Here is a 56,396-nt window from a genome sequence, read left to right as displayed (position 1 = left end):
ATCGGCACCGCCCAGCCCCCCGCGCCTGCCAGCAGCAACGCCAGCACCGGCGGCCAGGGGCCGATCAGGATCTCGCCCATGAACAGCGCCGGAAAGCCCGCCCGCCGCACCCGCGACCAGCGCAGCTGCCGGTCCCAGACCGCGCGCAACCGCCGGTCGCCGATCGGCTGGGCAAAGGCGCGCCGCGTCAGCCGCACCTTCAGCCCCTGCCCCCGCACCACCTTGGTCGAGCCGACGTCCTCGGCCAGATCACGCCCAAGCGCCGCCGGCCCGCCCGCGCGGTCCAGCACATCGCGCCGCCAGACAAGGTTCTTGCCCTGCGCGAAGCCGTGCCCAAGCTGATCCGCCGCCAGCTGCCACCGCGCCTGCATCCCGTTCAGAAAGGCGCATTCCAGCGCGCCCCCGAACCCGTCCGGGCGGATGCCGACAGGCGGGCTGGTGACAAGGCCGGTGTCTCTGTCGAACCGCGCCATCACCTGATCCAGATAATCGCGCGGCAGCAGCACGTTGGAATCGATGATCGCGACGATCCCGCCCCGGCTTTCGCGCCAGCCCTTGACCACGTTGTTGAGCTTCGGATTGCCGCTGATCCGGTCCTCGCCGATCAGCAGCCGCGCGGCCCGGTCCGGATGCGCGGCGATCAACTGGCGGACAAGCGGCACCGCGGCATCTTCGGCGCGCGCGGCACAGAACAGGATTTCGTAATCGGGCCAGTCGAGCGCGAAGGTCGAGGCCAGCGTTTCCGCGTCATAGCGGTCCAGCCCGCAGACCGGCCGCACGATCGACACGAACGGGCGCTCCCCCGCCGCCTCCCCCGCAGGTCGCAGATAACGCCACAGCACCAGCCCCGCGGTGCCCAGATGCACCGCGAAAGCCGCCAGCGCGGCGGCGATCAGCAGAACGGACATCATATGCGGGACCAGATCCGGTGCCGGGCGGGGGCCGGGGTCCAGACCTCGGCGCTCTGCGTCTCGCCCGACCATTCCAGCATCTGCAGCGCGCCGTCCGCCGTCTCGACCAGCGCGGTCTGGCTGTCCACCCAGTCACCGCAATTCGCATAGGTGATCCCGTCGCGCAGATGCAGCGCCGCCTTGTGGAAATGGCCGCAGATCACCCCGTCATGGCCACCGTCCCGCGCCAGCGCGGTCAACCGTTCCTCGAACCTGTTGCCGACCAGCATCAGCGCATTGACCCCGACGATCGCCAGCTCGAACAGGCCCCGCTCCGTCGTCCGATGCAGGCGCTGCTTGAGCCACAGGTCCGTCAGCCGCAGGATCGCATTCGCCCGGCTGCCGATCCGGGTCATCACATGCCACCGGAAGATCCGCGCGTCGCACTGATCGCCATGCAGGACCAGCCAGCTGGTCCCGTCCGCCGCCTTGTGCACGGCCGTCTCGCACAGCTCGAACGCGCCGAATTGCGAACTTTCCAGCCGCCGCACCCGGTCGTCGTGGTTGCCCGGCAGATAGACCACCCGCACCCCGGACCGCGCCCGGTGCAGCAGATCCTCGACGATCTCGTCATGCACCTCGCTCCAGTGGAGCCGCCCGGCATGCCAGATGTCGAAGATATCGCCGACAAGATAGATCGTCTGGGCATCGGTATGGCGCAGGAAGTCCCGGAAACGCACGGCCCGGCTGCCCCAGGCACCCAGATGCAGATCCGATACGAAAAGACTGCGATAGCGCTTGCGGCATTCCGCATCGGCAGGCTGATCCATGTCTTCATCCTTTTGCAGCGCAGTAGGGAAATGCACCCGTCGCAATGCGGTTTCCTCCCACATCGAAAAAAATATGTGACAGCTTGCCCGTAACAGCAAAGGTGAAGGTAAACAGAGCGACCGACTGTGGCGGAAAGATCGCGGTCGCGTGAGCGGGGTTCAGCAATCCGTGATCGCTCGACGGGAACATCGGGCAGTCCCGTTCATTGATGCACCATCATCACGGCCACGAAAGGACATCCCGTGAAGTCCGTTACGAAGCATCTTCTGGCCACCGCCTGCGTTCTGGCGACCAGCCTGACCGCCGCGCCCGCCGTCATGGCGCAGGGCGCCCCCGCGGGACAGTGCCCGCCCGGCGCGCAGTCGCAGAACTGCCGCCCGCAGGCGCAGCAGCAACAGCAGGGCCAGCGCCCCGGCCCCGATCGCGGCCCGAACGGGCAGGCGAACGCCGGCCCCAGCCAGCGGCCGCAACAGTCCGGCCCCGCCGGCCGCCCCCCGCAACAGGGCCAGCCGCCGCAGCAAGGCCATCAGCAGGCCAACCGCGGCCCGCAAGGCGGACCCGCCGCCCACGGCCCCGCCCCCCGCATCGGCGACAGCGGCCGTCAGGGCCGTCCGTTCCAGCAGGCCCGCAACAGCCGCTTCCCGCCGCCGCCGCATGGGCAGGAATACCGCGTCGTCAATGACCGGCTGGTGCTGGTCGACCGCACGACGCTGGCCATCGTCTCGGTCCTCGGGCTGATGAGCGCGCTGACCAACTGATACGAACGGGGCCGGGGTTCCCCCCGGCCCCGCCACGGATTTCGCCCGAGGGTTCCCGTGGCTCTGGCCTCCGCCCCGATTCCCCTGTAAACCCGCCCGAAACGGACCAGAGGACGGACATGGCGCGGCATCTCATCACCTCGGCTATTCCCTATATCAACGGCATCAAGCATCTGGGCAACCTCGTCGGCAGCCAGCTGCCCGCCGATCTTTTCGCCCGCTACCTGCGCGCGCGCGGCCACGAGGTGATGTTCATCTGCGCGACCGACGAACACGGCACCCCGGCCGAGCTTGCCGCCGCCAAGGCGGGCAAGCCGGTGGCCGAATACTGCGCCGAAATGCACGAGGTTCAGGCCGGCATCGCCCGTGGCTTCCGGCTGTCCTTCGACCATTTCGGCCGCTCCTCCAGCGCGCGCAACCGGGTGCTGACGCAATATTTCGCCCGCGTGCTCGGCGAACAGGGGCTGATCGCCGAGAAAAGCGAAAAGCAGTTCTTCTCGATCGACGACAACCGCTTCCTGCCCGACCGCTATATCGAGGGCACCTGCCCCAACTGCGGTTACGAACGCGCCCGCGGCGATCAATGCGAGAACTGCACCAAACAGCTCGACCCGACCGACCTGATCAATCCGCGCTCGGCCATCTCGGGTTCGACCAATCTCGAACTGCGGGAGACGAAACACCTCTACCTGCGGCAGAAATCCCTGCGCGACGATATCCGCAACTGGATCACCTCGAAAACCGACTGGCCGGTGCTGACCACCTCGATCGCGCTGAAATGGCTCGATGACGGCGACGGGCTGCAGGACCGCGGCATCACCCGCGACCTGAAATGGGGCGTTCCGGCGCAATTCGAGGGCGCACCCTGGCACGGCATGGAGGGCAAGGTCTTCTACGTCTGGTTCGACGCGCCGATCGAATACATCGCCGCCACCGCCGAATGGGCCGATGCCAACGGCAAGACGGATGCCGACTGGCAACGCTGGTGGCGCACCGACGAGGGCGCCGACGACGTGACCTATACGGAATTCATGGGCAAGGACAACGTGCCCTTCCACACGCTCTCCTTCCCCGCCACGCTGATCGGCGTGAACCGGGCGGGCGGCGCGCAGTGGAAGATGGTCGACTACATCAAGTCCTTCAACTACCTCAACTATGACGGCGGGCAATTCTCGACCTCGCAGGGCCGCGGCGTGTTCATGGATCAGGCGCTGTCGATCCTGCCGCCGGATTACTGGCGCTGGTGGCTGCTCAGCCACGCCCCCGAAAGCGCGGACAGCGAATTCACCTGGGAAAACTTCCAGACCTCGGTGAACAAGGATCTGGCCGACGTGCTCGGCAATTTCGTCAGCCGGATCACCAAGTTCTGCCGCTCCAAATTCGGCGAGGCCCTGCCCGAGGGCGGCACCTGGGGCGAGCGGGAAGAGGCGCTGGTCATCGAACTGACCACCCGCATCCGCGCCTACGAAGCCTTCATGGAGGAAAAGGAGGTCCGCAAGGCCGCCGCCGAACTCCGCGCGATCTGGGTCGCGGGCAACGAATACCTGCAATCGGCCGCGCCCTGGACGGTGTTCAAGACCGACACCGCGCAGGCCGCGATGCAGACGCGGCTCGCGCTGAACCTGACCCGGCTCTATGCCGTGCTGGCGGAGCCCTTCATCCCGGATGCCTCTGCCACGATGCTGGCCGCGCTGAAGACCGAGGACCGCAGCTGGCCCGACGATCTCCGCACCGCGCTGACCACCCTGCCCGCCGGCCATGCGTTCGAGACGCCGGACGTCCTCTTCCGCAAGATCGCGGACGAGGAACGCGAGGAATGGCAAAAGCGCTTCTCTGGCATCCGCAGCTAAGCGAAGGCGGGGCATTGCCCCGCCCTCGCGCGACCGTCATCCATCGGTTGGCCGCTGTCCCGACCCAAAAGACATGCGCCGGAAATCCTTTTCATCTTTCCTTAAATATCCTCGGGGGTGAATGGGCCGCAGGCCCAGAGGGGGCAGAAGGCCCCCTTTCCCACGCGGCGGATTCGCCGAACGGGCGGGAAAAAGGAACGCCATATCCGGATTTTCCCGATCCCCGGCCGTAACGCCGAACCCGGAACCCTACCCGGTGCCGCCTCTCAGGACTTCGGCTCCTCGTAAACGCCCTGTTCCTTCAGCGCGTCGATCACCTCGCGCGGCATGTAGTTTTCATCATGCTTGGCAAGGATCTCGCTGGCGATGAAGGTGTCGCCCTGCATCCGGCCGGTGCCGACGACGCCCTGCCCCTCGCCGAACAGATCGGGCAGGACGCCGGTGAACCGCACGGGAACAGAGGCGCCGCCATCCGTGACACGGAAGCTGACCGTCTCGCCCGCGTCGCGCACCACCGAACCATCCTCGACCAGACCGCCAAGGCGGAAGGTCTCGCCAGGCGCGGGCGGCATCTCGACCAGTTGCGAGGGCGAGCGGAAAAAGCTGATCCCGTCGCGCATCGCATAGCCGATCATCGCGGTGGAGGCGGCAAGCGCCACCGCCGCCAACGCGATGATCTGGATCCGCCGCTTTTTCTTCAGGCTCCGCATCGGCTCTCCGTTACGGGAAGACGGGTGCCAGCATCAGCCCCGCGGTTTCCTCGTTCCCCAGCATCAGATTGGCGTTCTGGATCGCCTGCCCCGACGACCCCTTGCACAGGTTGTCGAGCGCGACCATCACCAGCGTCCGCCCCGGACGCCGGTCGCCGACCACACCGACATGGACGAAGTTGGACCCGCCGATCGACCGGGTCGAGGGCAGAGCGCCAAAGGGCAGCACTTCAAGGAACACTTCCTCGGCATAGCGCGCGGCCAGAGCGTCGTAGACTTCCCGCGCGTCGCCGCGCACATAGACCGTCGCCAGAATCCCGCGATTGAACGGCATCAGATGCGGGGTGAACTGCACGCGCACCTCACGCCCGGCGATCTTGGAAAATTCCTGATCGAACTCGCCCAGATGCCGGTGCTTGCCGCCCGCCGAATAGGGCATCGTGCCGCCAGACAGTTCCGCATGCAGCAGGTTTTCCTTCAGCGAACGCCCCGCGCCCGAGACACCCGCCTTCAGGTCGATGATGATCTCGTCAAGGTCGATCACCCCCGCCTCGATCAGCGGGCGCAGCGCATATTGCCCGGCGGCCGCGTTGCAGCCCGTTCCGGCGACCAGCCGCGCAGCGCGGATCTCGTCGCGATAGAACTCGGTCAGCCCGTAAACCGCCTCCTGCTGCAGGTCGAGCGCGATATGCGGCTTGCCATACCACTTTTCATATTCGGCCGGATCGCGCAGCCGGAAATCCGCCGACAGGTCCACCACCTTCAGATCGCGCGGCAAGTCCTTGATCACCGCCTGCGAGGTCGCATGCGGCAGCGCGCAGAACGCCAGATCGATCGTGGAAAAGTCGATCTCCTCGATCTTCACCAGATCGGGCAGGTTGAGATGGCGCAGATGGGGAAAGACCTCGCCCATGCTCATCCCCGCCTTGCGGTCGCCCGACAGGGCGGTGATCCGCATCGACGGATGGGTGGCGATGATCCGGGCAAGCTCGGCTCCGGTATAACCCGAAGCTCCGAGGACGGCGATAGTCTGGGTCATGGATCCCATCCTTGCAGCAGATATGAAAACGTCCGGGCCTGATGGCCCGGACATCTTTTCCGGCCAGACGGGCCCGGACGCAAGAGCCCTTGCGCGGAATCGCGCCTCAAGCGGCCTTGCGGCGGCGCAGAGCCGCCATTCCGGCCAGCGCCGAGGCCAGCAAAAGCCCGGCCGCAGGCAGCGGCACCGCGGGAAGGTCGGCCTCGCCCACCTGCCCCACCGCACCATCCGCGATGCCTGCCGCATCATCGGCGATGTCCCACGTGCCGCCGGCGACACCGCGCCCGGCTTCGTTCCCGGCCCCATTCTCGGCATAGCTCAGCACGCCCGCGCCATAGGTCGCCCGGACCCAGACATAAATGGTGTCAAGCACCCCGCCGAAATCGAGCGAGACAGCCGCACCCGTATTGCTGCCCGCGACATTCCACGGGTTGTAGGCCAGATCCCACGACCCGCCGGCGTAGCCGCATTCGTAGCAGGTGCCCCAAGGGCCATCCTGATCCTGACGCCCGTCGGCACGGGTCGACCATTTGATGTAGCCGCCATAATTCGTATAGCTGCTGCCCGTCGCGGCAATCGCGAAGGAAAGATCCGCGCTGCTGACGTTGTGCAGCGTGATGAGCTGCGTTTCAGTCGCGGCCAGATCGACCGTCGCGGCGGAAACGGCACCCGCAAACCCCGCCGCCGCCAGCGCAGCGGCGACAGCCGTAGTAACTCTGTATTTCATGACAATACCCTGTGGGCTCTTCGCCCGACCCGCCCCTGAACCTCTCACACGCGGCTGCGGCGATATAGTCGCGCCGTAGAAAAGCGAAAGCCCCACCGCGATCACATTTTCATCGCGGCGGATCAAATGGGCAGCGGCGTAGTGACGCGCCCCTCAGGCGGGCTGAAACGTCACCGGCTGGCGCAGGAATTGCGTCGCATGGACGGAGACAGAGGCCGGATCCCCCGTGGTCAGGAATTTCCGCTCCCGGCCCGCCCCAAGCATGTCCGGATGCCGGTGCAGGTAATCTTCGAGGCTCGATGCCACCAGCCGCGCCTGACTGAACACCTTGACGTCGTCGCCAAGCGCCTCCTGAAACGCCTTTTCCATGAAGGGATAATGCGTGCAGCCCAGAACCGCCGCCTCGGGATGGGGCATCCGGCGTTTCAGCGCCTCGACATGCGATTTCACCAGCGCCTCGGCGAGGATCTCGTCGCCCGCCTCGATCGCATCGACGACGCCGCCGCAGGGCTGCGCCTCGACATCCACACCGATCGCGCGGAACGCCAGTTCGCGCTGAAAGGCGCGGCTCGCCACCGTTGCCGGCGTGGCGAACAGGGCGACATTCTGCAATTCGACCTGCCGCGGCGGGGAATTGTCGCCCCATTTGCGTTCGGTCAGCGCCTCGATCATCGGCACGAAAACGCCCAGCACCCGCTTGTCCTTCGGCACCCAGGTTTCCTGCATCCGCTTCAGCGCCGCCGCCGAGGCGGTATTGCAGGCGAGAATCACCAGATCGCAGCCTTCCTGCCAGAGCCGTTCGACCCCCTTGCAGGTCAGGTTGAAGATGTCATCGGCGTTGCGCACCCCATAGGGCGCATGGGCGTTGTCGCCGTAATAGACGAAGGCGACCTCCGGCAGGCGCGCCGAAACCGCCCTGAGCACGGTCAGACCACCAAGCCCGCTGTCGAAAACGCCCACTGCCATGCCGAAACCTCCTGCACATGCCCCGCATGCCGGAGCGGGCACCTTCTAATCCCACCCTTGGGGGAAATAAATGGGAGAAATTACGCGATGCGGCCCACACATCCCCGCAAAACGCAAGAAATGACCACAAAGTGCCAATCCGGAAACGAAATCGTGCATATCGCCCGGCTGCATGGAAAAACAGCGCCGAAACGCGGCAAATTAGCGACAATTCCTGAACTTGTAGCGAATTTTCCGGCAACACCTGTTTGTAACGCCGCATTCCCCCCTATATGCGTTAGGAAACGCAAAGCAGGGATGAGTCAGACGCATATGGCGGGAATGGATTGGGACAAACTGCGGATCTTTCACGCGGTCGCGGATGCGGGATCCCTCACCCATGCGGGAGATTCGCTCAGGCTGTCGCAATCGGCGGTCAGCCGGCAGATCCGCGCACTGGAAGATGCGCTTGGCACCACGCTGTTCCACCGCCACGCCCGCGGCCTGATCCTGACCGAACAGGGGGAATTGCTGTTCGACGCCACCTCGACCATGGCGAAAAAGCTCGACACCGCCGCCGCCCGGATCCGCGATTCCGAGGAGGAGGTCTTTGGCGAGCTGAAGGTCACCACCACCGTCGGATTCGGCTCGCTCTGGCTGACCCCGCGGCTGTCCAAGCTCTACGACCGTTATCCCGACCTGAAGATCGACCTGATGCTGGAAGAGCGCGTGCTCGACCTGCCGATGCGCGAGGCGGATGTGGCGATCCGCATGAAGGAGCCGTCGCAGGCCGATCTGGTGCGCAAGCGGCTGCTGAACATCCGCATGCGGCTTTATGCGACAAAGGAATATCTGGCGCGCGCCGGCCGCCCCGAGCGGCTGGAGGATATGCGCGACCATCGCCTTGTCAGCCAGAACACGCTGGCCCCGCAGGTGCAGGCCGGTGCGCAGCTGACGCATCGCATCCGCGCGCAGGATGTGCGCTCGACCCTCAACGTGAACAATTACTTCGGCGTGTTGCAGGCGGTGCTGAGCCATATCGGCATCGGCGTCCTGCCCGACTACCTGACCATCGATTTCCCCGATCTGGAGCGCGTCCTGCCCGAGGTCGAATCCGTCGAGGTGCCGGTTTTCCTCGCCTATCCCGAGGAACTGCGCCAGTCGCGCCGGGTGACGGCCTTTCGGGAATTCGTTCAGGAAGAGATCACCGCCTATCGCCGCCAGCAATCGTCGGAAAACAGCGTCGAGTGACGCCAGCGCGCCGGGCCGGATTGCACGCATAGCCGCTATGCAAATCCGTAATGTCGTTTCTCCTTGATTGATTCATAAACTGCACATAAATCAAGCGTAGAAGATGATGGTTTGAGGAAACTCTCATCATCTTCTACCTCCCTGTTGGACTATGGCCGAGCTTTGTCTCGGCCTTTTTTTTGCCTTGTCGCTTCCCACGGGCGGGGTTTCCACGTGTTGCGCGGGCAAGGGGGCGCTGCCCCCTCGGCGCAAGCGCCTCACCCCCGGGATATTTATGGAAAAACGACGGGGAAAAGGCCGCGCGGGGATTTTGCGCGGCGTTCCGGAACCCGACGGCATCCCGGCGCCCCCAGCCTTGCCGCGCGGGCGCCTGCCCCCTTTCCCCGCAGCCCCATATGGCATAAGGGAAGCGCAAAGCCGCACCGCCCCGGAGGATCCGATGACCGAGCCGCAGATCACCCCTGACATCGTCGCCGCACATGGGCTCAAGCCCGACGAATATCAGCGTATCCTCGAGATCATCGGGCGCGACCCCAGCTTTACCGAACTGGGCATCTTCTCGGCGATGTGGAACGAGCATTGCTCCTACAAATCCTCGAAGAAATGGCTGCGCACGCTGCACACCACCGGCCCGCAGGTGATCTGCGGCCCCGGCGAGAATGCGGGCGTCGTCGATATCGGCGACGGGCAGGCGGTGATCTTCAAGATGGAGAGCCACAACCACCCCTCCTACATCGAGCCGCATCAGGGCGCGGCGACGGGCGTGGGCGGCATCCTGCGCGACGTCTTCACCATGGGCGCGCGGCCGATCGCGGCGATGGACAGCCTGTCCTTCGGCGTGCCCGCGCATCCCAAGACCTCGCATCTGGTCAAGGGCGTGGTCGAGGGCATCGGTCATTACGGCAACTGCTTCGGCGTGCCGAATGTGGGGGGCGAGGTGCGGTTCCACCCCTCCTACAACGGCAACTGTCTGGTGAACGCCTTCGCGGCGGGGCTCGCCGATACCGATCGCATCTTCTACTGCGCGGCCTCGGGCGTGGGGATGCCGGTGGTCTATGTCGGCGCCAAGACCGGACGGGACGGCGTCGGCGGCGCGACCATGGCCTCGGCCGAATTCGACGACACGATCGAGGAAAAGCGCCCCACCGTGCAGGTCGGCGACCCCTTCACCGAAAAGAAGCTGATGGAGGCCTGCCTTGAGCTGATGCAGACGGACGCGGTGATTTCCATTCAGGACATGGGGGCCGCGGGGTTGACCTGTTCGGCGGTCGAGATGGGCGACAAGGGCGGCCTTGGCATCCGGCTGGTGCTCGATCACGTGCCGCAGCGCGAAACCGCCATGACGGCCTATGAGATGATGCTGTCGGAATCGCAGGAACGCATGCTGATGGTCCTGAAGCCCGAAAAGCAGGACGAGGCCCGCGCCATCTTCGACAAATGGGATCTGGACTTTGCCGTGGTGGGCGAAACCATCGCAGAGGACCGCTTCCTCATCCTGCATGGCAATGAGGTGATGGCGGATCTGCCGCTGTCGAAGCTGTCCTCCTCGGCGCCCGAATATGACCGGCCCTGGGTGGAAACGCCGAAGCCCGCTCCGGTGGCGCCGCTGCCGGAGATCGCGCCCATCGCGGCCTTGCGCGCGCTGATCGGGTCTCCGAACTATGCGGCCAAGGACTGGGTGTTCGAGCAATACGACACGCAGGTCATGGGCGACACGGTGCGCCGTCCGGGCCTTGGCGCGGGCGTGGTGCGGGTGCATGGCACCGACAAGGCCGTGGCCTTCACCTCGGACGTGACGCCACGCTACGTCAAGGCGAACCCGTTCGAGGGCGGCAAGCAGGCCGTGGCCGAAGCCTATCGCAACCTCATCGCCGTCGGCGCGCTGCCGCTGGCCACCACCGACAACCTGAACTTCGGCAACCCGGAAAAGCCCGAGATCATGGGCCAGCTCGTCGGCGCGATCAAAGGCATCGACGCCGCCTGCCGGGCGCTGGACTTCCCGATCGTGTCGGGGAACGTGTCGCTTTACAATGAAACCGACGGTTCGGGCATCCTGCCCACGCCGACCATCGGCGCGGTGGGGCTGATCGAAAACCTCGACGACCTGATCTCCGGCGTGCCGGCCGAAGGCGATATCGCGATCCTTGTCGGCGAGACCTTCGGCCACCTCGGTCAGTCGGCGCTTGCCCTTGAGGCCTTCGGCCGCGAGGATGGCGACGCGCCCGAAGTCGATCTGGATGCCGAGCGCCGCAACGGCGAGTTCCTCCGCGCGCATCGCAAGGCGCTGAAGGGCGCGACCGACCTCGCCGATGGCGGCCTCGCGCTCGCGGCATTCGAGATGGCCGAAGCCGGCGGCGTGGGCGTGACGCTCGACGCGGGCGATATTCCGACGCTCTTCGGCGAGGATCAGGCCCGCTACCTGATCGTCTGCGACGAGGCCGGGGCAAAGGCGCTCGAAGCCGCGGCGCTGACCTCGGACGTGGCGCTGACCCGCGTCGGCCGCTTCGGTGGCACGCAGGTCACGTTCGGCACCGACAGCGCGCCGCTTGCCGATCTGTCGCGGCTCTACCGCACCGCTTTTGTCGAAAAGATCGGCCTCTGACGTCAGAAGCGGCATGCCGGGCACGCGCCATGCGCCGCCCCCTTGCCGCTCCTTCGCTCCGCGCCTAGATTGATTCCAAAGACGAGGAGTTCCCCATGCCTATGGAAGCCCAGGACATCGAAGCCCTGATCCGCGAAACCTTCCCCGATGCTGTGATCACCATCACCGATCTGGCAGGAGACGGGAATCACTGGGCGGCAGAGGTGATCGACGCCTCGTTCAAGGGGCTCAACCGGGTGCAGCAGCAGCGCGCGGTCTTCGCCGCGCTCAAAGGTGCGATGGACGGGCCGAACGCGCCGCTCCATGCGCTCGCGCTGACCACCAAGGCCCCGGAATAATCAGGATGCAGGCGCCGGAAGGCGCGGAAAGGACGAACAGGATGAGCGCGCTCGATCAGATCCAGAACGACATCGGCACCAATGACGTGGTGCTTTACATGAAGGGCACCAAGGAAATGCCGCGCTGCGGTTTTTCCAGCCGTGTGGCCGGGGTGCTGAATTTCATGGGCGTCGACTACAAGGATATCGACGTCCTCGCGGATGCGGACATCCGGCAGGGGATCAAGGATTTCTCCGAATGGCCGACGATCCCGCAGCTTTACGTTAAGGGCGAATTCGTCGGCGGCTGCGATATCGTGACGGAAATGACGCTGTCGGGCGAACTCGACAAGCTGTTCGAGGACAAGGGCATCGCCTTCGACAAGGCGAAGGCGGAGCAGATCCGCGCCGCCAACGCCTGATTCCCCCGGCCGTCAGCGAAAATGGAAAGGCCCGGCGCGATGCCGGGCCTTTGTCATTTCGTCCGGCCGAACAGCCTTTGCTTGAACAGCGCCCACCGGCCCTTGGCGCGTTCGCCAGCCGCCTCGGCGCGGTAGCCCACCTCGTCGATCCGGCTCGCCGCATTGCCGAACAGCGGGTCGAGCGAGCGTTGCCGGAACTGCCGCCACATCGCCCGGATCAGCAGCGCGACCGCCGCCAGCAAAAGCAGGATGACGATGCTGGCCCAAGGGATGATGCGCACATCCGGCCCGGAAACGGCCCGCACCGAGATCGCGTTCGGGAAGGTGGACAGCAGCTCCTGCCGCCAGCCATAGCGGGTGATCACCGCCCATTTCGGCGTTTCCGGCGTGGATTTCAGATCCTCGGCCTTTGCCTGCAGGGTAGCGGTATCGAACTTGAAATAGGGCGGCCAGCCCCAGCCGGTATCCTCGTTGCGATAGACGATGGCCTTGCCGTTCGCCTTGACCGCGGCGATGAACTGCACGTCGCGGTTCACCTGATTGACCTGCGTCTTGCTCGACCCGGACCAGAAGACCCGCGTCCATCCGGTCAGATCCACCCGCTGCTGATAGGTGCCAACGATCCGCACCACGTCATGCTGCGGCAGCGTGTAATACAGGAAGCCCGCGACGAACAGCAGCACGAGCGTCCAGAATGTAGGTTTCACATAGCGCATCGCACCCTCACCATTGCATGTTCATCACGACGATCAGCGCCGTCATGACGCAGACCGGCACCACATAGACCAGCCACAAGAGCTTGCGCCGCAGGCTTTTTTCATAGCGCGCCATGCCCTCTTTGACAAAGCTGTCGCGCGGACCCAGATCCTTGCCCGCCCCATCCTTGCCTGTCGTCGCGTCCCAGCGGTTTTCCAGCCGCTCGCGTTGCAGCGACCGGCAATAGGCCAGCAGCAGCCAGTAGATCAGCGTGAGCGTGAACAGCCCAAGGAAGATCAGTTTCCAGAATGCCAGCACCGCAATCTCCTGCCGGTTTTGCCCCACTTAACCGCTTGCGCCCACTTAACTGCTTGTGATGGTGCAAGGGAAGGGGCCGCGCGGTCGCGGCGGCATTTGACCTGCGACACGGGCGGGATTAGCGTGACCGCATGGACCTGGCCCGCCGTATCCGAACCGAGGTGGATGCCCGCCGCGACGCGCTCGTGGCGCTGGCCCGCGATCTGATCCGCATCCCCACGCTGAACCCGCCCGGCCAGTGCTACCGCGACCTGTGCGAGGCGCTTGGCGCACGCCTGTCAGCCTCGGGCTTCACGGTCGAGCTGCTGCGCGCCACCGGCACCCCCGGCGATTGCGAGGAATGGCCGCGCTGGAACCTTGTCGCGCGGCGTGCGGGCGCCCTGCCCGGCGATTGCGTGCATTTCAATTCGCATCACGACGTGGTCGAGGTCGGACAGGGCTGGACCCGCGATCCGTTCGGCGGCGCGGTCGAGGGCGACCGCCTTTACGGCCGGGGGGCGAGCGACATGAAGGGCGGGCTTGCCGCCTCGGTCATCGCGGCCGAAGCCTTCATCGCCGCCTGCCCCGACCATCGCGGCGCGATCGAGATCTCGGCGACGGCGGATGAGGAATCGGGCGGCTATGGCGGGGTCGCCTGGCTCGCGGAACGCGGCTGGTTCTCGCCCGAAAGGGTGCAGCATGTCATCATCCCGGAACCCCTGCACAAGGATCAGATCTGCCTTGGCCATCGTGGCGTCTGGTGGGCGGAAATCGAGACGCATGGTCGCATCGCCCATGGCTCGATGCCCTTCCTTGGCGACAGCGCGATCCGCCACATGGGCGCGGTGCTTGAGGAAATGGAGGCGACGCTCTACCCCCTGCTGGCGGGCAAGCGCACCGCGATGCCGGTGATCCCCGAAGGCGCGCGGGCCTCGACCCTCAACGTCAACTCCATTCACGGGGGCGAGCCGGACCGTGGCCCCGGCTTCACCGGCCTGCCCGCGCCCTGCGTCGCCGACCGCTGCCGCATCACCATCGACCGCCGCTTCCTGATCGAGGAGGACCCCGCCGAGGTGAAGGCCGAGGTCACCCGCCTGATGGAGCGCATCCGCGCCCGCCGCCCCGGCTTCCGCTACGAGATCCGCACGCTTTTCGAGGTGCAGCCGACGATGACCGACCGTGACGCGCCGGTCGTGCGCTCCACCGCCGCGGCGATCGAGGCGGTGCTCGGCCGCGAGGCGGGCTATGTCGTCTCCCCCGGCACCTACGACCAGAAGCACATCGACCGCATCGGCCGGCTGAAGAACTGCATCGCCTACGGGCCGGGTCAATTGGCGCAGGCGCATCAGCCCGATGAATGGATCGGCATCACCGACATGGCGGACAGTGCGCGGGTCATGGCGCTTGTCCTTGCGGAACTTCTGGCGCCCCGGTCGGCGTAAACCCCTTGATCGCCGCGCGCATCGCGCCAAAGATGCCCGCAACCATTCAAATCCCGGGGGAGGATTGATGAAACGGACGCTTGTTGCCGCGGCCCTGACGTTCTGGGCCACAACCGCGCTGGCCGCGCCCGATGCGGTGACGCTCGGCATGGTGCTGGAGCCGCCCAATCTCGATCCGACCGCGGGCGCGGCGGCGGCGATCGATGAGGTCGTCTACGCCAATGTCTTCGAGGGGCTGACGCGCTTTGCCCCCGACGGTTCGATCCTGCCCGCGCTCGCGCAAAGCTGGGACGTGTCCGAGGACGGCACCGTCTACACCTTCCATCTGGTCACCGGCGCGACCTTCCACGACGGCACCACCTTCGACGCCGAGGACGTGAAGTTCAGCCTCGACCGTGCGCGGGCCGAGGACAGCACCAACGCGCAGAAGGCGCTGTTCACCGGGATCTCCTCGGTCGAGGTGCTGGACCCGGCGACGGTGAAGGTCACGCTTGCGGCGCCCGATGGCGCCTTTCCGTTCAAGATGGCCTGGGGGGATGCGGTGATCGTCGCCCCCGAATCGATCGCGACCGATGCGACGAAGCCTGTCGGCACCGGCCCCTTTCAGTTCGGGGAATGGGTGCAGGGCGACCGCGTCACCCTGACCGCCTATCCGGACTACTGGGGGGAAAAGCCGGCGCTGAACCGCGCCACCTTCCGCTTCATCTCGGACCCGACGGCGGCCTTCGCGGCGATGATGTCGGGCGATATCGACGCCTTCCCGAATTATCCCGCCCCCGAAACCCTGAGCCAGTTCGAGGCCGATCCCCGCTTCAAGGTCGTCGTCGGCACCACCGAGGGCGAAACGATCCTCGCCATGAACAACCGCAACCCGCCGCTGAACGACGTGCGGGTGCGCGAGGCCATCGCCCATGCGATCAACCGGCAGGAAATCATCGACGGCGCGATGTTCGGCTATGGCACGCCGATCGGCACGCATTTCCCGCCGCACAACCCCGATTACGTCGATCTGACGGATCTTTCCGCCTACGACCCGGACAAGTCCCGTGCTCTGCTTGCCGAGGCTGGCGCGTCCGACCTGACGCTGCGGCTGGCGCTGCCGCCGCCCTCCTACGCCCGCCGCGGCGGCGAGATCGTCGCCGCGCAGCTGGCCGCCGTGGGCATCCGCACGCAGATCACCAATGTCGAATGGGCGCAGTGGCTGGAACAGGTGTTCGGCAACCATGACTTCGACCTGACGATCATCAGCCATGTCGAGCCCGCCGACATGAACATCTACGCCCGGCCGGACTATTATTTCGGCTACGACAAGCCGGAATTCATCACGCTGATGGCCGAACTCGACCGCGCCGTGGATCCGGCGGATCGCTCCGCCCTGACGAAACAGGCCGAAGAGATGATCGCCCATGATTACGTCAACGCCTTCCTGTTCCAGCTGGCGAAGACCGGCGTGGCGAAGGCGAAGCTCGAAGGTCTGTGGGAAAACGCGCCCACCCCGGCGAACGACCTGACCGGGGTCTACTGGGCGGAATGACCCGACGAACGGGCGGCGCGGTCAGTTCAGGCCGCGCAGCTCGCGTTCGCGTTCCTCGGCGGATTGCACGGCGGCCTGATACTGCTCCGCCTCGACTTCCGACAGGTCGGGGATCTCCCCCGCTTCCCAGGCGCGGCGGTCGGCCTCGATCGCGGCGGTATCGCTTTCGGGCACGACATAGCCGGTGTGCAGCTCGACCATCGGTCCCTCCAGATCAAGGCTTTCGCTGCGCGAACGCACATGCACCTTGGTGCCCAGCTCGGCCTCGTCGAACAGGTCGATGATGTCTTGGTTGAACAACCGGATGCAGCCCGCCGAGGTCGCCTTGCCGATCGAACTCGGGTCCATGGTGCCGTGAATGCGGTAATAGGTGTCCCTGCCGTTGCGATAGAGATACAGCGCCCGCGCCCCCAGCGGATTGTCGAGCCCGCCCGGCAGCCCCGCCGCCAGCGGCCCATACAGGTCGGGTTCGGTGCGAATCATGTTCTTGGTCGGCGCCCAGTAGGGATATTCCTCCTTGCGCCGCACCACCGCATCGCCGGAAAAGCCGCGCCCGGCCTTGCCCACGGCCACGCCAAAGCGCATCGCCCGCCCCGGCTCGACCACGTGATACAGCACCCGCGCATAGGGATCGACGACGATCGAGCCGGGCTCTTCCGGCCCGGTGTAATCAACCCAGGTGCGGCGGTTGCGTTCGTTCAGATAGGCGGGATTGACGGCCGGGATGGTCCGCTCGCCGTCCTTCCGCGCCCGGTAGACCGCCGGCACCATAAGGCCCGGAGTCGCCTGCGACGGCGCCCGGCTGCCACCGCATCCGGCCAGAGCCACAAGAGACAATCCCGTGAGAATCATCGCCCGTCGCGGCATCGGAATGATCGTCAATGTGTCACCTGTCCGTTTGAATTCTGTCCGGTCTGCCCGGTTCCGATGCACAGAAGTCCAATGCAGCCCCGGTTGGTCAAGGGGTTGCGGGGTTTTTCGGTTCCCGACTGTTGCGCAAAAAACCCGGCCGCGGCGCGCCGCCATGCCGGAATGACGCCAGTGACGCCGCCCCGGCGCGAAATGAGGCGCCACCCGGAGAGGCTGCCCGAAAAGCGGACGGCCGGGCCTCATTGGCCTCTCCACGCCACATCTTCGCCGCAATCGCGCCACAAAATAAACCAACTGTTAACAATGCCGTGCCACAACGAAAAGGCGAGCGGGACCGGGAAGGAGAATGCAGGTTGTTTTCTTGCCAAACCCCCTACACCCCACCCACCACGGAGGAAGATGAACTGTCCTTCCTGCGTCTCGTTCGCTCCCGCCGGGTCGGGCCGACAACCTTTCACCGGCTGATGGCGGAACATGGCTCCGCCCCAGCGGCCCTTGCCGCCTTGCCCGAGGTGGCGCGGGCCTCGGGGATGGAGCGCTACGAATCCTGTCCCGCCGCCGTCGCGCTAAAGGAGCTTGTGGCCGGCAGGCGGCTTGGCGCGCGGCCCTTGCTGTATGGCCGCAAGGACTATCCGCCGGGGCTTCTGGGCCTTGCCGATGCGCCGCCCTTCCTGTGGTCGATCGGGGATCCGGCGCTGGCCGCGCGGCCGTCGGTCGCGCTCATCGGGGCGCGGAACGCCTCCTCGCTCGGGCTGCGCATGGCGCGCAGGCTGGCGGGGGAGCTGTCCGAGGCGGGCTTCCTGATCGTGTCGGGTCTTGCCCGCGGCATCGACGCCGCCGCGCATGAGGCGGCGCTGCCGCTCGGCACGGCGGGGGTGCAGGCGGGGGGGATAGATGTCGTCTATCCGGCGGAAAACGCGGCGCTTTACCGGAACATGGCGGAAAAGGGACTCCGGCTCGCGGAATTGCCGCCGGGGGCGGAGCCGGTCGCCCGGCATTTTCCGCAGCGAAACCGGATCATCGCCGGGATGGCGCAGGCCACGCTGGTGATCGAGGCGGCCGCGCGTTCGGGCAGCCTGCTGACGGCGCGGATGGCGCTGGACTACGGGCGCGAGGTGATGGCCGTGCCGGGGCATCCGCTCGACGGACGGGCGACGGGCTGCAACATGCTGATCCGCGATGGCGCCGTGCTGATCCGCGACGCGGCGGATGTCATCGCACTGATCGGCGCGCCGGGGCCCGCGGCCGCGCCTGCCCCCGCCGCGCCGTCCCCTTCCCCGCCGCCGGAGCCCGCCGCGCAGGATATCGCGGCGCGCATCCTCGCCGCGCTTGGACCGAGCCCGACACCCGAGGATCTGGTGCTGCGCGACCTGTCGATCGACGCCGCGACCTTCACCCGGCATGTCTTCCTGCTGGAACTCGACGGCCGGGTGCGGCGCCTGCCCGGGGCCCTGCTGAGCCGCACCTGAACCCATCGCGGTGTTTCGCGCCGCATTGACATTCCCGCCGTGACACCCACATCTTGCCCGCCCAGTAACGCACCGCGTATGAATATGAGGAAGTCATGGCCGTCGTCGTCGTCGAATCTCCCGCCAAGGCCAAGACAATCAACAAATATCTGGGTCCCAGCTATACGGTTCTGGCGTCTTTCGGGCATGTCCGCGACCTGCCGCCCAAGGACGGCTCGGTCGATACCGACCATGATTTCGCGATGAAATGGGAAGTTTCTCCCGATTCGAAAAAACACATCAAGGCGATCACCGATGCGCTGGCGGGCGATGACGAACTGATCCTCGCCACCGACCCCGACCGCGAGGGGGAGGCGATTTCCTGGCACCTCGAACAGGCGCTGGCGTCGAAGCTGAAATCGAAGAAGGTCTCCCGCGTGACCTTCAACGCGATCACCAAATCGGCAATCACCGAGGCGATGAAATCCCCCCGTCAGATCGATCAGGCGCTGGTCGAGGCCTATCTGGCGCGCCGCGCGCTGGACTACCTCGTGGGGTTCAACCTCTCGCCGGTGCTGTGGCGCAAGCTGCCGGGCGCGCGGTCCGCGGGCCGGGTGCAATCGGTCTGCCTGCGCCTGATCGTCGAGCGGGAGATGGAGATCGAGGCCTTCCGAGCCCGCGAATACTGGACGGTGACGGCGGTTCTGGAAACGCCGCGCGGGCAGGAATTCACCGCGCGGCTGACGGTTCTGGGGGGCAAGAAGCTCGACAAGTTCGACCTTGCCACGGAAACCGATGCGGAACTGGCGGTGCAGGCCATCACTTCCCGCGATCTGACGGTGAAATCGGTCGAGGCGAAGCCCGCGACCCGCAATCCCTACCCGCCCTTCATGACCTCGACCCTGCAGCAGGAGGCGTCGCGCAAATACGGCATGGGCGCCAAGGCGACGATGCAGGCGGCGCAGCGGCTGTATGAGGCGGGCTACATCACCTATATGCGGACCGACGGCATCGACATGGCGCCCGAGGCGGTCATGGCCGCGCGCGACGAAATCAAGCGCCGCTTCGGGGACCGCTACGTGCCGTCGAGCCCCCGCATGTACAAGAACAAGGCCAAGAACGCGCAGGAAGCGCACGAATGTATCCGCCCGACGGATATGAGCGCCGATCCGGCGAAGCTGAAGCTCGCCGACGATCAGGCCAAGCTCTACGACCTGATCTGGAAACGCACTCTGGCCAGCCAGATGGCCGCCGCGCAGATGGAACGCACGACCGTCGATGTCGCCTCGGCCGATGGTCAGGTCGAGCTGCGCGCCACCGGGCAGGTGCTGACCTTCGACGGCTTCCTCAAGATCTACGATCAGGGCCGCGACGACGAGGATGACGATGACAGCGCCCGTCTGCCGCAGATCATGCAGGGCGAACCGGCGAAGAAGAACCAGATCACGCCCGAGCAGCACTTCACCCAGCCCCCGCCCCGCTACACCGAGGCGACGCTGGTCAAGCGGATGGAGGAACTGGGCATCGGGCGGCCGTCCACCTATGCCTCGATCCTGACAACGATCGTCGACCGCGGCTATGTCCGCAAGGACAAGAACCGGCTGATCCCCGAGGATACCGGGCGGCTGGTGACGGTCTTCCTGACCAATTATTTCCGCCGCTATGTCGAATACGACTTCACCGCGGATATGGAGGAACAGCTCGACGATATCTCGGCGGGCGACCGCGATTACAAGGACGTGCTGGCCCGGTTCTGGCGCGACTTTTCCGCCGCGATCGGCGAGACGTCGGAATTGCGGATCACCGAGGTGCTCGACAAGATCGACGAGGTGTTGTCGCCTCATCTTTACCCGCCGCGCCCGGACGGGTCCGATCCGCGCATCTGCCCGGTCTGCCATCAGGGCCGCCTGCATCTGAAGACGGCGCGCTCCGGCGGGGCCTTCGTAGGGTGCGGCAACTATCCCGAATGCCGCTACACGCGCCCGATTTCGGCCCCGGACGGCGAGGGGACGGCGGCGCTCGACGGCAAGGTTCTGGGCGTGGACGAAGGGCTGGACATCACGCTCCGCGTCGGCCGCTTCGGCCCCTATGTGCAGAAGGGCGAGGCGACGGCGGAACAGCCGAAGCCGCCGCGCGCCTCCTTGCCCAAGGGCTGGGCGCCCGAAGCGATGGATCTGGAAAAGGCGCTGGCGCTGTTGTCGCTGCCGCGCGAGATCGGCCTGCACCCCGAGGATGGCGTGGCGGTCGAGGCCGGGATCGGCCGCTTTGGCCCCTATGTGAAGCACGGCTCAACCTATGCGAATCTGCCCGATGTCGAGGAGGTCTTCACCGTCGGCATGAACCGCGCGATCGAGGTTCTGGCGCAGAAGGCGGCGCGCGGACCGGGGCGTGGTGCTGCGGCGAAGCCAATCAAGGAGCTGGGCGAACATCCGGACGGCGGCCCGATTCAGGTCATGCCCGGCCGCTACGGGCCTTATGTGAAATGGGGCAAGGTCAACGCGACCCTGCCGAAGGATGTCGAACCCGAGGATGTCACGCTGGAAATCGCCCTGCCGCTGATCGAGGCGAAGGCCTCGAAGGGCGGCAAGAAGAAGGCCCCGGCCGCGAAGAAACCGGCGGCGAAGAAGGCGGCGGCACCCGCGAAAAATAAGGCGGCGGCGAAGAAGCCCGCAAAGAAACCCGCCACGAAAAGGGCTGCGCCCAAGACGGATGCGGCGGAATGATCCGCCGCGCCTGACGTAACGTTCACCGCCCCCGCATTTTGCGGAACACCATCGCATGCAATTGACAGTTCCCTCGGTTTTACCCAAATTCGGGCAGCAACCGGGAGGGTTCAATGACGAAAATCTATGGCTCGGCGAGCGAGGCCCTGGAGGGGCTCCTGTTCGACGGCATGACGATCTCGGCGGGCGGTTTCGGCCTGTGCGGGATCCCCGAACTGCTGATCGACGGTCTGGTCGAAAGCGGCGTGAAGGATCTGACCATCGCGTCCAACAACGCCGGTGTGGACGGCTTCGGGCTGGGCAAGCTGCTCAACACCCGGCAGGTGAAGAAGATGATCTCCTCCTACGTGGGCGAGAACGCCGAGTTCATGCGCCAGTATCTGGCGGGGGAACTTGAGCTTGAATTCACCCCGCAGGGCACGCTGGCCGAACGGATGCGGGCGGGCGGCGCGGGCATCCCGGGCTTTTACACGAAAACCGGCGTCGGCACCGTGGTCGCCGAGGGCAAGGAGCTGAAGGATTTCGACGGCGAGACCTATTTGCTCGAACGCGGGATCTTTGCCGACCTTGCAATCGTCAAGGCGTGGAAGGCGGACGAGACCGGCAATGCGATCTTCCGCAAGACGGCGCGCAACTTCAACCCGCCCGCCGCGCAAAGCGGCCGCGTCTGCGTCATGGAGGTCGAGGAGATCGTTCCTGTCGGATCGCTGGACCCCGACCACATCCATCTGCCCGGTATCTATGTGCATCGGCTGATCCAGGGTCCGCATGAAAAGCGGATCGAACAGCGCACCGTGCGGCCGCGCGCCGCGACGGCCGGGAAAGGGGAGGAACTCTGATGCCCTGGGACAGGAACCAGATGGCGGCCCGCGCCGCGCAGGAGCTGGAAAACGGCACCTATGTGAACCTCGGCATCGGTATTCCGACCTTGGTGCCGAACTTCATCCCCGAGGGGGTGACGGTCACACTGCAATCGGAAAACGGCATGCTGGGCATGGGTCCCTTCCCCTATGAGGGCGAGGAAGACCCGGACCTGATCAACGCCGGCAAGCAGACCATCACCGAGGTGCCGAACACCGCCTATTTCGACAGCGCGACCTCCTTCGGGATGATTCGCGGCGGCAAGATCGCGATGGCGATCCTTGGCGCGATGGAAGTGGCCGAAAACGGCGATCTGGCGAACTGGATGATTCCCGGCAAGCTGGTGAAGGGCATGGGCGGGGCGATGGACCTTGTCGCCGGGGTGAAGCGGGTCGTGGTCGTGATGGATCACACCAACAAGCACGGCGAGTCCAAGGTGCTGAAGGCCTGCACCCTGCCGCTGACCGGCAAGGGCGTGGTGGACCGGATCATCACCAACCTCGGCGTGCTGGACGTGGTGCCCGGCGGGCTGAAGATCGTCGAGATCGCCGATGGCGTGACCGAGGCTGACCTGCGCGCCGCGACCGAGGCCGCGATCATCGACTGAACGGACGGGCCGGGGCATCCCGGCCCTGTTCACAACGCATCGGCGACGAAGACGCAGGCGTCGGACACCAGCTCCGGCGGCGTCGCGCACAGCCCCCGCGCCACCTGCCACGCGGCCAGAACCTTGGGCACGTAATCGCGGGTTTCGGCATAGGGCGGCACGCCGCCATTCCGCCGTACGGCATTTTCGCCCGCGTTGTAGGCGGCGATCACCATCAGCGGATCGCCGTCGAATTCGCGCATCAGCCAGTCCAGATAGGCGACTCCGCCCCGGATGTTCTTCGCGGGATCGGTGCTGTCGTCCACGGAGAATCGCGTCGCCGTCGCGGGGATGAGCTGCATCAGCCCGACCGCACCGGCCCGCGACACGGCATCCGCCCGCCCCGCCGATTCGGTCGAGATCACCGCCAGCACCAGCGCCGGCGACACCCGCGTCCCGATCGAGGCGCTCAGGATATCCCGCCCGTGCCGACGCGCGATTTCCTGCAGATGCGAGAGGCGTGGGGCGCGCGCCTGCGGACTGCCGGCAAGCGCCTCGACCGCCCGCTCGAATCGTCCGTCCCGTTCGGCAAGCGCCGGCGACACCAGTTGCCAGAACCAGGCGTAGGAGGCCGAGGGCGCCGCGCCCGGCACCGCCGACGCCGGCCCGCGGATGACGCCGCCGTGGATCACGCCCCCCCGGATCACCCCCGTTGGCGCCCGAAGGGCATCGGCGGCGGCCAGACCGCGGCGCTGTTCCTCGGGGTCGATCTGGATCGTCAGCCGTTTCGCCCCGGCCGCCGGCGGCGCGACGCGCTTGGGGGACAGGTTCAGGACGACGGGCTGCGGCGCGATCTCCTCGGTGGCGTCCATGATCTCCGCCCGCGCGCCCGGGCAAAGCCCAAGCGTCAGCGCACCGGAAACCAGACATCCCAACCAGACCGAGCCCCGCATCCATCCCTTCCGCTTCACCGAAATGCTCCGGAGCTTATGCCGCCCGCGCACCGGATTTCCAGTGCCGCCGCGTCATTCCCCCGGAGGATTTCGGTAAATGACGATTCGGGCGGCAATAGGGCATGCGGCCGGGCGAAAACCGTCGCGGTCCACAGGTTTACATATCGTGAAAATGCCCAAGGCACGCCCGAATCCTGCCACCTTCCGCAGGCCATATGCCCCCATCCCGTGATGGCAAGGCAGTTCGCCTGCGACGCGGAGGAAACCAAACTCAGGAGATAATCATGAAGTTTTTCAGAATCGCCAACCGGCTCCGCAACCTCCGCCGCGCAGAAGACGGCGCCGTCACCGTCGACTGGGTCGTGCTGACCGCCGCCGTCGTCGGCCTCGGCGCCGCCGCACTGATCCTGATCCGTGGGCAAACGATGAAGGCTTCCGAAACCATCGGTGGCTATCTCGAGAAGGTCAAAGTGGACGAATCCACGACCACGACCGACTGATCTCATCACGACTCACGAATACCGCAGGGCCGCACTTCGGTGCGGCCTTTACTTTTATCTCGCCGAACACAACCCGGATCATGTCCCGTTCGCGCCCCATTTCCGCCACCAATTCGTGTCACCTCCAATCTCGAAGAAGAGTTCCCTCGCTCCGGCCAACTGGAGAAACGCATGCCCCAAAGACACAGATTTTCACTGCGCCTCGCCGGAGTCCGATCCGAAGAGGGCGCAATTACCGTCGACTGGGTGGTGCTGACTGCCCTTCTCGTCTCACTCGGTTTCGTTACCGGCACGATGATCTGGGGCAAAACCGAAACCGTCGCTGATCGCGTCGGCCAGTATGTCGGGTCGCGGACCGTCAACGACCAGCCCTGATCCCCTTCACGGAGCCCCGGATGCGTCTGATCATCGTTGTTAGCCTTCTCCTCGGCATCGCCCTTGCCGCAGGTGCCGTCCATATGGCGCAAAGCCAGATCGGCCAATACGAGGCCGAACGCGACAGGCTGCTGGTCGAACAGGCCAGGCTGCCGCCGATGACCACCGTCGTCATCGTCAAGCGCGCGCTGAAATATGGCGAACGCTTCACCGCCGCCGATCTGGACACGATCCGCATTCAGGCGGATCGCCTGCCGGACGGCACCTTCCGCAGGATCACCGCCAAGGCCGACAGCGAAACCGCCGGGCAGGCCGTCTTCCCCGAAGGCGAAACCCGCCCCCGCGCCGCGCGCCGGTCCTTTGAGGCGAACGAGGTGCTTCTGTCGGGCAAGGTCACCTCTCCGGGCATGGATGCCGGGATCATGGCCGCGCTCCAGCCGAACATGCGCGCCTTCACCATTCAGGTCGACCGGGTATCGGGCGTGTCGGGATTCCTGCGGCCGGGCGACCGGGTGGATGTCTACTGGTCCGGCACGGTCCGCGACCAACCGGTCACCCGGCTCATCGACAGTCTGCGGCTAATCGCCGTGGACCAGAGCGCCGACGCCGATCGCAGCGCCGAAACCGTCAACGCCCGGACGGTCACGGCCGAGGTCACGCCCGAGCAGGTCGCGGCGCTGACGCTGGCACAGTCGACGGGCAAGCTGACGCTGTCGCTGGTCGGCCAGAACGACACGGCCGAACCGGGGGAGGTCGAAATCGACCGGAACCAGTTCCTTGGCCTGCAAGCCGCCCGCCCGGCCGCCGCGGGGCCGCAGACCTGCACGATCAGGACCAGAAAGGGCACCGAATTGCAGGAAACCACCATCCCCTGCCCGCCGCAACCGTGACGATACCCATGCGCCGCTGCACCGAAAAACGTCGCGGGCCCCTCGCCTGTTCACGAATTGGGAAGGGAATTGCCCCAGTCTCTGCCGGAACGGGACGAGATTCCCTCCGCCGACGGAAACCAGAGAGGCTGGTTCACATGAGCAGGATCAGAAGCTGGATCACGCTGGGGGTTGCCCTGCTGCTGACCGGCATTTCCGCCGCACAGGCGGACACGCTGCGGGTGATGTCCGGATCCTCGGGCACCCCGCTGGCCGTGCCGATGAACCGCGCCGTGGTCGTCGAAAGCGATGCGGTCTTCACCGAAGTGTCGATCGCCAATCCCGGCATCGCCGACATCACCACGCTGACCGAGCGGACGATCTACGTGCTGGGCAAGCTGCCGGGCCGCACGACGATGACCATCCTTGGGGAGGATGGCAGGCTGATCTCCAACGTCGAGGTGCAGGTGACGCCCGACATCGCCGAGTTCAAGGAACGCCTGCGCCAGATCCTGCCCGGCGAAACGATCGAAGTGCGGACGGCCAATGACGGAATCGTGCTGTCGGGCACCATTTCCTCGGCGGCGAAGCTCGACCGCGCACTGGATCTGGCGCGGCGCTACGCCGGGGAAAGGGTCTCGAACCTGATGTCCGTCGGCGGCACGCAGCAGGTGATGCTGAAGATCCGCTTCGCTGAGATGCAGCGGTCGGTGTCGAAAAGCCTGTCTTCCTCTTTCGGCTTCGGTACGGCGGGGGGCAACTGGCGCAGCGCCGGGGCGACCGGCAACATCAACCAGATCAACAACTGGTCGAACGGCAATACGGTGACCACAGCGGCGACCGGGGCCATGGGAATCGGCTTCACCGCCGGCAATCTGCAGCTCAACGTCCTGCTGGAGGCGCTGGAATCAAAAGGGGTGGTGCGGACCCTGGCCGAGCCGAACCTGACCGCGCTGTCGGGACAGCAGGCGAAATTCCTTGCCGGCGGCGAATATCCGATCCCCGTCTACAACGGCGAAGACAGCGGCGTGACGGTGCAATACAAGCCCTTCGGTGTGGAAATGGCCTTCACGCCGCGGGTGGTCGACGGCAACCTGATAAACCTCGAAATCGCCGCATCGGTTTCGGCCATCGACACGACAGTGACGATGACGAATGGCGGCTTCACGGTCAATGCGTTCAAGCGGCGCGACACCTCCACCACGGTGGAGATGCGCGACGGCGAAAGCTTCGCCATCGCGGGTCTGCTTCAGGACGATTTCAACGATCTCAACAGTCAGGTGCCGTGGCTTGGCGATATCCCGGTTCTGGGCGCGCTGTTCCGGTCCAGTTCCTACGAACGGAGACAGTCCGAACTCGTCATCATCGTCACCCCCCATCTTGTTTCCCCGACGCGGGGCGAGGCGCTGGCCCTGCCGACGGATCGGGTGCGTCTGCCCTCGGAAACCGAGCTGTTCCTGTATGGCAAAACCACGGGCAAGACGCTGAAGGGGCCCGCGGCGGAAGTGGCGAAGCAGGGCTTCAGCGGCTCTTACGGCTATGTGATGGAGTAAGCCATGACCCTCACGAAGACATCCCGGTGGCTTGCATTGGCCCTGTTGCTGTCCGGTTGCGGCACGGGTGAGGTCGGCAGCGACCCCGAAATCAGCAGCTTCGGCACGTCGATCACCGAAAATACCCAACTGATGACCGGGGAACGGGACTTCGCCATCAACCTGACGCAGAAATTCGCCTCGGAGGCGCCGAATACCGTCCATTTCGCCTTCAATTCCTCGGCACTCGACGGGCTGGCGCAGCAGGCGCTGCTGCGACAGGCAGCCTGGATCCGGAACTATCCGCAGGTGCGCTTCCGGGTCTACGGCCATACCGATCTGGTGGGATCGGCCGCCTACAACAAGGCTTTGGGGATGCGCCGGGCACAAGCGGTCGTTGCGTTTCTGACCGCCCAAGGTGTGTCGCGGGCGCAGATTGACGCCGTGGTGTCCGAAGGCAAGACCCAGCCTCTGGTTTTTACCCAGGCGCCGAACGCACAGAACCGCCGCACGGTGACGGAGGTGATCGGCGTGCTGCGTCGCGCGCCTGCGCAACTCGACGGGAAATATGCGCAACGGGTGTATCAGGGCTATCTCGACAGCGCCGCGCCCGAGCCGATGAACACCGTCGCGAATCAATCGTCGGCGGGCATCGCCATATCGCCGGGGAACTGATGCGTCGCGCGAAGATCACGCCTCCCAGAACCGCGAGTTCGCAGCCTTCAGGCAGGCATCGGCGCCCGCTCTTGGTCGGGGTCCGGCAGGAAAGGATACGAGCATGACCGCCGAAACGGGCCGCATTCTGGCCTGCACGGTTTCGCATGACCTGATGGACTTTGCCCTGCTCGTCGAGGATATGGAAACCGAACTGGGCGAAAACTGGGGGCATCTGCGGGTCGCGGACGCCCTCGCCTATCTGCGTCAGCCCGAAGCGGAAACACTCGAATTCATCGCGCTGACCCTCGATGCCACGGATGAGGACGAAGACCGTCTGGCCGATACGACGGGGATCATCTCGGTCGCAAAGGCACGCGGCGTACATGTCCTGCTGATCGCCGAGGATGTGCGCCCCGCCATCCTGCATCGGCTGCTCCGCGCCGGCGCCGATGATTTCCTCCCCTATCCGCCGCCGGAGAACGCCCTGCACGATGCCATCGCCCGGCTGCGTGCCCCCCGGCCCGAAGCCCCGCTCGCGCCGCCGCTTCTGGCCGATCTGGCCGCCCCGGGGGACACCATTCCCCATGCGCCACAGCCACGTTTCGGCACGGCACCGCAACGCGATGCCGCGATCCTCGCGGTGCAGGGGCTTGCGGGCGGCGTCGGTGCCACCACGCTTGCCGTCAACCTCGCATGGGAACTGGCCAATCCGGCGACCTCGCGCAAGGACATGCTGCAACAGCCGCCCCGGGTCTGCCTGCTCGATCTGGACCTGCAATTCGGCGCGGTCTCGACCTATCTCGACCTGCCCCGCCGCGAAGCGGTGTTCGAACTTCTGTCCGATACGGCGAACATGGATGCCGAAAGTTTCGGCGCCGCCCTGCAGATCTGCAATGAACGCCTGCATGTCCTGACCTCGCCGCCCGATCTGCTGCCGCTGGATTTCATCACCTCGGAGGATGTCGGCCGGCTGATCGACATGGCGCGGTCGCGGTTCGATTTCGTGCTGATCGACATGCCCAAAGCCGTCCCTGGCTGGAGCGAGGCGGTCCTGAACCGCGCGCATATCCATTTCGCGGTGCTGGAACTCGAACTGCGCAGTGCGCAGAATACCCAGACGCTCCTGCGCGCGTTGCGGGCGGAAAACCTGCCGGTGGAACGGTTCCGCTTTGTGCTCAACCGGGCGCCGGGCCTGACCGAGTTGACTGGCCGGTCGCGGGTGAAGCGGCTGGCCGAAAGTCTGGGGATCTCGATCGACATCCTGCTGCCCGATGGCGGCCATCCGGTCACCGTCTCCAATGATCAGGCGTTGCCGCTGGCGCGGACCATGCCGCGCGCAGCGCTGCGCCGGGAAATCCGCAAGCTGGCGGCCTCGCTCGTCGATCAGGAACGCGCGCGCGTCCCGCTTCAGCAGTGAGGAACGGCCATGTTTTCACGCTACCGCAAGACCGGCCCGCAACCGCCAGCGCCCACGCTTCCCCTGCCCGCCACGCCGAAGATGGAGCCTGCGCAGAACGACAAGGATCGCAAGCGGCGGGAACGCCTTGGGGATCTGAAGCTGCAACTGCACAGGCGGCTGCTGGAAAACCTCAACCTCGCGGCGCTCGAACATGCGGCCGAAGCCGATCTGAAGGCGGAAATCACCTCGATCTCGAACGAGGCGATGGCAGAAATGGCGGTCGCGCTGAACGGGGCGGAGCGGCAATCCCTGGTGCAGGAACTTTACGACGAGGTGATGGGGCTCGGCCCGCTCGAACCGCTGCTGAAGGATGAAACGATTTCCGACATCCTCGTGAACGGCCCGCATCAGGTCTTCATCGAACGCAACGGCAAGCTGAGCCTGAGCGAGACGACCTTCAAGGACGACAAGCACCTGCTGCGAATCATCGACAAGATCGTCTCGGCGGTCGGGCGCCGGGTGGACGAGGCCACCCCCTATGTGGACGCCCGGCTCGCGGACGGGTCGCGGTTCAACGCCATGGTGCCGCCCGTTGCGGTGGACGGGGCGCTCGTTTCGATCCGCAAGTTCAAGAAGGACAAGCTGAACATCACCGACCTGATCCGGTTCGGCGCCTTTTCCGAGGACATGGGCGCCTATCTGCAGGCCGCCGTCGCCACCCGCCTCAACGTGATCGTTTCGGGCGGCACGGGATCGGGAAAAACCACGACGCTGAATGCCCTTTCATCCTTTATCGACGATTCCGAGCGCATCCTGACCATCGAGGATACGGCGGAACTGCAATTGCAGCAGACCCATGTGGGCCGGATGGAAAGCCGCCCCGCCAATGTCGAGGGGCGCGGTGCGGTGACCCAGCGGGACTGTCTGCGCAACGCGCTGCGGATGCGGCCCGACCGGATCATCGTCGGCGAAACCCGCGGCGAGGAGGTGATCGACATGTTGCAGGCGATGAACACCGGCCACGACGGCTCGATGACGACGATCCACGCCAATTCGGCGCGCGACGGGATCTCGCGCCTTGAAAACATGGTGGCGATGGCGGGGATCGAAATGCCGCTCAAGGCGATGAGGCAACAGATCGCCTCGGCGGTCAACCTGATCGTGCAGGTCAGCCGGTTGCAGGACGGCTCGCGGCGGATGGTTTCGATCACCGAGATCACCGGGATGGAGGGCGAAGTGATCTCGATGCAGGAACTGTTCCGCTATGAACGGCTCGGCATCGGCCCGGACGGCAAGATCATCGGGCGTTTCACCGGAACGGGGGTGCGGTCGCATTACGCCGACAGGTTCCGGCAATGGGGCTACGATCTGCCCTCGGCCATCTACGAACCGGCGGGGGGCTGACCTGATGGCCTCGCTTGCGCCTCTCATCTATCCGGCGATATTCGCGGCGGTGCTGCTGCTGCTGAACGTGCTTTATCTGCTGGTTTTCGGCCGGTCGATCTCGCTCGACCGCAAGATGAACCGGCGGCTGGAGCTGCTGTCGCGCGGCGGCCGGCGGGAAGAGGTGCTGGAACAGCTTCGCAAGGAAACGACCCGACATCGCAGCGCAAGCGGTATCCCGCTCTATGCGCTGCTGGCTGACAAGGCGCAGAAGGCCAATATCGCCTATTCCCCCAAGGCGCTGATCGCGGTGATGGGACTGGCCTGCCTGTTCGCCTTTGCCGGGCTGACCTTCGGCACAAGGACGGGGCTTCTGCTGCGGATCGTGCTGGCGCTCGGCATGGGGGTGGGCGGCGTCTGGTTCTGGATCTCGCGCCGCGCCGCCAAGCGCATCGCACTGGCCGAGGAACAGCTTCCCGATGCGGTCGAACTGATCGTGCGCGCGCTGCGCGTGGGCCATCCCTTTGTTTCCGCGATACAAAGCGTGGCGCGGGAAATGTCGGACCCGCTGGGATCGGAATTCGGCATCGTCGCGGATGAGGCCTCCTATGGCCGCAATATCTCCGAAAGCCTGCGGGATCTGGCGGACCGGCTGGACATGCAGGACCTGCGCTTTCTCGCCGTCGCCGTGTCGATCCAGCAAAGTTCCGGCGGCAATCTGGCCGAGGTTCTGGAAGGCCTGTCCAAGGTGATCCGCGCCCGCTTCCGCCTGCTGCGCCGCGTGTCCGCCATCACTGCCGAGCCGCGCTGGTCCGGTATCTTTCTTTCCGCCTTCCCGCTGGTGGTGCTGCTGATCATCCAGATCGTCGCACCGGATTTCTATGACGGGGTCAAGGGCACCCCGGCCTTCATGCCGACGGCTCTGGTCGTCTTTGTGCTTCTGGGGGCGAATGTCCTGTTCATGAAGATCATGACGACGATCAAGGTCTGATACGCATGCCGATCCTGTCTCCCATGGCGTTGATCTTCGTTCTGGCCTCGGCGGGGGTCGCCTTGGCCGGGATGGCCCTGTTTCTGCTTTTGCGTCCGAAACGCGATCCTCTGGACCGACTCAAACCGCGCAAGACCGCCGCGCAGCCCGAGCGGAAAAAGACCCTGCGCCAGCAGGCCGGGTCCGACCGGCTGGACCGCTATGCCGGATTTCTGGAACCGAAGAACAAGGAGGAAATGTCGAAAACCCGCGAATGGCTGCATCGCGCCGGTTATCGCAGCCCGAGTGCCGTGCGCAATTTCCACGCCACGCAATTCATCGGCGGGATCGGCTGCCTGCTGCTGGGGCTCGGCTTCATCGCCCTGCGCAACGCCTCCGACGACGCGCCCCCGTCCGAAATCGTGACGATTCTCGCCGTGCTTCTGCCGGGCCTGCTGGGCTATTACGCCCCGCGCCGCTGGGTCGATGGCCGCGTCGCCGCGCGCACGCAGGAAATTCAGGACAGCTTCCCCGACGCGCTCGACATGCTTCTGGTCTGCGTCGAGGCAGGGCAGTCGCTGGATCAGGGGATCCTGCGCGTCTCGCGCGAGATGCGCGACTCCGGGCCGGTTCTGGCCGAGGAACTCGATACCGTCGCCAATGAAATCAAGGCCGGTCTCGACAAGGCGGTGGTCCTGCGCGCCTTCGGCAGCCGCACCGGCGTCCCCGATGTGATGTCCTTCGTCACCGTGATGATCCAGAGCCAGCAATTCGGCACCTCGATCGCCGAGGCGCTGCGCCTCTATTCCGCCGACATGCGCGACAAGCGGGTGATGCGCGCCGAGGAAGCCGCGAACAAGATCCCGACCAAGATGACGCTCGGCACCATGCTGTTCACCGTGCCGCCGTTGCTGATCATTCTCATCGGTCCCTCGGTCCACGGCATGATGGAAAGCTTCGCGCAGATGGGCGGGCCATGATGCTGCGCCTGATTGTCCTGACCGCGCTGCTTGCGGCCTGTTCGCCGGTGCTCGCGCCGGATCGTTCCAACGCCTTCGCCCCCGGATCGTCGCGCGGGGACGGGGTCGACGGGCTGGTCGTCGGTCACCGGCTGATGGCCTCGGGCGAATACGACCTGGCCCTGCGCGCCTTCTACCGGGGCGCGGCGGAACATGGTGCGACCGCCGATGTGCTCTCGGCGATCGGTTCGGCCAATCTGAAACTTGGCCGCCTGAATCAGGCCGAGCATGTCCTGCGCCGCGCGGTCGAGGCGGATCAGACCTCGGTCCCGGCGTGGAACAACCTCGGCGTCGTGTTGTTCGAACGCGGCAAGACGGGCGAGGCGGCGCGGGTTTTCGAAACCGCCTATGCGCTCGACAACGGCCGATCCGACCTGATCCGCGACAACCTCAAACTCGCCCGCGCGCGCATGGCGCAGCCCGAGTCCTCTGGCGACGGGGGCCAGCCGTTCCGCCTGATCCGGCGCGGTGCGGGCGATTACCTGCTGCTCACGCAATCCTGAAGGAGGCCGTATGACGCGCAACCTGCTCATGTTTCTGCCATTTCTCATCGCCGCCTGCGCGGAGACCAGCGCCGACCGGGCGGTGAAGTCGATGAACGCCGTCGATCAGGCGACCATGTCGGAAATCATGCTGACGGTCGGCGAACCGCAGGAGGCGGTGAATTACTTCGCCCGCACCAGCGCCGAACACCCGGACCGGATCGATCTGCAACGGGGCCTTGCGAAATCGCTGGTCCGCAACGGACAGGCGAGCGAGGGGCTGAAGGTCTGGGACAAGGTCACCGCCTCGCCCGATGCCTCGAACGATGACCGCGTTGCGCGCGCCGAAGCGCAGATGCGCACCGGCGACTGGAAGGGCGCGCGCGCCACGCTGAACACGATCCCCCCGACCTTCGAAAGCTATGATCGTTACCGGATCGAGGCGATGGTGGCCGACAGCGAAAAGAACTGGAAAAAGGCGGATTCCTTTTACGATACGGCGGCGGGCCTGACCACGCGCCCTGCGGGCATCCTGAACAACTGGGGCTTTTCCAAGCTCAGCCGGGGCGATGCGCAGGGCGCGGAAAAGCTGTTCGCCGAAGCGATCACCTATGATCCCACCGCCTTTACCAGCAAGAACAATCTGGTCCTCGCCCGCGCCGCACAGCGCAAATACGACATGCCGGTGATCGAGATGACGCAGACCGAACGGGCGCAACTGCTCTATACCGCCGGACTTTCGGCGATCAAGCAGGGCGATACGGCGACGGGGCAAAGCCTGCTGCAGGATGCCGTCGACACCTCGCCCACCTATTTTGAAGAAGCGGCCCGCGCGCTCGCCGCCCTTGGCGAGGCGCGGCAGGGGTGATGATGGCACCGCTTCCTTCCGCCGGACAGGCGCTGGTGTTCCTGATCGCCGTCACGCCGATCTGCGCCTGGGTCATCTTCACCGATCTGAAATACATGAAGATCCGCAATGCCGCGGTTCTGGCATTGCTGGCGGTGTTCGCCCTGATCGGCCCCGTCGTCCTGCCGGTCGAGCTTTGGCTCTGGCGCTGGATGAATGCCGCGGTCGTGCTGGCGATCGGGGTGTTTCTCCACCTGCGGGCGGGGTTCGGCGCGGGGGACGTCAAATTCGCCGCCGCCGCGGCGCCGTTCCTCGACACATCGCTGCCCGGACTGCAACTGATCTTCCTGCTGCTGCCGGTGCTGACCGTCGCGGCACTGCTGACCCATCGGGCCGCGCGCGCCCTGCCCGCGCTGCGCGACTGCGCCCCGGATTGGGTCAGCTGGCGCCGCGCCGACTTTCCCTTTGGCATCCCCTTGGCCGCGACGCTGTGGTTTTCGCTGGCGCTTTCCGCACTCGCCGGCTGAACGATGCGGGTTTTCGATTGCCACGCCGGCGCGGAGCGTTTAGCCAATCTGCTCGTCATCATCGGAGACACGCCATGAGCATCGACAAGGAAAGCGAAGTCACGGGCGATCTGCAGATCGGGCCGACCACCCTTGGCATGGTCCGCATCTATGTCGTGGGGGACGGGTTCGAGCTGCCCTTCGACTTTGAACCCGAAGAGGCCGAGGATATCGCCGAGGAACTTCTTGCCGCCGCCGAAGCCGCGCGCGAGATCGCCGACCGCGCGGCCGGGAAACCCGCGAAACCGCATCGCGGCGGTCAGGACAAGCATCCTAAGGGAAAAAAGTGATCGCCGGATCCGCCACCGCCGCCGGCCCCGGATCGGTCCATCCCTGAAGCCGCCAGGCGGCGGTGCGCGCGAATCCCTGCGTCACCGCCTTGCGCCGGGCGGGGGCGAGCTTCTGCTCCTCCCCCCACCGCAGGATTTCTCCGCCATGCCCATCGGCGAGGATCAGGCCGGTTTCCTCCGGCAGAAGGTCGACCGGGAAATCCGCATCGACCGCCCAGAAGAACCGATCGGCATAGTCCAGATAACCCCGCCATTTCCGGTCCGAGGTGAAATCCTGCCGGCTGGACTTGCATTCCACCACCCAGATCTCGCCCTTGCGGCCAAGTGCCATCACATCGACCCGCAGCCCCGCCCGCGGCACCAGTTCCGTCACGCAGGCGAAACCGTGATCGGTCAGGCAACGGCAGGTGCCGCGCGCGATCCACTGACCGGGGGTGAGGGACGAAGGACGGAGCATGGCGCAAACATGAACGAAAAGGGAACGACTGTCCAGCGCCTCCCCTCTTGCCGAGACCCCGCGCAGGCCCTATCTGTAGAGACGGCGGATTCTGCTCTTCTCGTGCAGGGCCCTTTTCCAGTGGCCGATAACCATTCCTGAGGGGGCTGGCTCTGTCGGGGTCCTGGCCTCGTTACCTGGCTCCCACCTGATTACATCAGGCTCTCGGGAAATTCACGCCCACACGGTCGCTGCGGTTTCCGCCACCCAAGCAAAAGGCCCTCCGGAAACGGAGGGCCTTTGTCATGATTCCCATCAATGGATCAGCGGCGATGGCGCCGATCGCGCGAAGGCTCGACCCGCAGGCGGATCGGGATCATCTCGGGCGCGGGGGCGAAGGTCAGCAGCGCATCCGCTTTCCGCAAGGCAAGCCCCGCCTGCCCCATAAGCCGACGCAGACCCGAAAGCCCGGTCGAAGCGATCTTGCGCAACGGAAAACGAATGAAACCGGTCATGGCAACTCCCCTATTCTCCGTTCAATGTAATGCGGCTTTCGGGGATTCAAACCGGGAAATGCCCGTTATCGGCAAAAAACTGCGCCGCGGGCGGGTAAAAACACCAAATGCGGTGAAAAAGATCAGAATCCATCCGGGCGCAGCGCCCGTGCCATGTGATCCAGCACGGCGTTGACGAATTTCACTTCGCGTCCCTCGGGGAAGAAGGCCCGCGCAACCTCGACGAATTCGTTGATGACCACCTTCGGCGGCGTGTCCGGGTTGACCAGTTCCGCACCGGCCGCGCGGAAGACCGCGCGCAGCACCGGGTCGATCCGGTCGATCGGCCAGTTGGCCGCCAGCGCCCGGTCCGTCGCCTGGTCGATCTTGGCCTGCCAGGTCACCGCATCGTCCAGCAGACGGCGGAACAGGTTCGCATCGCCCTCGGCCAGTTCGGTCCCCTCTTCGTCCTGCGCGAGGCCAAAGCGATGGACTTCGAATTCCCGCACGATCCGATCCACCCCCTGACCGGAGGCCTCCATCTGGAACAGCGCCTGCACGGCATACAGGCGCGCGGCGGATTTCATCCGGCGCTTTTCCTCTGCCGTGGGCTTGTGCGGCTTTTCGGGGGCGGTGGCTTCGGTCATGCTTGGCGGTTTCCTTCGGGCTCTCCGGCCAGGCGGATCGACTCACCCTGCGGGCGGAAACCGATCCCCTTCGTCCGGCCCGCCCATTTGCGCGAGAGCGCGACAAGATGCAAGGCCGCAGCCGCCGCTCCGCCACCTTTGTTCTGATCGGCCGGGTCGGCGCGCACCTCGGCCTGAGTGCGGTTTTCCACCGTCAGGATGCCGTTGCCGATGCAGATGCCCTGCAATCCCAGCAGCGTCAGCCCGCGCGAGCTGTCATTGCACACGGTATCGTAATGCGTCGTCTCGCCCCGGATCACGCAGCCAAGCGCCACGAACCCGTCGTAATCCGCCATGCGCGAGGCCATGCCGATCGCCGTCGGCACCTCCAGCGCGCCGGGCACCTCGATCACATCGGCGATGGCCCCGGCCTTTGCCGCCACGGCCTGCGCCCCGGCGATCAGGTTGTCCGCGATGTCCCGGTAATAGGGCGCCACCACGATCAGGAGCCGCACCGGCTTGTCGAACACCGGCAGCGGCAGCGTGTAATGCAGTTCGTTTCCCGCCATGATCCGTCCTCAATAAGCCTGCGAGCCTTCGATCTCGAGCCCGTAGCCCTCGATCCCGATCACCTTCGGCGTTGCCGAATTGCTCAGCAACACCAGTCGTTTCAGCCCGAGCGCCGACAGGATCTGCGCGCCCAGCCCGTATTGGCGCAGCGTCTGCGGCGAGGCCTGCCCCGGCACGATCATCTTCATCGACGTGTCGCGCAGCAGCACCACGGCCCCGCGTCCCTTGGCGGCAATCGCCTCCATCGCGCGGCCCAGATCGCCCGAGCGTTCCGGGTTCAGGCCCAGAACGTCGCTCATCGGTTCCAGAACGTGGATGCGCACCAGCACCGGCTCATCCGTGGTCAGGTCGCCCTTGGTGAGGACGATATGTTCCTCGCCCTCGGTCTGGTCGGTGAAGATCCGCATCGACCAGTCGCCGCCGTAAATCGAGGTCACCGGCTTCTGCGCCGTTTCGCGCACCAGATTGTCATAGCGGCGGCGATAGGCGATCAGATCGGAAATCGTGCCGATCTTCAGCCCGTGCTTTTGCGCGATGGCGACCAGATCGGGCAGGCGCGCCATCGTGCCGTCCTCGTTCATGATCTCGCAGATCACGCCCGCCGGGGTCAGCCCGGCAAGGCGGGCGACATCGACCGCGGCCTCGGTATGGCCGGCGCGGACCAGCACGCCGCCTTCGCGCGCGCGGAGCGGGAACACATGGCCCGGCGTCGCCAGATCGTGCCGGCTTTTCGTCGGGTCGATCGCCACCGAAATCGTCCGCGCCCGGTCATGGGCGGAAATACCGGTGGAAACGCCTTCGCGCGCCTCGATCGAGACGGTGAAATTGGTTTCGTGCCGCGAGGAATTATGCGCCGACATCAGCGGCAGACCGAGCGCGTCGACCCGATCCCCGGTCAGCGCAAGACAGATCAGCCCGCGCCCGTGCGTCGCCATGAAGTTCACCGCATTCGGCGTCGCCATCTGCGCCGGGATCACCAGATCGCCTTCGTTCTCGCGGTCCTCGTGATCGACGAGGATGAACATCTTGCCGTTGCGCGCATCCTCGATGATTTCCTCGATCGAGGAAATCGCATCGCGGAAGGTCTGCTCGACGGGGCCGGGCTTGTCGGCGGGGACGGATTTGTCGACCGGCTTCGGCATGGTCTGGTTGGTCATGGCTGCCACTCCTGCAACCGCGCGACATAGCGCGCGAGCGTATCGATTTCGAGATTGACCGCATCGCCCGGGCGGGCATCGCCCCAAGTCGTGACAGCCTTGGTATGGGGAATGATGTTGACGCCGAAGGTGCTGCCCTCGACCTCATTGACCGTCAGCGAGGTGCCGTTCAGCGCGACCGAACCCTTGGGCGCGATATAGCGCGCAAGCGCCTCTGGCGCGCGAAAGGTGAAGCGGGTGCTGTCGCCCTCGTCGTGCATGGCGATGATCTCGGCCACGCCGTCGACATGGCCGGATACGATATGGCCGCCCAGTTCATCCCCCACCTTCAGCGCGCGTTCGAGGTTCAGCCGCCGCCCGGGCGCCCAGGAATTCCGCCCGATACTGGTCTTGGATACCGTCTCGGCCGAGATTTCGGCATCGAACCAGTCCTCGCCCTTGGCGACGACGGTCAGACACACCCCCTCGCAGGCGATCGAGGCACCGATATCCACCCCCGCCATGTCGTAATGGCAGCCGATCCGCGCCCGCAGATCCCCCGCCTGCGTCAGGCTGCGGACCTCTCCGACATCGGTGACGATTCCAGTGAACATGGGCATCCCCTTCTACTGATTTATTCAGTTAGCCGCCCCGCCCCGCACGTGCAAGGCCGCCTTGCCCCCGCCGGCAGCACAGCCGCCCTGCATCGGCGCACTTTTCCCGTCATGCGGGTAAAATCATTCACGTCATGCGGGAATTTCACCCATCTCGCCGGAGACTGCACCGATTCCGTCACAATGCCCGCGCAATATGCGCGCGATCCCACTCCGGGCGTGACAACCGCCGCATTCCTGAACACAAGGAATTGCTCATTTGAATGGCGCAGATTCTTGGATCAAAAAACATTTCTGTTCCTGCAAGGCCCTCACGGGCCGTTTTTCCACAGGCTCGCACAGATGCTGCGACTGGCAGGGCAGGGCATCCTGCGCGTCGGCTTCAATCGCGGCGATGAGGTCTTCTGGCCCGACCGTGACAGCTACATTCCCTACGCCAACAAGCCCGAACATTGGCCCGAAGTGATCGCCGAACTGATCGCCGCGCGCGGGATCACCGATCTGGTCCTCTATGGCGACACCCGCCCCATCCATGCCGAGGCCATCGCCGTCGCCAGACAGATGGGCCTGACGGTCCATGTCTTCGAGGAGGGCTATCTCCGCCCCTACTGGATCACCTATGAACGCGGCGGATCGAACGGCAATTCGCGGCTGATGTCGCTGACCGTGCCGCAGATGCGCGCCGCCCTCGCCCGCAGCCAGATCGAGTTTCCCGATGCCCCGCCGCGTTGGGGCGACATGCGCCATCACATGTTCTACGGCGCGCTCTATCATTTCCTCGTCATGGCGAACAACGGCGCCTATCCGAACTTCCGCCCGCATCGCGAACTGACCGTGCGACAGGAATTTCGCCTTTATCTGCATCAGCTTCTGACGATGCCGTGGAACCGGCTGCAACGCGCGATCGCCACGCACAGGGTGCGCAGCAGCGGCTGTCCGGTCCATCTGGTGCTGATGCAGCTCGAACATGATTCCAGCTTTCGCGCGCATTCCGACTTCGCCTCGCAGACGGAATTCATCGACCGGGTGATGGCCGGCTTTGCCCGCGGCGCGCCGCGGCACCACCATCTGGTGTTCAAGGCCCATCCGCTGGAGGATGGCCGCGCCCCCATCACCCGCGCGATCGAGCGGGCGACGCGCATCCACGGGCTTCAGGACCGGGTCCATTACATCCGCGGCGGCAAGCTTGCGGGTCTTCTGGCGCAGGCGCGTTCGGCGGTGACGGTGAATTCCACCGCCGCGCAACAGGTGCTGTGGCGCGGCCTGCCGCTGAAGGCCTTTGGCCGCGCGGTCTACAGCAAGCCGGAATTCGTCTCGCCCCAATCGATCGCGGATTTCTTCGCCGCGCCCCGCCGGCCCGATACCCGCGCCTATCGCGACTATCGCCACTACCTGCTGGAAACCAGTCAGGTGCCCGGCGGCTACTATTCCACCAAGGGCCGGCGCATCCTGCTGCGCCAGGTCGTCGACATGATGCTGTCCCCCGAGGATCCCTACGACGCCCTGAGCATCGGCAACGCGACCCCGCGTCAACAGCTTCGCGTGGCGAGGTGAATTGTTAAGGTTACACTAACGCAGAAATTGTATCGCGGCGTCGTAACGCGATTGTAATTTGCTTTTCCCTTCCCCTAGCGTGCTGCACACGGTCCTTCCGCCCCGGTCCACCCACAAAGGAGCCTATCCGTGACCTTCAATGCCAACCGCCGGATGCTCTGCCTCGGGCTCTCCGCGACCTTGCTGAGCAGCGCCTGCGGCCTCCCCCGTTCCGGTCCGAGCCGGGGCGAAATCTTCGCCGGCAGCAATTTCGAGAACAGCAACACCTTCGTCGTCGATGTCGATGGCCGCATCGCGCAGGCGACGAACATCCGGCCGGGACTGGGCTTCGGGCCGGCCTTCACCGGCGCGGGCAGGGTCGGATCGGACACGATCAGCGCGGGCGACACGTTGACCGTTTCGATCTGGGAAAACGTCGATCAGGGTGTACTCACCTCGCGCGGGGCGCCGACGCAGTTGCAAGAGGTGCAGGTGGATGGTGACGGCGACATCTTCATCCCCTATGCGGGCCGCCTGAAGGCCGCCGGCCATTCGCCCGAGGCGCTGCGCAACATCATCACCGAACGTCTGGCCGCCCAGACCCCGGACCCGCAGGTCGCGGTCGCGCGCGCGGCGGGCGATGGCGCGACGGTTTCGGTCATGGGCGACATCGCGCAGCAAGGCGTCTATGCGATCGAACGGCCGACGCGCACCCTGTCGGCGATGATCGCGCGCGCGGGCGGCGTCTCGATCAAGCCGGATGTCGCCAAGATCACCGTCACCCGTGGATCGAGCAGCGGCACCGTCTGGCTCAAGGAGCTGTATGCCAATCCGCGAATGGATATCGCGCTGCGCCCCGGCGACGTGATTCTGGTGGAAAAGGACACCCGCAGCTACACCGCGCTCGGCGCGACCGGGCATCAGTCCCGCGTCCCGTTCGAGGCGCAGTCGCTGACCGCGCTCGAGGCGCTGGCGACGGTGGGCGGGTTGCAGACGAATATCGCCGATCCGAAGGGGATCTTCATCTTCCGCGATGAAACTCCGGCTGTCGCGCGGACGGTGCTGGGCCGCGCCGACATCGCCGGGCCACAGCGCATCGCCTATGTGCTGAACCTGACCGAGCCGAACGGGATGTTCGTCGCCCGCGAATTCATGATCCGCGACGGCGACACCATCTATGTGACCGAGGCGCCCTACGTCCGTTGGATGAAGACGCTGGCGGCGCTGACCGGCCCCGTCACCTCGGCCAATTCGATCGACAGTCTGGCCTCCGGCAACTGATGCAGGCGCCCGGCGGGCGGCTGTTCTGTTACACCGCCGGTTTCCTGCGCGATCCGGGGCTGCGCCGGATCCTCGCGGCGGCGGGCTGGTCGCTGCATTTCGGCCTGCCCGGCCCGCAGGATCGCATCGTGGTCTGGGGCCGTTCGCCCTATGCCCGGCGGGGCGAGGCGGTCGCCCGCTGGCGCGGCGTGGGGATCGTGCGGATCGAGGATGCCTTCCTCCGCTCGGTCCATCCCGGCCGGGCGCGTCGCGCCGGCAGCCCGCTTGGCCTCTTCATCGATCCGGTCGGCGTGCATTACGATGCCTCGGCCCCCTCGGCTCTGGAACATCTGCTGGCGACCGCGGATCTGGACGATCCCGCGCTGCTTGCCCGCGCGGAAGAGGGGATCGCCCGGCTCCGCGCACTGGACCTGTCGAAATACAACGATTTCGACGAGCGCCTGCCCGCCCCCGAGCCGGGCTACGTTCTGGTGGTGGATCAGACACGGGGCGATGCCTCGATCCGCCACGGCGGGGCGAACGCGGACAGCTTCCGCCAGATGCTCGCCGCCGCGCGGCGCGACCATCCGGACGCGCGCATCGTCATCCGCGCCCATCCCGAGACCCGCGCGGGCCTGCGCCCCGGCCATTTCGGCCCGGATGACGCCGATGCCCGGACGGTGCTTTGCACCGATCCGATCTCGCCCTGGCGGCTGCTCGACGGCGCCAGCGCCGTCTATGCCGTCACCTCGCAAATGGGGTATGAGGCGATCCTCGCCGGTCATCGCCCCGTTCTTTTCGGCCAGCCCTTCTATGCGGGCTGGGGCCTCAGCCACGACATCGCCCCCCTGCCCCGTCGTGGCCGGCGCCTGACCCCCGCGCAGCTTTTCGCCGTCAGCCATATCCTCGCGCCCACATGGTTCGATCCCTGCCGCAACCGTCTGTGCAGCTTTGAGGAAGCGGTCGATCAGCTCGAAGCCGAAACCCGCGCCTTCCGCATGGATCGCGCCGGACACATCGCCACCGGCATCCGCCTGTGGAAACGCCGCCCCCTGCAACAGGTCTTCGGCCGCGAACACCCCCTGCGCTTCGTCGAGCCTGCGGCCCGCGCGGTGGCCGCCGCCCGGGCCTCGGGCCGGTCGCTGCTGGTCTGGGGCGATCTGGCGGTGGATGCGCCAGTCCTGCGGGTCGAGGATGGCTTCCTGCGGTCGCGCGGGCTGGGGGCCGATCTGGTGCCGCCCCTGTCGCTGATCGCCGATGCGCGCGGGATCTATTACGATCCGGCGCGACCGTCGGACCTCGAAACCCTGATCGCGCAGGAACCGCCGCCCGGAGGCCGGGCGCGGACGGAACGGCTGGTCACCGCGATCCGCGCTGCGGGGCTGTCGAAATACAACCTCGGCGGCGCGCTGCCCGACCTGCCCCGGGGGCACCGGATTCTGGTGCCCGGACAGGTGGAAGACGATGCCTCGATCCGTCTGGGCGCGGGAAGGACTTGCACAAACCTTGCATTATTGACGCTGGTTCGGGCGGAAAATCCGCATTCCATTATCATTTTCAAACCTCACCCAGATGTTGAGGCCGGTTTGCGTCCCGGCCGGCTCCCCCCGGGCGAAGCCCTGCGTTACGCCGACCACATCGCCAATCACGCCGACCCGATCGCGCTGATCGAGGCGGTGGACGAGGTCTGGACGATGACCTCCCTAATCGGGTTCGAGGCGCTTTTGCGCGGCAAGCCCGTCACCGTGACCGGCGCGCCGTTCTACGCGGGCTGGGGGCTGACCCGTGACCTCGGCCCGGTCCCGGAACGGCGACAGGCGCGGCCCGACCTGATGGCACTGGCCCATGCGGCGCTGATCGCCTGTCCGCGCTATTACGACCCGGTTTCACGCCGCCCCTGCCCACCCGAGGTGGTGGTGGAACGTCTGGCGCAGGGCACCGTGCCGCATCCCGGCATCGCCAACCGGATGCTGGCGAAACTTCAGGGGCTTTTCGCCGCCTATGCCTGGATCTGGCGCCGCCAGCGGTGAAGCACGTCACCGCCGATCACCTGCACGTCATGCAGATCGTAGCGCGGCGCCTGCGCCAACTGCGTGAGTCCAAGCGGCCCGAGCGCCGCCCGCGCGTCACCGCCCAGCACCGCACCCGCCGTGAAGCCGATCAGCTCATCGACCACGCCCGCCCGCATCAGCGCCGCCGCGAACGCACCGCCACCTTCGCAGAACACCCGCGTCAGCCCGCGCGCGGCAAGGGCCTCCATCGCCGCCGCGACCGCGATTCCGCCGTCCTGCACCGGCAGCGCGACCGTCTCGGCCCCGGTCCCGCGCCACCAGTCGCGCGCCTCCGCCGCCGCCTCGGGGCCGTGCAGCAGCCACAGCGGCGCCTCGCCCACCGAGGCCGCCAGCCGCCCGCGCGGCAAATCCAGCCGCGTCGAGGCGACGATCCGCACCGGCTGCCGCAGCGGGCGGAAATTGCGCACCGTCAGCAGCGGATCATCGGCCCGCGCCGTGCCGCCGCCCACCAGAACCGCATCGAACCGCGCCCGCAGCGCATGCACCCGCGCCCGCGCCGGGCCCGAGGTGATCCACTGGCTTTCGCCATTCGCCAACGCGATCCGGCCGTCGAAGCTGGTCGCCAGCTTCAGCGCGACCCAGGGCCGTCCACGGAGCCGACTGAGAAATCCGGCCTGCAACGCCCGCGCCTCGGCCTCCATCACCCCGACATCGACCGTCACGCCCGCCGCGCGCAGCATCGCGTGACCCTTGCCCGCCACGCGGGGATCGGGATCCTCGAAGGCGCTGACGACGCGATTGACACCGGCCTCGATCAGGCCCGCGGCGCAGGGGGGCGTGTGGCCGGTATGCGCGCAGGGCTCCAGCGAGACATAGGCCGTCGCGCCCCGCGCCGCGCCGCCCGCCTGATCCAGCGCGCGCCGTTCCGCATGCGGCCGCCCGCCCGGCTGCGTCCAGCCGCGCCCGACGATCCGGCCTTCGTTCACGATGACGCAGCCCACCGCCGGGTTCGGCCAGACATTCCCCAGCCCCCGCGACGCCAGCGAAAGCGCCAGCGCCATGAAGCGGCGGTCGGCCTCGCTCACTCGGCCTCGCCTGCTTGCGGGCGCAGTTCCGAGACGAATTTGTCGAAATCGTCCGCCGCCTGGAAGTTCTTGTAAACGCTGGCGAAACGCACGTAGGAGACGGTATCGATCCGGGCCAGCGTCTCCATCACGATCTCGCCGATGGTGCGCGAGGGAATGTCGGTTTCCCCCATCGATTCCAGCCGCCGCACGATGCCCGAGATCATCTGGTCGATGCGCTCCGGCTCGATCGGGCGTTTCTGCATGGCGATGCGGATCGAGCGTTCCAGCTTGTCGCGGTCGAAATCCTCCCGCTTGCCCGAGGATTTGACCACGACCAGATCGCGCAACTGCACCCGCTCATAGGTGGTGAAACGGCCGCCGCAGGCCGGACAGAACCGCCGGCGCCTGATGGCAACGTGATCCTCGGCCGGCCGGCTGTCCTTCACCTGCGTATCGACATTGCCGCAAAACGGACAGCGCATCCCGTCCCCCTTCTCTGGTTATTCCGCCTCATCTGGGGTCTCGCGCCCCTTTTGCCACCAGACTATAGGCCCCCCCCGACCGCTTGGGTAGAATCTTTGTGCGGCCACCAGATAGCGGCCAGCGGAGTGTGGCGCGCGGGACTCAGCGCAGCAGTGCCATCACCTCGCGCCGGTGCGGAGCCTGCCGATGTTCGAAAAGGTAAACTCCCTGCCATGTTCCAAGCACCATACGCCCGGAAATGACGGGAATCTGCAAGCTCACCGGCAGGATCGCGGCCTTGGCATGGGCCGGCATATCGTCCGGACCTTCGTATGTATGGGTCATCCAGCGCATTTCGGGCCTGTCGGAAGGCGGCACCAGACGATGCAGGAACTCGGTCAGATCACGGCGGACATCGGGATCGGCGTTCTCCTGGATCAGCAGGCTGGCCGAGGTGTGGCGGATGAACAGCGTCAGCACCGCCTCTTCGGCCGGCGCCCCGGCAATCCAGTCGCGCAGCGCGTCGGTGAATTCGTAAAGCCCCGGGCCGCGCGTCGCGATGGTGAACAGCCGGTGCATCCGCCGGATCAGCCCTGCGCCGCGGCGGCCACGGATTGCGGATCGGCGGCGGCACGGTCATGGACATAGGTGGTCAGGCATTCGGGATTGATCGTCATGATCTGCTTTTCCTTTTCCACCGCCGCGTCGACCTGCTGCGCCGTCAGCCCGCGCGTGTACACGGCCGAAGGCTGCGGCGAACCATCCCCCACCCCGGCGGCAATCGCATAGCTGCCATCCTCGGCCTTCGAGACCACGGCGAAGCAGGTGCCCGCGGTGGTGGTGTCCGGCCCCCGGGGCGCGGAGGACGGAAACCCTTCGAGCGTGCAGGCGGACAGCAGAAGTGCTGCAGGAAGCAGCAGCGCGGCAAGACGGTTCATCACCAACTCCGGACAGGTTTTTCCAAGGCATAGCAGGGACTTCCCCCGACGCAAAGGGTTTCCGCACCGGAGCCGGGGCGATACGCACCACCATCCGCCGACGAAAAGCCACCGTCATTAAGAGCCTGTTAGCCAATCCGGCGGTTAATGAAGGCATCCGCGAATCCTCTGCCAGGGTGATGCCATGACCGACAAACTCGAAGACCTTTTCATTCAGCGCTCCCCCACCGCCGACCGGCCCCTGCTCGGCCTGACGGTGCTTGTGGTGGAGGACAGCCGTTTCGCGTCCGAGGCGCTGCGCCTGATGACGCAGCGATCCGGCGCAAGGATGCGACGGGCCGATTGCCTGCGCGCGGCGCAGCGCCATCTGCAAACCTACCGGCCCGGCGCGGTGATCGTGGACATGGGGCTGCCCGACGGCGACGGCGCCGATCTGATCCGGGCGATCCGCGGTGCGAACGGGCAGGCGCCGGTTGTTCTCGGCCTGTCGGGGGATCCGTCGCGCAGGGAGGAGGCGATGGAGGCCGGGGCCGACGGCTTCCTGGCCAAACCGCTCGAAAGCCTCGTGCGGTTCCAGCAGGCGCTTCTGGCCGCGATGCCCACCGCCATCCGTCCGCCGCCGCGCCTGTTGCCGGAAGAGGCGCTGAACCCCGACCCGATCGCCCTGCGCGATGACCTGAACGAGGCCGCGCGGCTGCTGGCCCTGCGTCCCGACGCGGCGTCGACAGGCTATCTGTCGCAGTTCCTGTCCGGGGTGGCGCGGCTGTCGCGGGATGAACCGCTCGAACACGCCGCGCAGGCTTTGCGCGAAGGACTGCCAAACCCGGCGGCGCTCACACATGCGGCGCATCTGGTGCAGTCCCGCCTTGCCGCGGGATCGTCCTTCTAGGTCAGGCGCCGGCGACCGGGATGGGATCCGAACTGACCCGCACCAGCCGGGTGAGATCGGACAGCCGTTCGTTCTGCTGCCCGTCCGCCCCGAAATTCGCGGGCGAGAGCCATGCCTCGTAGGCCGCCTGCAAACCGGGCCAATCCTTGTCGGTCGCGGCGAACCACGCGGTGTCCCGGTTCCGGCCCTTGACGATCGTCGCCTGACGGAAGGTGCCCTCGTAGCTCAGCCCAAGCCGCTGCGCCGCGCGCCGCGACGGCAGGTTGAAGGCGTCGCATTTCCATTCGAACCGACGGTATCCCGCGCCGAAGGCCCAGCCGATCATCAGGACCATCGCCTCGGTCGCGGCCCGGCTGCGCTGCAACAGTGGCGACAGGCAGATATGGCCAAGCTCGATCACCCCGACCTCGGGCGTGATCCGCAGATAGGACATCACCCCGCCGGGCTGGCCGGTTTCCCGGTCGATCACCGTATAGAAGAACGGATCCGACAGCGCGGCCATATCCTTGACCCACCGCATGTAACCCACTTCGGAGGCGAAGGGCCCGTAGGGCAGGTAATCCCAGATCGCATCCTCCCCGGCATTGGCCCTGAAGAGCATATGGGCATGGCTCTCCGTCAGCCGTTCAAGCCGCACATAGCGTCCCTGCAGCGCCGCCCCATCGGGACGCGGCGGGGCGACCCAATCGGGAACGGGATCTCCGAAGCGTTTCTCGATCATCGGCGGTTTTCCTTGCACCAGTCATCCCACGCTAGCTTGCCACGCAATCGCGCGCAATCGCCCCGAAACCGCCGCCGGAATGTTCCGCAATCCGCCACGATCGGCGCCGATGTTCACACCGTCGCCACAATCAGGAAGGCAGCCATGACGCGCCGCTTCTTCATCCGCCTGTCCCGCAATCCCATAGCGATTCGCGGCACGCGGGGATCGCTCTATATCATCGGGACACTGTTCTTCTGTCTGTGGAGCAGCGCCGTGCTGTGGTCGCTGGCGCTGGACTGAACCACGCCCCCGGACATGCAAAAGGCGCGCCAAAACCGCGCGCCTTCCTTCTTCGGCTTTCCATAAATATCCCGGGGGGTGAGCCGGGAAAAAGCGGCCTTCCGGTGGAAGGCCGCACCGGCGAACGCGCGGCCCGTGGCCGCGCCGGGGCCGTAAGCGCAAAGAGGGGGGCTGCCCCCCCTGCGTGCGAGACAGGCGATCAGGCGTCCTTCGGCAGAACCCGCAGATGCAACTCGCGCAGCTGCTCGTTCGTCGGCTCGGACGGCGCGTTCATCATCAGGTCTTCGGCGCGCTGGTTCATCGGGAACATGATGACCTCGCGGATGTTCATCTCATCCGCCAGCAGCATCACCGCCCGGTCGATCCCCATCGCACAGCCGCCGTGGGGCGGCGCGCCGTATTTGAACGCCTTGACCATGCCGCCGAAACGCTTGTCGACCTCGGAATGCGGATAGCCCGCGATCTCGAAAGCGCGATACATGATCGCCGGTTCATGGTTGCGGATCGCGCCCGAGATCAGCTCGTAGCCATTGCAGGCCAGATCGTATTGATAACCGAGGATATGCAGCGGATCGCCGTCCAGCGCCGCAAGCCCGCCTTGCGGCATCGAGAACGGGTTGTGTGAGAAGTCGATCTTGCCCTCGTCGGTCTTCTCATACATCGGGAAATCGACGATCCAGCAGAAGCGGAACGAGTCTTCCTCGGTCAGCTTCAGCTCGCGGCCGATTTCGTTGCGGGCCTTGCCGGCGACGGCCTCGAACTGCTCGGGCTTGCCGCCGAGGAAGAAGACCGCATCGCCTTCGTTCAGGTCAAGCTGCGCCCGGATCGCCTCGGTCCGCTCGGGGCCGAGCGCCTTGGCGATCGGTCCGGCGGCTTCCATCCCGGCCTCGCCCGCGCGCCAGAAGATATAGCCCATCCCCGGCAGGCCCTGTGCCTGCGCGAAGGCGTTCATCCGGTCGCAGAACTTGCGCGAGCCGCCCGTGGGCGCGGGAATGGCGCGGACCTCGGTGCCCTCGTTTTCCAGAAGCTTCGCAAAGATGCCGAAGCCCGAGCCGCGGAAATGTTCAGACACATCGGCCATGCGGATCGGGTTGCGCAGGTCGGGCTTGTCCGAGCCATACCACTTCAGCGCGTCGCGATAGGCGATCTTCGGCCAGTCGTGATCGACCTTGCGGCCCTTGCCGAATTCCTCGAACAGGCCCTGAATCACCGGCTGAACGGCGGCGAAGACGTCTTCCTGCTCGACGAAGGACATCTCGACGTCGAGCTGGTAGAAGTCGGTCGGGCTGCGGTCGGCGCGCGGATCCTCGTCGCGGAAGCAGGGCGCGATCTGGAAATAGCGGTCGAAGCCCGCCACCATGATCAGCTGTTTGAACTGCTGCGGCGCCTGCGGCAGGGCGTAGAACTTGCCCGGATGCAGCCGCGACGGCACCAGAAAGTCGCGCGCGCCCTCGGGGCTCGACGCGGTGATGATCGGCGTCTGGTATTCGTTGAAACCCGCGTCCCACATCCGGTTGCGCAGGCTGCGCACCACGTTCGAGCGCAGCATCATGTTGTTGTGCAGCCCCTCGCGGCGCAGATCGAGGAAGCGGTAGGTCAGGCGGGTTTCCTCGGGGTAGTCCTGTTCGCCGAAGACCGGCAGGGGCAGTTCGCCCTCGACCGCGCCCAGAACCTCGACCTCGCGGACATAGACCTCGATCTCGCCGGTGGAGAGTTTGGGGTTGATCAGGCTTTCGTCGCGCAGCTTCACCGTGCCGTCGATGCGGATCACCCATTCGGCGCGCACCTTTTCCAGCGCGGCGAAGGCCGGGCTGTCGGCGTCGCAGATGATCTGCGTGATGCCGTAATGGTCGCGCAGGTCGATGAACAGCACGCCGCCATGATCTCGCACCCGATGCACCCATCCCGAAAGGCGGACGGTCTCACCGGCATTCCGGGCGGAAAGCGCGGCGCAGGTATGGCTGCGGTAGGCGTTCATGGCTGTATCCCTGGGTTCCTGGGGTCGATCCCGTTCGCGCCGATACACCCGCATGGGGGATGAAAGTCAAGGCCGGAACGCCCGTCCCGCGCCGCACCGGCGATGTCGCGGAAGGCGGGGGAATCACCTGCGTGGTTTGCTGCAACGCGAAAATGCCCATGAAATCGGCGGAAAATTGCCCATCATCGCCTTTCCGGGCGGGCTGCGCGGCTCTCTTGCGGGCATCCGTTCACGAAGGGCTGGTCAAGCTACACAGCTTTGTTAACGTGCGACAATTCCGTTGCCGCTTCGTAGCCGCCACTCCGCCCCGGTGCATCGCCAGATGCCGCAGAGCGTGCCCGCATCGCTGCGGCGACGCAAAAGGGGATAGATGCGATGAACGTCTGGGATCAGCTTGTGGACCGGCTCGCACGCAAGATCGTGCGACATGGCAACTTCGAAATCACTTATGCCGACGGGACGTTGCGCCGCTATGGCGACGGCACCGGAAAGCCCGTCGGGATGATCATCCATGACAGGGAGATCACCAGGAAGATCATCCGCAACCCCGATCTGGGCGTCGGCGAGGGCTATATGGACGAGGCCTATACCCTGCGCGACGATGATCTGCCGGGGTTTCTGGCGCTGATCCTTGACAACAGCGCGCATAACCGGATGCCCTGGTTCGAGCGTCCGATGGCCGTGCTGAAATACCTGGGCCGCGGCCTTGCGCAGTTCAATCCGAAGGGGCGCGCGCAGGCCAATGTCGCGCATCACTACGACCTGTCGGGGAAGCTCTACGATCTGTTCCTCGATGCCGACCGGCAATACAGCTGCGCCTACTTCCCGCATCCGGACATGACGCTGGAACAGGCGCAGGAGGCGAAGAAACAGCACATCGCCCGCAAGCTGCTGATCAAGCCGGGGATGCGGGTGCTGGACATCGGCTGCGGCTGGGGCGGCATGGCGCTGACGCTGGCGCGCGATTACGGCGCGCAGGTCGTGGGGGTGACGCTGTCGAAGGAACAGCACAGCCTCGCGCGCGAGCGCGTGCGGGCGGCGGGGCTGGAGGACCGGATCGACATCCGCCTGTGCGATTACCGCTCGGTCACCGAGACCTTCGACCGGATCGTGTCCGTCGGCATGTTCGAGCATGTCGGCGCGCCGCATTTCCGCCAGTATTTCCGCCATGTGCGGCAGATGCTGGCGCCCAAGGGCATCGCGCTGATCCATTTCATCGGCAGGGCCGATCCGCCGGGCGTCACCTCGGACTGGATCCGCAAATACATCTTCCCGGGCGGCTACTGCCCCTCGATGTCGGAAACCTCGGCGGCGGTGGAGCATGAAAAGCTGGTCGTCGCGGATCTGGAGGTCTGGCGCATCCATTACGCGGAAACCCTGCGCCACTGGCGCCTGCGGTTCGAGAAACATCTGGACGAGGCGCTGACCCTGTATGACGCGCGGTTCACCCGGATGTGGCGCTTTTATCTGGTCGCCTCGGAAATGGCGTTCCGCCATGCCGGGCAGGTGGTGTTCCAGTATCAGCTCTGCCACGAGGTCGAGGATGTCCCCCTGACCCGCGACTATCTTTACCTGTCGCAGGATCAGAGCAAGCCGCGGCTTGCCGCGGAATAGGTGCTGCGGCTTTCGAGCCGCGGCCCAGCTTTCGCCCTTGCGCTAGGGCGCTTCCTGATTATAACCCCCATCAATTTGCGCAGGGCCTGCCGGCCCTGTGCCGCACGCTGCCATATCGCCTGCCAGAATCAAGGGATCCGTCATGCCGAAGAGAACCGACATCAAGTCCATCCTCATCATCGGCGCCGGGCCCATCGTGATCGGGCAGGCCTGCGAGTTCGACTATTCCGGCGCACAGGCCTGCAAGGCCCTGCGCGAGGAAGGCTACCGGGTCATCCTGGTCAACTCGAACCCCGCCACGATCATGACCGATCCCCACATGGCGGATGCCACCTATATCGAGCCGATCACCCCCGAGGTCGTCGCCAAGATCATCGAAAAGGAACGGCCCGACGCGCTGTTGCCGACGATGGGCGGGCAGACGGGGCTGAACACCTCGCTGGCGTTGGCCGACATGGGGGTGCTGGACAAGTTCGGGGTGGAGCTGATCGGCGCCAACCGCGACGCCATCGAAATGGCCGAAGACCGCAAGCTGTTCCGCGAAGCGATGGACCGCATCGGGCTGGAAAACCCGAAGGCCACGATCATCGCCGCGCCCAAGCTGGAAAACGGCAAATACGACATCAACGCCGGCGTGCAGCAGGCGCTGGTGGATCTGGAACATATCGGGCTGCCGGCGATCATCCGCCCGGCCTTCACGCTTGGCGGCACCGGCGGCGGCGTCGCCTACAACCGTGACGACTACGAGGCGATCGTGCGCTCGGGGCTCGATGCCTCGCCCGTGGCGCAGGTGCTGATCGACGAATCCCTTCTGGGCTGGAAGGAATTCGAGATGGAGGTGGTGCGCGACCGCGCCGACAACGCCATCATCGTCTGCTCGATCGAGAACATCGACCCGATGGGCGTGCATACGGGCGATTCGATCACCGTCGCCCCGGCGCTGACGCTGACCGACAAGGAATACCAGATCATGCGCAACGGCTCGATCGCCGTCTTGCGCGAGATCGGGGTGGAGACCGGCGGCTCGAACGTGCAATGGGCGATCAACCCGGCGGATGGCCGGATGGTGGTGATCGAGATGAACCCGCGGGTGTCGCGGTCCTCGGCGCTGGCGTCCAAGGCCACGGGCTTCCCCATCGCCAAGATCGCGGCGAAGCTGGCGGTCGGTTATACGCTGGACGAACTGGACAACGACATCACCAAGGTCACGCCGGCCTCCTTTGAGCCGACGATCGACTATGTGGTGACCAAGATCCCGCGCTTCGCCTTCGAGAAATTCCCCGGATCGAAGCCCGAACTGACCACCGCGATGAAATCGGTGGGCGAGGCGATGGCGATTGGCCGCACCTTCCATGAATCGGTGCAGAAGGCGCTGGCCTCGCTGGAAACCGGGCTGTCGGGCTTTGACGAGATCGAGATTCCGGGCGCGCCCGACAAGGCCTCGATCATCAAGGCGCTGTCCGACAAGACCCCCGACCGGATCCGCGTCATCGCGCAGGCGATGCGCTTTGGCCTGACGGACGAGGACATCCAGCACGCCACCGCCTTCGACCCGTGGTTCCTTGCCCGCATCCGCGAGATCATCGACGCCGAGGCAGAGATCCGCAAGACCGGCCTGCCCTTCACCGAGGAAGGCCTGCGCAAGCTGAAGATGATGGGCTTCACCGACCAGCGTCTGGCGAAGCTGACCGGCCGGGACGAGGCGCAGGTCCGCCGCGCGCGCCGCAATCTGGGCGTCAAGGCGGTGTTCAAGCGCATCGACACCTGCGCCGCCGAATTCGAGGCGCAGACCCCCTACATGTATTCGACCTACGAAGCCCCGGCGATGGGCGACGTGGAATGCGAGGCGCGGCCGAGCGACCGCAAGAAGGTCGTCATCCTCGGCGGCGGTCCGAACCGGATCGGTCAGGGGATCGAGTTCGACTATTGCTGCTGCCACGCCTGTTTCGCGCTGGCCGATGCGGGCTATGAAACGATCATGGTCAACTGCAACCCGGAAACGGTCTCGACCGACTACGACACCTCGGACCGGCTGTATTTCGAGCCGCTGACGCTGGAATCGGTGCTGGAAATCCTGCGGGTCGAGCAGGACAACGGCACGCTGCACGGCGTGATCGTGCAGTTCGGCGGGCAGACGCCGCTGAAACTGGCCAATGCGCTGGAGGCCGAGGGAATCCCGATCCTTGGCACCACGCCCGACGCCATCGACCTCGCCGAGGACCGCGAGCGGTTCCAGAAGCTGCTGAACGACCTCGGGCTGAAGCAGCCGGTCAACGGCATCGCGCACAGCGAGGCGGAAGCCTTTGAAATCGCGGGCCGGATCGGCTATCCGCTGGTGATCCGCCCGTCCTACGTGCTGGGCGGCCGGGCGATGGAAATCGTGCGCGATCTGGATCAGCTCAAGCGCTACATCGCCACCGCGGTCAACGTTTCGGGTGACAGCCCGGTGTTGCTCGACAGCTACCTGTCCGGCGCGATCGAGGTGGATGTCGATGCCCTTTCGGATGGCGAGAATGTCCACGTCGCGGGCATCATGCAGCATATCGAGGAAGCGGGCGTCCATTCGGGCGACTCGGCCTGTTCGCTGCCGCCCTATTCGCTCAGCCCCGAAATCGTGGCCGAGCTGAAGGAACAGACGGTCAAGATGGCGCTTGGCCTGCATGTCGTCGGCCTGATGAACGTGCAGTTCGCGATCAAGGACGGCGTGATCTACGTACTCGAGGTCAATCCGCGCGCGTCCCGCACCGTGCCTTTCGTCGCCAAGGCCACCGATTCGGCCATCGCCTCCATCGCCGCGCGGCTGATGGCGGGGGAGCCGCTGTCGAACTTCCCGCACCGTCCGGACTATCCCGAAGGCGTCGGCCCCGAAGATCCGCTGCCGCTGGCCGATGCGCTGACGCTCGCCGATCCGAACACGCCCTGGTATTCGGTGAAGGAAGCCGTGCTGCCCTTCGCCCGCTTCCCGGGTGTCGATACGCTGCTGGGGCCGGAAATGCGCTCGACCGGCGAGGTGATGGGCTGGGACCGCAACTTCCCGCGCGCCTTCCTCAAGGCGCAGCTTGGTGCGGGCACGAAGCTGCCCGAGGAAGGCCGGGTGTTCCTGTCGATCAAGGATTCCGACAAGTCGGACGATCTGGCCGCGGCGGCCAAAGAGCTGATCGACATGGGCTTTTCGCTGGTCGCCACGCGCGGCACGGCGGCCTGGCTGAAATCCCACGGGATCGCGGCGGAGGCCGTCAACAAGGTCTACGAGGGCCGCCCGAACATCGTCGACCGGCTGAAGAACGGCGATATCGCGCTGGTAATGAACACCACCGACGGGGCGCAGTCGATCTCGGACAGCCGCGACATCCGCTCGGTCGCGCTCTATGACCACATCCCCTATTTCACCACGGCGGCAGCCTCGATCGCGGCGGTGGCGGCGATGAAGTCGCGCTCCGAAGGGGAAATCAGCGTCCGTCCGCTGCAGGCCTGAAGTGGGGCGGGCTCACAGCCCGCCTTTCGTCATCTTCACGAAATGCACCGCATAGCGGTCGGTCATGCCGGAAACGAAATCCGTCATCGCCTGCAAGGCGGTATAGGCGTCGCGCACGCCCAGCAGGTCGAAGCTCACCGTCCGCAGCAGCCGGGCGGAATAGCGTTCCTTTTCCTCGAAAAGCTGCGGGTCATAGCCGCAGCGCGCCAGCGCGGTCAGGCAATCGCTCAGCTGGTTCAGGATTTCGTGGATCAGGTTGCGCCCGTAGATTTCCAGCTCGGTCTTGCGCTGCACGGTGAAGACCTCGCGCCGCGCCACCTCCTTCATTTCCGCGAAGGCGCCGGCATAGGCGCTCTGGCCGATCAGATCGCCGGAAAAGCGCCCCTCCATGATCGCGTCGTAATGGGTCAAGAAGGCCTCGACGCAGGCCTGCACCGCCCTGCCGATCGCCTTCGCCCGCAGCGCCGAGACGAGCCGCGCCGGGCGCCCCTCCAGCCGGGCGACATCATTGCCCTCGCCCGCCACCTGTACCAGCAGATGCCGCACCCGGTCGAAGGGCAGGTCACCCGCCGTATGCGCATCCTCCAGATCCATGATGTTGTAACAGATGTCATCCGCCGCCTCGACAAGGAACACCAGCGGATGGCGGCAGTAATAATCCCCCCAGCCAGCGCTTTGTCGCTGCAGGCCGACCGTTTCGGCGATCTGTTGAAAATACGGCCATGAACTCTCGAACAACCCGTATTTCTTCAGCCCGCAATAGACCTGATCCGGGCCGAGCGCGTCGATCGCCGCGCGGCTCACCTCCGCCCGCGCCGGATATTTGGTGAAGGCCGCAAGGACGGAGCCCGACAGCCCCATCCCCTCGCCGTTCTCATACAGATCGGGGTGGTAGATCTCGTTCCGGGTCAGGATGCGGAAGCCTTGCGCATTACCCTCGAAGGCCAGAAATTCCGCCTGCTGCGCCGGGGTCAGACCATCCCACAGGATCGCCGCACGCGCCGATTTCACAGCGAACCATTCGCCGATCGCCTCTTCGCCCGAATGGCCGAAGGGCGGATTGCCGATATCATGCGCCAGCGCCGCCGCGCGCGTGATCCCCGCCATCCTCGCCACCTGATCCGACGGGATCTCGCCCGCCTTCGCCAGCTTCAGCCCCACGTCATAGCCCAGTGTCTGCGCGACCGAGCCAACCTCGACACTATGGATCAGCCGATGGTGCAGGTTGTCGTTCTGATACAGCGGATGCACCTGCGTCTTGTTCGCCAGCCGCCGGAACGAGGCCGAGAACAGGATCCGGTCGTAGTTCCGGTCATAGAAGGGCCGCGCGGCGCCGCCTTCGTCGACGGCTTTCCCCTTCTCGCGCCGCGCCGTCAGAAGATCGTTCCAGTTCATCCGCGCCATGATGCTCATCCCCGCTTGTCCGGCACAGGTAATCCGTTGCGGGGGAACATCTCAATCCCTGTCTCGTGCGGATGACGATATTCAGCATAAATACCGCATTATTTGCATGAAACCGCTTTAATCATGAAATCAGCGGCCAACATCGTCACATGAAACAACATCTTTCCCATCATCTTTCCAAAAATATCCCGGGGGTGAATTGGCCGCAGGCCAAGAGGGGGCTGGCCCCCAGCGCCCCCCCCCC

Annotated in this window: 55 protein-coding genes (1 of these 55 running past the window's edge); 32 read left to right on the top strand and 23 right to left on the bottom strand. The window is 65.8% G+C overall.

Annotated features, from left to right (window positions below; genetic code table 11):
- Positions 1-911, bottom strand: partial view of a ceramide glucosyltransferase gene (locus D2T30_RS18725; protein ID WP_128210132.1) — the 5' portion only. Its footprint begins 190 nt before the window's first position; the window shows 911 of its 1,101 coding nt (coding positions 1-911); the start codon lies at positions 909-911; the stop codon falls past the left edge of the window.
- Complete coding sequence (locus tag D2T30_RS18720) at positions 908-1,720, bottom strand: UDP-2,3-diacylglucosamine diphosphatase (protein WP_128210131.1); 813 nt, start codon at positions 1,718-1,720, stop codon at positions 908-910. The genes D2T30_RS18725 and D2T30_RS18720 overlap by 4 nt, the downstream gene beginning before the upstream one ends.
- Positions 1,721-1,963: 243 nt before the next feature.
- Here D2T30_RS18720 and D2T30_RS18715 point away from each other — a divergent pair, with 243 nt between their 5' ends.
- Together D2T30_RS18715 and metG are read left to right on the top strand one after the other, a co-directional pair.
- Positions 1,964-2,479, top strand: a complete 516-nt coding sequence (locus tag D2T30_RS18715; protein WP_128210130.1) for a hypothetical protein — start codon at positions 1,964-1,966, stop codon at positions 2,477-2,479.
- A gap of 119 nt (positions 2,480-2,598) precedes the next feature.
- Positions 2,599-4,329, top strand: coding sequence for a methionine--tRNA ligase (gene metG / locus D2T30_RS18710; protein ID WP_128210129.1), 1,731 nt, complete (start codon positions 2,599-2,601; stop codon positions 4,327-4,329).
- A gap of 266 nt (positions 4,330-4,595) precedes the next feature.
- On the opposite strand, the gene ccmE is transcribed toward metG, so the two are convergent.
- The 4 genes from ccmE to D2T30_RS18690 form a co-directional block, all read right to left on the bottom strand.
- The gene (ccmE, locus tag D2T30_RS18705) at positions 4,596-5,039 is read right to left on the bottom strand and encodes a cytochrome c maturation protein CcmE (RefSeq protein ID WP_128210128.1); all 444 of its coding nucleotides are present in this window, start codon (positions 5,037-5,039) and stop codon (positions 4,596-4,598) included.
- A gap of 10 nt (positions 5,040-5,049) precedes the next feature.
- A complete protein-coding gene (gene argC, locus D2T30_RS18700) occupies positions 5,050-6,078 on the bottom strand; it encodes an N-acetyl-gamma-glutamyl-phosphate reductase (RefSeq protein WP_128210127.1) in 1,029 nt (342 codons plus the stop codon).
- 106 nt (positions 6,079-6,184) lie between these two features.
- On the bottom strand, positions 6,185-6,805 hold the full coding sequence (locus tag D2T30_RS18695; RefSeq protein WP_128210126.1) for a VPLPA-CTERM sorting domain-containing protein: 621 nt from the start codon (positions 6,803-6,805) through the stop codon (positions 6,185-6,187).
- Positions 6,806-6,958: 153 nt separating this feature from the next.
- Positions 6,959-7,771 carry a glutamate racemase gene (locus tag D2T30_RS18690; RefSeq protein ID WP_128210125.1) on the bottom strand — a complete coding sequence of 271 codons (813 nt, stop codon included), beginning with the start codon at positions 7,769-7,771 and terminating at the stop codon, positions 6,959-6,961.
- 321 nt (positions 7,772-8,092) lie between these two features.
- On the opposite strand from D2T30_RS18690, the gene D2T30_RS18685 reads away from it, so the two are divergent.
- From D2T30_RS18685 to grxD, 4 genes are all read left to right on the top strand, one after another.
- Complete coding sequence (locus D2T30_RS18685; RefSeq protein ID WP_128210140.1) at positions 8,093-9,001, top strand: LysR family transcriptional regulator; 909 nt, start codon at positions 8,093-8,095, stop codon at positions 8,999-9,001.
- Positions 9,002-9,440: 439 nt separating this feature from the next.
- Positions 9,441-11,603, top strand: a complete 2,163-nt coding sequence (gene purL / locus D2T30_RS18680; protein WP_128210124.1) for a phosphoribosylformylglycinamidine synthase subunit PurL — start codon at positions 9,441-9,443, stop codon at positions 11,601-11,603.
- A gap of 95 nt (positions 11,604-11,698) precedes the next feature.
- Positions 11,699-11,941: a BolA/IbaG family iron-sulfur metabolism protein gene (locus tag D2T30_RS18675; RefSeq protein WP_128185390.1), complete on the top strand. Its 243-nt coding sequence runs from the start codon at positions 11,699-11,701 to the stop codon at positions 11,939-11,941.
- A gap of 41 nt (positions 11,942-11,982) precedes the next feature.
- On the top strand, positions 11,983-12,342 hold the full coding sequence (gene grxD, locus D2T30_RS18670; RefSeq protein ID WP_128210123.1) for a Grx4 family monothiol glutaredoxin: 360 nt from the start codon (positions 11,983-11,985) through the stop codon (positions 12,340-12,342).
- Between the two features lie 53 nt (positions 12,343-12,395).
- Here the strand turns inward: grxD and D2T30_RS18665 are convergent, their stop codons facing one another.
- Both D2T30_RS18665 and D2T30_RS18660 read right to left on the bottom strand, forming a co-directional pair.
- Positions 12,396-13,058 carry a DUF1523 family protein gene (locus tag D2T30_RS18665; RefSeq protein WP_128210122.1) on the bottom strand — a complete coding sequence of 221 codons (663 nt, stop codon included), beginning with the start codon at positions 13,056-13,058 and terminating at the stop codon, positions 12,396-12,398.
- Positions 13,059-13,065: 7 nt separating this feature from the next.
- On the bottom strand, positions 13,066-13,356 hold the full coding sequence (locus tag D2T30_RS18660; protein ID WP_128210121.1) for a hypothetical protein: 291 nt from the start codon (positions 13,354-13,356) through the stop codon (positions 13,066-13,068).
- A gap of 131 nt (positions 13,357-13,487) precedes the next feature.
- On the opposite strand from D2T30_RS18660, the gene D2T30_RS18655 reads away from it, so the two are divergent.
- Entirely contained in the window at positions 13,488-14,777 is a 1,290-nt protein-coding gene (locus D2T30_RS18655; RefSeq protein WP_128210120.1) for an acetylornithine deacetylase/succinyl-diaminopimelate desuccinylase family protein, read from the top strand.
- 67 nt (positions 14,778-14,844) lie between these two features.
- Positions 14,845-16,311, top strand: coding sequence for an ABC transporter substrate-binding protein (locus D2T30_RS18650; RefSeq protein ID WP_128210119.1), 1,467 nt, complete (start codon positions 14,845-14,847; stop codon positions 16,309-16,311).
- Between the two features lie 21 nt (positions 16,312-16,332).
- Here D2T30_RS18650 and D2T30_RS18645 read toward each other — a convergent pair whose 3' ends face one another.
- A complete protein-coding gene (locus tag D2T30_RS18645; protein WP_241651332.1) occupies positions 16,333-17,193 on the bottom strand; it encodes a L,D-transpeptidase in 861 nt (286 codons plus the stop codon).
- A gap of 341 nt (positions 17,194-17,534) precedes the next feature.
- On the opposite strand from D2T30_RS18645, the gene dprA reads away from it, so the two are divergent.
- The 4 genes from dprA to D2T30_RS18625 all read left to right on the top strand — a co-directional run bounded on the left by dprA (position 17,535) and on the right by D2T30_RS18625 (position 22,820).
- Positions 17,535-18,650 carry a DNA-processing protein DprA gene (gene dprA / locus D2T30_RS18640; protein ID WP_241651331.1) on the top strand — a complete coding sequence of 372 codons (1,116 nt, stop codon included), beginning with the start codon at positions 17,535-17,537 and terminating at the stop codon, positions 18,648-18,650.
- Between the two features lie 95 nt (positions 18,651-18,745).
- Positions 18,746-21,352 carry a type I DNA topoisomerase gene (topA, locus tag D2T30_RS18635; protein WP_128210118.1) on the top strand — a complete coding sequence of 869 codons (2,607 nt, stop codon included), beginning with the start codon at positions 18,746-18,748 and terminating at the stop codon, positions 21,350-21,352.
- A gap of 113 nt (positions 21,353-21,465) precedes the next feature.
- Positions 21,466-22,191, top strand: a complete 726-nt coding sequence (locus D2T30_RS18630; protein WP_128210117.1) for a CoA transferase subunit A — start codon at positions 21,466-21,468, stop codon at positions 22,189-22,191.
- Positions 22,191-22,820, top strand: a complete 630-nt coding sequence (locus D2T30_RS18625) for a 3-oxoacid CoA-transferase subunit B (RefSeq protein ID WP_128185372.1) — start codon at positions 22,191-22,193, stop codon at positions 22,818-22,820. Before D2T30_RS18630 ends, D2T30_RS18625 begins: the two co-directional genes overlap by 1 nt.
- A gap of 29 nt (positions 22,821-22,849) precedes the next feature.
- Here the strand turns inward: D2T30_RS18625 and D2T30_RS18620 are convergent, their stop codons facing one another.
- A complete protein-coding gene (locus D2T30_RS18620) occupies positions 22,850-23,752 on the bottom strand; it encodes a lytic transglycosylase domain-containing protein (protein WP_128210137.1) in 903 nt (300 codons plus the stop codon).
- Between the two features lie 284 nt (positions 23,753-24,036).
- Here D2T30_RS18620 and D2T30_RS18615 point away from each other — a divergent pair, with 284 nt between their 5' ends.
- From D2T30_RS18615 to D2T30_RS18555, 13 genes are all read left to right on the top strand, one after another.
- Entirely contained in the window at positions 24,037-24,252 is a 216-nt protein-coding gene (locus tag D2T30_RS18615) for a hypothetical protein (RefSeq protein WP_128210116.1), read from the top strand.
- 171 nt (positions 24,253-24,423) lie between these two features.
- Positions 24,424-24,627, top strand: coding sequence for a hypothetical protein (locus tag D2T30_RS18610; protein WP_128210115.1), 204 nt, complete (start codon positions 24,424-24,426; stop codon positions 24,625-24,627).
- A gap of 20 nt (positions 24,628-24,647) precedes the next feature.
- Positions 24,648-25,517: a Flp pilus assembly protein CpaB gene (gene cpaB, locus D2T30_RS18605; RefSeq protein ID WP_128210114.1), complete on the top strand. Its 870-nt coding sequence runs from the start codon at positions 24,648-24,650 to the stop codon at positions 25,515-25,517.
- Between the two features lie 137 nt (positions 25,518-25,654).
- Positions 25,655-27,049, top strand: a complete 1,395-nt coding sequence (locus tag D2T30_RS18600; RefSeq protein WP_128185366.1) for a type II and III secretion system protein family protein — start codon at positions 25,655-25,657, stop codon at positions 27,047-27,049.
- A 3-nt stretch (positions 27,050-27,052) separates the two neighbouring features.
- Positions 27,053-27,703 carry an OmpA family protein gene (locus D2T30_RS18595; protein WP_128210113.1) on the top strand — a complete coding sequence of 217 codons (651 nt, stop codon included), beginning with the start codon at positions 27,053-27,055 and terminating at the stop codon, positions 27,701-27,703.
- Between the two features lie 103 nt (positions 27,704-27,806).
- Positions 27,807-29,102, top strand: coding sequence for an AAA family ATPase (locus D2T30_RS18590; RefSeq protein WP_128210112.1), 1,296 nt, complete (start codon positions 27,807-27,809; stop codon positions 29,100-29,102).
- A 9-nt stretch (positions 29,103-29,111) separates the two neighbouring features.
- Positions 29,112-30,488, top strand: a complete 1,377-nt coding sequence (locus tag D2T30_RS18585; RefSeq protein ID WP_128210111.1) for a CpaF family protein — start codon at positions 29,112-29,114, stop codon at positions 30,486-30,488.
- A 1-nt stretch (position 30,489) separates the two neighbouring features.
- Entirely contained in the window at positions 30,490-31,458 is a 969-nt protein-coding gene (locus D2T30_RS18580) for a type II secretion system F family protein (protein ID WP_128210136.1), read from the top strand.
- 5 nt (positions 31,459-31,463) lie between these two features.
- Positions 31,464-32,417 (top strand): type II secretion system F family protein, encoded by a 954-nt coding sequence (locus tag D2T30_RS18575; RefSeq protein WP_128210110.1) that lies wholly within the window; start codon positions 31,464-31,466, stop codon positions 32,415-32,417.
- Complete coding sequence (locus tag D2T30_RS18570) at positions 32,414-32,959, top strand: tetratricopeptide repeat protein (RefSeq protein WP_241648340.1); 546 nt, start codon at positions 32,414-32,416, stop codon at positions 32,957-32,959. Before D2T30_RS18575 ends, D2T30_RS18570 begins: the two co-directional genes overlap by 4 nt.
- Positions 32,960-32,969: 10 nt before the next feature.
- Positions 32,970-33,806 (top strand): tetratricopeptide repeat protein, encoded by an 837-nt coding sequence (locus D2T30_RS18565; protein ID WP_380727462.1) that lies wholly within the window; start codon positions 32,970-32,972, stop codon positions 33,804-33,806.
- A gap of 2 nt (positions 33,807-33,808) precedes the next feature.
- The gene (locus tag D2T30_RS18560) at positions 33,809-34,312 is read left to right on the top strand and encodes a prepilin peptidase (RefSeq protein ID WP_128210109.1); all 504 of its coding nucleotides are present in this window, start codon (positions 33,809-33,811) and stop codon (positions 34,310-34,312) included.
- 74 nt (positions 34,313-34,386) lie between these two features.
- Positions 34,387-34,641: a DUF6324 family protein gene (locus D2T30_RS18555; protein ID WP_128185352.1), complete on the top strand. Its 255-nt coding sequence runs from the start codon at positions 34,387-34,389 to the stop codon at positions 34,639-34,641.
- On the opposite strand, the gene D2T30_RS18550 is transcribed toward D2T30_RS18555, so the two are convergent.
- The 6 genes from D2T30_RS18550 to D2T30_RS18525 form a co-directional block, all read right to left on the bottom strand.
- Positions 34,625-35,098 (bottom strand): MmcB family DNA repair protein, encoded by a 474-nt coding sequence (locus D2T30_RS18550; protein ID WP_128210108.1) that lies wholly within the window; start codon positions 35,096-35,098, stop codon positions 34,625-34,627. The two genes, D2T30_RS18555 and D2T30_RS18550, sit on opposite strands and share 17 nt — an antisense overlap.
- A 302-nt stretch (positions 35,099-35,400) precedes the next feature.
- Positions 35,401-35,592 (bottom strand): hypothetical protein, encoded by a 192-nt coding sequence (locus tag D2T30_RS18545; RefSeq protein WP_128185348.1) that lies wholly within the window; start codon positions 35,590-35,592, stop codon positions 35,401-35,403.
- 122 nt (positions 35,593-35,714) lie between these two features.
- Positions 35,715-36,218 carry a transcription antitermination factor NusB gene (gene nusB, locus D2T30_RS18540; RefSeq protein ID WP_128185346.1) on the bottom strand — a complete coding sequence of 168 codons (504 nt, stop codon included), beginning with the start codon at positions 36,216-36,218 and terminating at the stop codon, positions 35,715-35,717.
- On the bottom strand, positions 36,215-36,766 hold the full coding sequence (locus D2T30_RS18535; RefSeq protein ID WP_128210107.1) for a 6,7-dimethyl-8-ribityllumazine synthase: 552 nt from the start codon (positions 36,764-36,766) through the stop codon (positions 36,215-36,217). Before D2T30_RS18535 ends, nusB begins: the two co-directional genes overlap by 4 nt.
- Before the next feature lie 9 nt (positions 36,767-36,775).
- Positions 36,776-37,924 carry a 3,4-dihydroxy-2-butanone-4-phosphate synthase gene (ribB, locus tag D2T30_RS18530; RefSeq protein WP_241560638.1) on the bottom strand — a complete coding sequence of 383 codons (1,149 nt, stop codon included), beginning with the start codon at positions 37,922-37,924 and terminating at the stop codon, positions 36,776-36,778.
- Positions 37,921-38,517: a riboflavin synthase gene (locus D2T30_RS18525; RefSeq protein ID WP_128210106.1), complete on the bottom strand. Its 597-nt coding sequence runs from the start codon at positions 38,515-38,517 to the stop codon at positions 37,921-37,923. Before D2T30_RS18525 ends, ribB begins: the two co-directional genes overlap by 4 nt.
- A gap of 342 nt (positions 38,518-38,859) precedes the next feature.
- Between D2T30_RS18525 and D2T30_RS18520 the strand changes: the two genes are divergently transcribed.
- The 3 genes from D2T30_RS18520 (at position 38,860) to D2T30_RS18510 (ending at position 43,340) form a co-directional block, all read left to right on the top strand.
- A complete protein-coding gene (locus D2T30_RS18520) occupies positions 38,860-40,071 on the top strand; it encodes a capsule biosynthesis protein (RefSeq protein WP_241648341.1) in 1,212 nt (403 codons plus the stop codon).
- Positions 40,072-40,200: 129 nt separating this feature from the next.
- Complete coding sequence (locus D2T30_RS18515; protein ID WP_455565855.1) at positions 40,201-41,331, top strand: polysaccharide biosynthesis/export family protein; 1,131 nt, start codon at positions 40,201-40,203, stop codon at positions 41,329-41,331.
- Positions 41,331-43,340, top strand: coding sequence for a capsular polysaccharide biosynthesis protein (locus D2T30_RS18510; protein ID WP_128210104.1), 2,010 nt, complete (start codon positions 41,331-41,333; stop codon positions 43,338-43,340). The genes D2T30_RS18515 and D2T30_RS18510 overlap by 1 nt, the downstream gene beginning before the upstream one ends.
- Here D2T30_RS18510 and ribD read toward each other — a convergent pair.
- The 4 genes from ribD to D2T30_RS18490 form a co-directional block, all read right to left on the bottom strand.
- Entirely contained in the window at positions 43,310-44,407 is a 1,098-nt protein-coding gene (gene ribD, locus D2T30_RS18505) for a bifunctional diaminohydroxyphosphoribosylaminopyrimidine deaminase/5-amino-6-(5-phosphoribosylamino)uracil reductase RibD (protein ID WP_128210103.1), read from the bottom strand. The two genes, D2T30_RS18510 and ribD, sit on opposite strands and share 31 nt — an antisense overlap.
- The gene (gene nrdR / locus D2T30_RS18500; protein ID WP_128185334.1) at positions 44,404-44,871 is read right to left on the bottom strand and encodes a transcriptional regulator NrdR; all 468 of its coding nucleotides are present in this window, start codon (positions 44,869-44,871) and stop codon (positions 44,404-44,406) included. Before nrdR ends, ribD begins: the two co-directional genes overlap by 4 nt.
- A gap of 142 nt (positions 44,872-45,013) precedes the next feature.
- Complete coding sequence (locus tag D2T30_RS18495; RefSeq protein WP_128210102.1) at positions 45,014-45,430, bottom strand: secondary thiamine-phosphate synthase enzyme YjbQ; 417 nt, start codon at positions 45,428-45,430, stop codon at positions 45,014-45,016.
- Positions 45,431-45,438: 8 nt separating this feature from the next.
- Positions 45,439-45,789 carry a hypothetical protein gene (locus tag D2T30_RS18490; protein WP_128210101.1) on the bottom strand — a complete coding sequence of 117 codons (351 nt, stop codon included), beginning with the start codon at positions 45,787-45,789 and terminating at the stop codon, positions 45,439-45,441.
- A gap of 184 nt (positions 45,790-45,973) precedes the next feature.
- On the opposite strand from D2T30_RS18490, the gene D2T30_RS18485 reads away from it, so the two are divergent.
- Positions 45,974-46,678: a response regulator gene (locus tag D2T30_RS18485; protein ID WP_128210100.1), complete on the top strand. Its 705-nt coding sequence runs from the start codon at positions 45,974-45,976 to the stop codon at positions 46,676-46,678.
- 1 nt (position 46,679) lies between these two features.
- Here D2T30_RS18485 and D2T30_RS18480 read toward each other — a convergent pair whose 3' ends face one another.
- Entirely contained in the window at positions 46,680-47,399 is a 720-nt protein-coding gene (locus D2T30_RS18480) for a GNAT family N-acetyltransferase (protein WP_128210099.1), read from the bottom strand.
- Positions 47,400-47,543: 144 nt separating this feature from the next.
- Between D2T30_RS18480 and D2T30_RS23180 the strand changes: the two genes are divergently transcribed.
- Positions 47,544-47,681, top strand: coding sequence for a hypothetical protein (locus D2T30_RS23180; protein ID WP_164881763.1), 138 nt, complete (start codon positions 47,544-47,546; stop codon positions 47,679-47,681).
- 199 nt (positions 47,682-47,880) lie between these two features.
- Here D2T30_RS23180 and aspS read toward each other — a convergent pair whose 3' ends face one another.
- Positions 47,881-49,659 (bottom strand): aspartate--tRNA ligase, encoded by a 1,779-nt coding sequence (aspS, locus tag D2T30_RS18475; protein WP_128185324.1) that lies wholly within the window; start codon positions 49,657-49,659, stop codon positions 47,881-47,883.
- A 375-nt stretch (positions 49,660-50,034) separates the two neighbouring features.
- Here aspS and D2T30_RS18470 point away from each other — a divergent pair, with 375 nt between their 5' ends.
- Both D2T30_RS18470 and carB read left to right on the top strand, forming a co-directional pair.
- A complete protein-coding gene (locus D2T30_RS18470; protein WP_128210098.1) occupies positions 50,035-51,273 on the top strand; it encodes an SAM-dependent methyltransferase in 1,239 nt (412 codons plus the stop codon).
- Positions 51,274-51,415: 142 nt separating this feature from the next.
- A complete protein-coding gene (carB, locus tag D2T30_RS18465; protein WP_128185320.1) occupies positions 51,416-54,748 on the top strand; it encodes a carbamoyl-phosphate synthase large subunit in 3,333 nt (1,110 codons plus the stop codon).
- Between the two features lie 12 nt (positions 54,749-54,760).
- Here carB and dgt read toward each other — a convergent pair whose 3' ends face one another.
- Positions 54,761-56,161 (bottom strand): dGTP triphosphohydrolase, encoded by a 1,401-nt coding sequence (dgt, locus tag D2T30_RS18460; RefSeq protein ID WP_128210097.1) that lies wholly within the window; start codon positions 56,159-56,161, stop codon positions 54,761-54,763.
- Positions 56,162-56,396 lie beyond the last annotated feature (235 nt).

It is taken from the genome of Paenirhodobacter populi (genome assembly GCF_004022215.1).
Taxonomy (GTDB): Bacteria; Pseudomonadota; Alphaproteobacteria; order Rhodobacterales; family Rhodobacteraceae; genus Rhodobacter; species Rhodobacter populi.
This window is presented reverse-complemented; position numbering and strand designations above follow the sequence as displayed.

Bases quoted from the DNA above. Each gene is read 5' to 3' on its own strand.
- D2T30_RS18720 (WP_128210131.1), bottom strand. From the start codon at position 1,720: ATGGATCAGCCTGCCGATGCGGAATGCCGCAAGCGCTATCGCAGTCTT.
- metG (WP_128210129.1), top strand. From the start codon at position 2,599: ATGGCGCGGCATCTCATCACCTCGGCTATTCCCTATATCAACGGCATC.
- ccmE (WP_128210128.1), bottom strand. From the start codon at position 5,039: ATGCGGAGCCTGAAGAAAAAGCGGCGGATCCAGATCATCGCGTTGGCG.
- argC (WP_128210127.1), bottom strand. From the start codon at position 6,078: ATGACCCAGACTATCGCCGTCCTCGGAGCTTCGGGTTATACCGGAGCC.
- D2T30_RS18695 (WP_128210126.1), bottom strand. From the start codon at position 6,805: ATGAAATACAGAGTTACTACGGCTGTCGCCGCTGCGCTGGCGGCGGCG.
- D2T30_RS18690 (WP_128210125.1), bottom strand. From the start codon at position 7,771: ATGGCAGTGGGCGTTTTCGACAGCGGGCTTGGTGGTCTGACCGTGCTC.
- D2T30_RS18685 (WP_128210140.1), top strand. From the start codon at position 8,093: ATGGATTGGGACAAACTGCGGATCTTTCACGCGGTCGCGGATGCGGGA.
- purL (WP_128210124.1), top strand. From the start codon at position 9,441: ATGACCGAGCCGCAGATCACCCCTGACATCGTCGCCGCACATGGGCTC.
- D2T30_RS18675 (WP_128185390.1), top strand. From the start codon at position 11,699: ATGCCTATGGAAGCCCAGGACATCGAAGCCCTGATCCGCGAAACCTTC.
- grxD (WP_128210123.1), top strand. From the start codon at position 11,983: ATGAGCGCGCTCGATCAGATCCAGAACGACATCGGCACCAATGACGTG.
- D2T30_RS18665 (WP_128210122.1), bottom strand. From the start codon at position 13,058: ATGCGCTATGTGAAACCTACATTCTGGACGCTCGTGCTGCTGTTCGTC.
- D2T30_RS18655 (WP_128210120.1), top strand. From the start codon at position 13,488: ATGGACCTGGCCCGCCGTATCCGAACCGAGGTGGATGCCCGCCGCGAC.
- D2T30_RS18650 (WP_128210119.1), top strand. From the start codon at position 14,845: ATGAAACGGACGCTTGTTGCCGCGGCCCTGACGTTCTGGGCCACAACC.
- topA (WP_128210118.1), top strand. From the start codon at position 18,746: ATGGCCGTCGTCGTCGTCGAATCTCCCGCCAAGGCCAAGACAATCAAC.
- D2T30_RS18630 (WP_128210117.1), top strand. From the start codon at position 21,466: ATGACGAAAATCTATGGCTCGGCGAGCGAGGCCCTGGAGGGGCTCCTG.
- D2T30_RS18625 (WP_128185372.1), top strand. From the start codon at position 22,191: ATGCCCTGGGACAGGAACCAGATGGCGGCCCGCGCCGCGCAGGAGCTG.
- D2T30_RS18620 (WP_128210137.1), bottom strand. From the start codon at position 23,752: ATGCGGGGCTCGGTCTGGTTGGGATGTCTGGTTTCCGGTGCGCTGACG.
- D2T30_RS18615 (WP_128210116.1), top strand. From the start codon at position 24,037: ATGAAGTTTTTCAGAATCGCCAACCGGCTCCGCAACCTCCGCCGCGCA.
- D2T30_RS18610 (WP_128210115.1), top strand. From the start codon at position 24,424: ATGCCCCAAAGACACAGATTTTCACTGCGCCTCGCCGGAGTCCGATCC.
- cpaB (WP_128210114.1), top strand. From the start codon at position 24,648: ATGCGTCTGATCATCGTTGTTAGCCTTCTCCTCGGCATCGCCCTTGCC.
- D2T30_RS18600 (WP_128185366.1), top strand. From the start codon at position 25,655: ATGAGCAGGATCAGAAGCTGGATCACGCTGGGGGTTGCCCTGCTGCTG.
- D2T30_RS18595 (WP_128210113.1), top strand. From the start codon at position 27,053: ATGACCCTCACGAAGACATCCCGGTGGCTTGCATTGGCCCTGTTGCTG.
- D2T30_RS18590 (WP_128210112.1), top strand. From the start codon at position 27,807: ATGACCGCCGAAACGGGCCGCATTCTGGCCTGCACGGTTTCGCATGAC.
- D2T30_RS18585 (WP_128210111.1), top strand. From the start codon at position 29,112: ATGTTTTCACGCTACCGCAAGACCGGCCCGCAACCGCCAGCGCCCACG.
- D2T30_RS18575 (WP_128210110.1), top strand. From the start codon at position 31,464: ATGCCGATCCTGTCTCCCATGGCGTTGATCTTCGTTCTGGCCTCGGCG.
- D2T30_RS18570 (WP_241648340.1), top strand. From the start codon at position 32,414: ATGATGCTGCGCCTGATTGTCCTGACCGCGCTGCTTGCGGCCTGTTCG.
- D2T30_RS18565 (WP_380727462.1), top strand. From the start codon at position 32,970: ATGACGCGCAACCTGCTCATGTTTCTGCCATTTCTCATCGCCGCCTGC.
- D2T30_RS18560 (WP_128210109.1), top strand. From the start codon at position 33,809: ATGGCACCGCTTCCTTCCGCCGGACAGGCGCTGGTGTTCCTGATCGCC.
- D2T30_RS18555 (WP_128185352.1), top strand. From the start codon at position 34,387: ATGAGCATCGACAAGGAAAGCGAAGTCACGGGCGATCTGCAGATCGGG.
- D2T30_RS18550 (WP_128210108.1), bottom strand. From the start codon at position 35,098: ATGCTCCGTCCTTCGTCCCTCACCCCCGGTCAGTGGATCGCGCGCGGC.
- D2T30_RS18545 (WP_128185348.1), bottom strand. From the start codon at position 35,592: ATGACCGGTTTCATTCGTTTTCCGTTGCGCAAGATCGCTTCGACCGGG.
- nusB (WP_128185346.1), bottom strand. From the start codon at position 36,218: ATGACCGAAGCCACCGCCCCCGAAAAGCCGCACAAGCCCACGGCAGAG.
- D2T30_RS18535 (WP_128210107.1), bottom strand. From the start codon at position 36,766: ATGGCGGGAAACGAACTGCATTACACGCTGCCGCTGCCGGTGTTCGAC.
- ribB (WP_241560638.1), bottom strand. From the start codon at position 37,924: ATGACCAACCAGACCATGCCGAAGCCGGTCGACAAATCCGTCCCCGCC.
- D2T30_RS18525 (WP_128210106.1), bottom strand. From the start codon at position 38,517: ATGTTCACTGGAATCGTCACCGATGTCGGAGAGGTCCGCAGCCTGACG.
- D2T30_RS18520 (WP_241648341.1), top strand. From the start codon at position 38,860: ATGCTGCGACTGGCAGGGCAGGGCATCCTGCGCGTCGGCTTCAATCGC.
- D2T30_RS18510 (WP_128210104.1), top strand. From the start codon at position 41,331: ATGCAGGCGCCCGGCGGGCGGCTGTTCTGTTACACCGCCGGTTTCCTG.
- nrdR (WP_128185334.1), bottom strand. From the start codon at position 44,871: ATGCGCTGTCCGTTTTGCGGCAATGTCGATACGCAGGTGAAGGACAGC.
- D2T30_RS18495 (WP_128210102.1), bottom strand. From the start codon at position 45,430: ATGCACCGGCTGTTCACCATCGCGACGCGCGGCCCGGGGCTTTACGAA.
- D2T30_RS18490 (WP_128210101.1), bottom strand. From the start codon at position 45,789: ATGAACCGTCTTGCCGCGCTGCTGCTTCCTGCAGCACTTCTGCTGTCC.
- D2T30_RS18485 (WP_128210100.1), top strand. From the start codon at position 45,974: ATGACCGACAAACTCGAAGACCTTTTCATTCAGCGCTCCCCCACCGCC.
- D2T30_RS18480 (WP_128210099.1), bottom strand. From the start codon at position 47,399: ATGATCGAGAAACGCTTCGGAGATCCCGTTCCCGATTGGGTCGCCCCG.
- D2T30_RS23180 (WP_164881763.1), top strand. From the start codon at position 47,544: ATGACGCGCCGCTTCTTCATCCGCCTGTCCCGCAATCCCATAGCGATT.
- aspS (WP_128185324.1), bottom strand. From the start codon at position 49,659: ATGAACGCCTACCGCAGCCATACCTGCGCCGCGCTTTCCGCCCGGAAT.
- D2T30_RS18470 (WP_128210098.1), top strand. From the start codon at position 50,035: ATGAACGTCTGGGATCAGCTTGTGGACCGGCTCGCACGCAAGATCGTG.
- carB (WP_128185320.1), top strand. From the start codon at position 51,416: ATGCCGAAGAGAACCGACATCAAGTCCATCCTCATCATCGGCGCCGGG.
- dgt (WP_128210097.1), bottom strand. From the start codon at position 56,161: ATGAGCATCATGGCGCGGATGAACTGGAACGATCTTCTGACGGCGCGG.